Origin of the sequence: Brachybacterium sp. AOP3-A1-3 (assembly GCF_052378285.1) — a bacterium.
Lineage (GTDB): Bacteria > Actinomycetota > Actinomycetes > Actinomycetales > Dermabacteraceae > Brachybacterium.
This window is the reverse complement of record NZ_JBQSXM010000003.1, coordinates 111,844-169,514: the sequence shown is the minus strand read 5'-3', so window position 1 is coordinate 169,514 and position 57,671 is coordinate 111,844. Positions and strand designations below refer to the sequence as shown.

General features: G+C 69.0%; 40 protein-coding genes, 1 tRNA gene and 1 pseudogene (2 of these 42 only partly in view). 23 read left to right on the top strand and 19 right to left on the bottom strand.

All coding sequences use genetic code 11. From position 1 onward, the window contains the following. Together ACT3T5_RS06050 and ACT3T5_RS06045 are read right to left on the bottom strand one after the other, a co-directional pair. Positions 1–1,827: the 5' portion of a DUF6541 family protein gene (locus ACT3T5_RS06050; protein WP_444593862.1), read on the bottom strand. Its footprint begins 285 nt before the window's first position; only the first 1,827 of its 2,112 coding nucleotides appear in the window; the start codon lies at positions 1,825–1,827; its stop codon lies beyond the left edge, outside the window. Positions 1,828–1,912: 85 nt separating this feature from the next. Further along, complete coding sequence (locus ACT3T5_RS06045; protein ID WP_444593861.1) at positions 1,913–4,432, bottom strand: acyltransferase family protein; 2,520 nt, start codon at positions 4,430–4,432, stop codon at positions 1,913–1,915. 257 nt (positions 4,433–4,689) lie between these two features. Between ACT3T5_RS06045 and tgt the strand changes: the two genes are divergently transcribed. Continuing rightward, positions 4,690–6,033, top strand: a complete 1,344-nt coding sequence (gene tgt / locus ACT3T5_RS06040; RefSeq protein WP_444579520.1) for a tRNA guanosine(34) transglycosylase Tgt — start codon at positions 4,690–4,692, stop codon at positions 6,031–6,033. A gap of 90 nt (positions 6,034–6,123) precedes the next feature. On the opposite strand, the gene ACT3T5_RS06035 is transcribed toward tgt, so the two are convergent. The 3 genes from ACT3T5_RS06035 to ACT3T5_RS06025 form a co-directional block, all read right to left on the bottom strand. Then, positions 6,124–6,630 (bottom strand): hypothetical protein, encoded by a 507-nt coding sequence (locus tag ACT3T5_RS06035; protein WP_444579519.1) that lies wholly within the window; start codon positions 6,628–6,630, stop codon positions 6,124–6,126. Positions 6,631–7,134: 504 nt separating this feature from the next. Then, positions 7,135–7,965, bottom strand: coding sequence for a hypothetical protein (locus ACT3T5_RS06030; protein ID WP_444593860.1), 831 nt, complete (start codon positions 7,963–7,965; stop codon positions 7,135–7,137). Between the two features lie 119 nt (positions 7,966–8,084). Further along, positions 8,085–11,108 carry a glycoside hydrolase family 2 TIM barrel-domain containing protein gene (locus tag ACT3T5_RS06025; RefSeq protein ID WP_444593859.1) on the bottom strand — a complete coding sequence of 1,008 codons (3,024 nt, stop codon included), beginning with the start codon at positions 11,106–11,108 and terminating at the stop codon, positions 8,085–8,087. A 230-nt stretch (positions 11,109–11,338) separates the two neighbouring features. Between ACT3T5_RS06025 and ACT3T5_RS06020 the strand changes: the two genes are divergently transcribed. The 3 genes from ACT3T5_RS06020 (at position 11,339) to ACT3T5_RS06010 (ending at position 13,676) form a co-directional block, all read left to right on the top strand. Then, positions 11,339–11,596 carry a type II toxin-antitoxin system Phd/YefM family antitoxin gene (locus tag ACT3T5_RS06020; RefSeq protein ID WP_193118263.1) on the top strand — a complete coding sequence of 86 codons (258 nt, stop codon included), beginning with the start codon at positions 11,339–11,341 and terminating at the stop codon, positions 11,594–11,596. Next, positions 11,593–11,988 carry a type II toxin-antitoxin system VapC family toxin gene (locus ACT3T5_RS06015; protein WP_193118262.1) on the top strand — a complete coding sequence of 132 codons (396 nt, stop codon included), beginning with the start codon at positions 11,593–11,595 and terminating at the stop codon, positions 11,986–11,988. The genes ACT3T5_RS06020 and ACT3T5_RS06015 overlap by 4 nt, the downstream gene beginning before the upstream one ends. Positions 11,989–12,104: 116 nt before the next feature. Continuing rightward, the gene (locus ACT3T5_RS06010) at positions 12,105–13,676 is read left to right on the top strand and encodes a DUF3375 domain-containing protein (protein WP_444593858.1); all 1,572 of its coding nucleotides are present in this window, start codon (positions 12,105–12,107) and stop codon (positions 13,674–13,676) included. A 37-nt stretch (positions 13,677–13,713) separates the two neighbouring features. Here the strand turns inward: ACT3T5_RS06010 and ACT3T5_RS06005 are convergent, their stop codons facing one another. Then, a complete protein-coding gene (locus ACT3T5_RS06005; protein WP_444593857.1) occupies positions 13,714–14,091 on the bottom strand; it encodes an MGMT family protein in 378 nt (125 codons plus the stop codon). A 103-nt stretch (positions 14,092–14,194) separates the two neighbouring features. Here ACT3T5_RS06005 and ACT3T5_RS06000 point away from each other — a divergent pair, with 103 nt between their 5' ends. Both ACT3T5_RS06000 and ACT3T5_RS05995 read left to right on the top strand, forming a co-directional pair. Continuing rightward, positions 14,195–15,274 carry a YeeE/YedE family protein gene (locus ACT3T5_RS06000; RefSeq protein ID WP_444593856.1) on the top strand — a complete coding sequence of 360 codons (1,080 nt, stop codon included), beginning with the start codon at positions 14,195–14,197 and terminating at the stop codon, positions 15,272–15,274. A 74-nt stretch (positions 15,275–15,348) separates the two neighbouring features. Then, entirely contained in the window at positions 15,349–15,579 is a 231-nt protein-coding gene (locus ACT3T5_RS05995) for a sulfurtransferase TusA family protein (RefSeq protein ID WP_444593855.1), read from the top strand. A 105-nt stretch (positions 15,580–15,684) separates the two neighbouring features. Here ACT3T5_RS05995 and ACT3T5_RS05990 read toward each other — a convergent pair whose 3' ends face one another. Beyond that, a complete protein-coding gene (locus ACT3T5_RS05990) occupies positions 15,685–17,376 on the bottom strand; it encodes a hypothetical protein (RefSeq protein ID WP_444593854.1) in 1,692 nt (563 codons plus the stop codon). Between the two features lie 179 nt (positions 17,377–17,555). On the opposite strand from ACT3T5_RS05990, the gene ACT3T5_RS05985 reads away from it, so the two are divergent. The 7 genes from ACT3T5_RS05985 to ACT3T5_RS05955 all read left to right on the top strand — a co-directional run bounded on the left by ACT3T5_RS05985 (position 17,556) and on the right by ACT3T5_RS05955 (position 28,831). After that, positions 17,556–18,254, top strand: coding sequence for a DUF4194 domain-containing protein (locus ACT3T5_RS05985; RefSeq protein ID WP_096165337.1), 699 nt, complete (start codon positions 17,556–17,558; stop codon positions 18,252–18,254). A gap of 169 nt (positions 18,255–18,423) precedes the next feature. Then, complete coding sequence (locus ACT3T5_RS05980) at positions 18,424–20,355, top strand: glycosyltransferase family 2 protein (RefSeq protein ID WP_443350818.1); 1,932 nt, start codon at positions 18,424–18,426, stop codon at positions 20,353–20,355. A 103-nt stretch (positions 20,356–20,458) separates the two neighbouring features. Then, positions 20,459–22,210, top strand: a complete 1,752-nt coding sequence (locus tag ACT3T5_RS05975) for a CDP-glycerol glycerophosphotransferase family protein (RefSeq protein ID WP_444593853.1) — start codon at positions 20,459–20,461, stop codon at positions 22,208–22,210. A 245-nt stretch (positions 22,211–22,455) separates the two neighbouring features. After that, positions 22,456–24,039, top strand: coding sequence for a glycosyltransferase (locus tag ACT3T5_RS05970; RefSeq protein ID WP_444593852.1), 1,584 nt, complete (start codon positions 22,456–22,458; stop codon positions 24,037–24,039). A gap of 82 nt (positions 24,040–24,121) precedes the next feature. Beyond that, positions 24,122–26,764 carry a glycosyltransferase gene (locus ACT3T5_RS05965; RefSeq protein WP_444593851.1) on the top strand — a complete coding sequence of 881 codons (2,643 nt, stop codon included), beginning with the start codon at positions 24,122–24,124 and terminating at the stop codon, positions 26,762–26,764. A 287-nt stretch (positions 26,765–27,051) separates the two neighbouring features. After that, positions 27,052–27,975 carry an ABC transporter permease gene (locus ACT3T5_RS05960; protein ID WP_444593850.1) on the top strand — a complete coding sequence of 308 codons (924 nt, stop codon included), beginning with the start codon at positions 27,052–27,054 and terminating at the stop codon, positions 27,973–27,975. Then, positions 27,968–28,831, top strand: a complete 864-nt coding sequence (locus ACT3T5_RS05955; RefSeq protein WP_114307546.1) for an ABC transporter ATP-binding protein — start codon at positions 27,968–27,970, stop codon at positions 28,829–28,831. The genes ACT3T5_RS05960 and ACT3T5_RS05955 overlap by 8 nt, the downstream gene beginning before the upstream one ends. Before the next feature lie 161 nt (positions 28,832–28,992). On the opposite strand, the gene ACT3T5_RS05950 is transcribed toward ACT3T5_RS05955, so the two are convergent. Further along, entirely contained in the window at positions 28,993–29,700 is a 708-nt protein-coding gene (locus ACT3T5_RS05950) for an SDR family NAD(P)-dependent oxidoreductase (RefSeq protein ID WP_444593849.1), read from the bottom strand. After that, a complete protein-coding gene (locus ACT3T5_RS05945; protein ID WP_443344921.1) occupies positions 29,693–30,379 on the bottom strand; it encodes an IspD/TarI family cytidylyltransferase in 687 nt (228 codons plus the stop codon). The genes ACT3T5_RS05950 and ACT3T5_RS05945 overlap by 8 nt, the downstream gene beginning before the upstream one ends. 471 nt (positions 30,380–30,850) lie before the next feature. Between ACT3T5_RS05945 and ACT3T5_RS05940 the strand changes: the two genes are divergently transcribed. Continuing rightward, positions 30,851–32,746 (top strand): SIP domain-containing protein, encoded by a 1,896-nt coding sequence (locus tag ACT3T5_RS05940; RefSeq protein ID WP_444593848.1) that lies wholly within the window; start codon positions 30,851–30,853, stop codon positions 32,744–32,746. 36 nt (positions 32,747–32,782) lie between these two features. On the opposite strand, the gene ACT3T5_RS05935 is transcribed toward ACT3T5_RS05940, so the two are convergent. Next, positions 32,783–34,045: a CDP-glycerol glycerophosphotransferase family protein gene (locus tag ACT3T5_RS05935; protein WP_444593847.1), complete on the bottom strand. Its 1,263-nt coding sequence runs from the start codon at positions 34,043–34,045 to the stop codon at positions 32,783–32,785. A gap of 3 nt (positions 34,046–34,048) precedes the next feature. Continuing rightward, the gene (locus ACT3T5_RS05930; RefSeq protein ID WP_444593846.1) at positions 34,049–35,800 is read right to left on the bottom strand and encodes a glycosyltransferase; all 1,752 of its coding nucleotides are present in this window, start codon (positions 35,798–35,800) and stop codon (positions 34,049–34,051) included. A 406-nt stretch (positions 35,801–36,206) separates the two neighbouring features. On the opposite strand from ACT3T5_RS05930, the gene ACT3T5_RS05925 reads away from it, so the two are divergent. After that, entirely contained in the window at positions 36,207–39,593 is a 3,387-nt protein-coding gene (locus ACT3T5_RS05925) for an ATP-binding protein (RefSeq protein ID WP_444593845.1), read from the top strand. Positions 39,594–40,256: 663 nt separating this feature from the next. Here the strand turns inward: ACT3T5_RS05925 and ACT3T5_RS05920 are convergent. Beyond that, positions 40,257–41,876 carry a maltokinase N-terminal cap-like domain-containing protein gene (locus ACT3T5_RS05920; protein ID WP_444593844.1) on the bottom strand — a complete coding sequence of 540 codons (1,620 nt, stop codon included), beginning with the start codon at positions 41,874–41,876 and terminating at the stop codon, positions 40,257–40,259. An 86-nt stretch (positions 41,877–41,962) separates the two neighbouring features. On the opposite strand from ACT3T5_RS05920, the gene ACT3T5_RS05915 reads away from it, so the two are divergent. After that, the gene (locus tag ACT3T5_RS05915; RefSeq protein WP_444593843.1) at positions 41,963–43,927 is read left to right on the top strand and encodes an Ig-like domain-containing protein; all 1,965 of its coding nucleotides are present in this window, start codon (positions 41,963–41,965) and stop codon (positions 43,925–43,927) included. 117 nt (positions 43,928–44,044) lie between these two features. Here ACT3T5_RS05915 and ACT3T5_RS05910 read toward each other — a convergent pair whose 3' ends face one another. Together ACT3T5_RS05910 and ACT3T5_RS05905 are read right to left on the bottom strand one after the other, a co-directional pair. Continuing rightward, a complete protein-coding gene (locus ACT3T5_RS05910; RefSeq protein ID WP_444593842.1) occupies positions 44,045–44,656 on the bottom strand; it encodes a LytR C-terminal domain-containing protein in 612 nt (203 codons plus the stop codon). 1 nt (position 44,657) lies between these two features. Next, positions 44,658–46,067, bottom strand: a complete 1,410-nt coding sequence (locus ACT3T5_RS05905) for a beta-N-acetylhexosaminidase (RefSeq protein WP_444593841.1) — start codon at positions 46,065–46,067, stop codon at positions 44,658–44,660. A 419-nt stretch (positions 46,068–46,486) separates the two neighbouring features. On the opposite strand from ACT3T5_RS05905, the pseudogene ACT3T5_RS05900 reads away from it, so the two are divergent. Then, positions 46,487–47,656 (top strand): annotated as a pseudogene (locus ACT3T5_RS05900) (IS30 family transposase). A 142-nt stretch (positions 47,657–47,798) separates the two neighbouring features. On the opposite strand, the gene ACT3T5_RS05895 reads toward ACT3T5_RS05900, so the two are convergent. The 4 genes from ACT3T5_RS05895 to ACT3T5_RS05880 form a co-directional block, all read right to left on the bottom strand. Beyond that, positions 47,799–48,893 (bottom strand): C40 family peptidase, encoded by a 1,095-nt coding sequence (locus tag ACT3T5_RS05895; RefSeq protein ID WP_444593840.1) that lies wholly within the window; start codon positions 48,891–48,893, stop codon positions 47,799–47,801. Positions 48,894–49,468: 575 nt separating this feature from the next. Continuing rightward, positions 49,469–49,542, bottom strand: a tRNA-Pro gene (locus ACT3T5_RS05890). Between the two features lie 57 nt (positions 49,543–49,599). Then, a complete protein-coding gene (locus tag ACT3T5_RS05885; RefSeq protein WP_444593839.1) occupies positions 49,600–50,538 on the bottom strand; it encodes a metallophosphoesterase in 939 nt (312 codons plus the stop codon). Position 50,539: 1 nt separating this feature from the next. After that, positions 50,540–52,939: a penicillin-binding protein gene (locus tag ACT3T5_RS05880; RefSeq protein WP_444578187.1), complete on the bottom strand. Its 2,400-nt coding sequence runs from the start codon at positions 52,937–52,939 to the stop codon at positions 50,540–50,542. Positions 52,940–53,549: 610 nt separating this feature from the next. Between ACT3T5_RS05880 and ACT3T5_RS05875 the strand changes: the two genes are divergently transcribed. The 4 genes from ACT3T5_RS05875 (at position 53,550) to ACT3T5_RS05860 (ending at position 55,599) form a co-directional block, all read left to right on the top strand. Beyond that, positions 53,550–53,852 carry a WhiB family transcriptional regulator gene (locus ACT3T5_RS05875; protein ID WP_193118240.1) on the top strand — a complete coding sequence of 101 codons (303 nt, stop codon included), beginning with the start codon at positions 53,550–53,552 and terminating at the stop codon, positions 53,850–53,852. Positions 53,853–54,067: 215 nt separating this feature from the next. Next, positions 54,068–54,238, top strand: coding sequence for a DUF4177 domain-containing protein (locus ACT3T5_RS05870; RefSeq protein WP_444578188.1), 171 nt, complete (start codon positions 54,068–54,070; stop codon positions 54,236–54,238). A gap of 4 nt (positions 54,239–54,242) precedes the next feature. Next, on the top strand, positions 54,243–54,761 hold the full coding sequence (locus ACT3T5_RS05865) for a RidA family protein (RefSeq protein WP_444593838.1): 519 nt from the start codon (positions 54,243–54,245) through the stop codon (positions 54,759–54,761). A 16-nt stretch (positions 54,762–54,777) separates the two neighbouring features. Further along, entirely contained in the window at positions 54,778–55,599 is an 822-nt protein-coding gene (locus ACT3T5_RS05860; RefSeq protein WP_444593837.1) for an MBL fold metallo-hydrolase, read from the top strand. A 324-nt stretch (positions 55,600–55,923) separates the two neighbouring features. Here the strand turns inward: ACT3T5_RS05860 and ACT3T5_RS05855 are convergent, their stop codons facing one another. Beyond that, positions 55,924–56,601, bottom strand: coding sequence for a Crp/Fnr family transcriptional regulator (locus ACT3T5_RS05855; protein ID WP_076808401.1), 678 nt, complete (start codon positions 56,599–56,601; stop codon positions 55,924–55,926). 156 nt (positions 56,602–56,757) lie between these two features. On the opposite strand from ACT3T5_RS05855, the gene ACT3T5_RS05850 reads away from it, so the two are divergent. After that, positions 56,758–57,468, top strand: a complete 711-nt coding sequence (locus tag ACT3T5_RS05850; protein ID WP_444593836.1) for an endonuclease III domain-containing protein — start codon at positions 56,758–56,760, stop codon at positions 57,466–57,468. Continuing rightward, a protein-coding gene (locus ACT3T5_RS05845) for an NUDIX hydrolase (RefSeq protein ID WP_444593835.1) crosses the window boundary here: on the top strand, positions 57,465–57,671 show its 5' end (the start). Its footprint extends 492 nt past the window's final position; 207 of the gene's 699 nt are visible here — the first part of the coding sequence; the start codon lies at positions 57,465–57,467; its stop codon lies off the right edge, out of view. Before ACT3T5_RS05850 ends, ACT3T5_RS05845 begins: the two co-directional genes overlap by 4 nt.

Below are 57,671 nucleotides of genomic sequence, written 5' to 3'. Positions count from 1 at the left end.
CACCGGGCGGTCGGAGATCGCGTAGGCCAGCGAGCTGCCGTTCCAGGCGTTGGTCGCGATCACCGCATCCTCGGGGACCACGTCGGGCAGCTGCTCGAGCAGGGTGTGCTCGTCCGCGGTGAGCAGCGCGTCGCTGTGCCAGTCCACGGCCAGGTAGTCGAGGTTGGCGCGCGTGGCGGGGGAGAGCTGGGCCAGGGCGAGCACGCCGAGCACGCCGAGCACACCGGCCACCGGGAGGGCGGCGGCCGTCGGCCCGGCGAGCGCCGCGACACTGCGCGAGGTGCCGGGGGCGATGGCGCCGCGCCGCGCCGGCAGGTGCTCGTCGACCCACCGGCCGAGCGCATCGATCCCCACGGCGAGCACGGGGATCGCGACCACGGGCACGATCGCGGCGATGCGGAAGGTGTCGCTGTACCAGCCGCCGGTGAGCAGGTACCGCAGGTCGCCGACGGGCGTCGCGCGGGCCGCGACGGACAGCGCTGCGGCGGCCAGCCAGGAGGCGACCAGCCACCGGGACCGGGTCCGGAGGAGCACGACGAGCAGGCCCACGAGCATGACCACGCCCAGCGGCAGCCAGGTCGGTGCCCCGTTGGGCGAGAGCGAGCCGACCTGACCGATCGCCTCCCGCCACGAGGCGTTCGGCTCCCAGACGGCGGAGGACTGCGGGGGGCGTGCCCGCTGCCAGACCTGCCAGGCGATGGCGCCGCCGCCGACGGTCATCACCACGAGCGGGAGCAGGCGTCGGACGCTGCCGGGCACCCCGGCGATCAGGTCGCGGGCGCGCACCAGCGTGGCCCAGGCCAGGATCGGCAGGCCCAGCACGATGCCGACGAACACGCCCTGCGGGTGGGCGAGGGCCGCGGCGAGGCACACAGCCGGCAGCAGCACCACGAGCTGGAGCGTGCTCAGGCGCTGCGCGGACTCCGGGGCGAGGCCGGTCAGGTGCACCACCATCATCACCACGAGGGGCATCAGGACGAGCGAGAGGAGATAGGGCAGCACGATCCCCCACGACATCAGGGAGAGCGGGAACGCGCCGGAGACCCCGGCCAGGGCGCCCGCCGCCATCCAGCCCAGCGGGCCGCTGCTCGTGGTGGTGCGCACCAGGGCGACCAGGGCCAGCGGCCACACGAGGACCCCGACCACCAGCATCATCAGGTTCGAGACCAGGATGATCTCCTGCCCGGACAGCTGCACCGCGAGGCTCACGGCCTGGTGCCACAGGGCCGGGTAGTAGACGGCCTCCCCGGGGAGCGCGGTCATGCCGCCCACCACCCACGCGGAGCCGTCGCCGGCGCGCAGGATGTGCCGGATCGCGTTGAGGTGGAAGACGTTGTCGTAGGTCTGGCTGAGCGCGCCGACGCTCCCCATCATCGTCAGGGCGCGCGCCAGCAGCACGCCGCAGCCGATGACCAGGCCGCCGAGGATCGCCAGGGCGGCGCCGCGCCGGCCCGCGAGGAGCGCCCGCACCCCGGCGAGCTCCGGGGACGGGGCGACGGCGGGGTCCGCAGCCGCCTTCGCGCTCGAGGGTGCGGGATGCGAGGGGGAGGGATGCGAGGGGGCGGGAGCGGCTGCGCGGCGGCGGCCGACGAGGAGCAGGCCCGCTCCGAGCAGCAGGCCGAGCACGAGCGGGGACAGGCCCGTCCAGCGGATGCCGAGCTGGTGGCCGAGCTCCGCGGAGATCGCGATCAGCAGGAGGGAGACGGGGGCGAGCACGGCGACCCCGGTGAGCGGTCGCAGCCGCAGCGCGAGGACGGCGGGCAGGCCCGGGACCACGAGCACGGCGAGGGTGGCGAGAAGTGCCGCGAGCACCCCGAGAGCTTCCACGTGGGCGAACCTGCTTCCTGCTGGGCGGGGCGTCGGAGCGCCCCCGGGACGGGCACATCGTAAGCCGTGCAGGTTGCGAGCGTGTTCATCGGGAGTTCGCGAGCAGTTCGGTCACCCTGGGCGCGAGGGTCTCCTCGACGAACAGGCGCGTGAGATGGTCGTCGTCCATGTACACCGAGACGTCCCCGAGCACCGGGGAGCAGCGGCCCTCGGGACAGATCTGCGTCGAGAGGTCCAGCAGGGTGACCTCGGCCGCGGTGCCGTCTCCTGGACCTGCCGGGACGAGGTCCGCGAGGGGCGTCGCCGGATTGCTCGCGGCGAGCTTCTGCGAGGCGTCCGCGCCGCAGGTCTCGTCGGCCTCGGCCGGGGTCCCGCCGCCGTCGATGATCTCCTCGGCGCACTGGAACTGGTCGCTCTCCCAGCGCGGGGTGTCCCGGGCCGCGATCACGTCGATCCCGCGGTCCAGCAGCGCCTGCACCGAGGAGGCGGCGCCGTCGGGCAGGGTCTCCTCGGCCGATCCGGCATCCGTGAGCGTGACCGTGGTCAGCACCGTGTCGGGGTGGATGGAGTCGACGTAGGAGAGCACGTACTCGTCGTAGCCGGCGCAGTAGCCGTCGCGCTCCGCGCCCGCCAGGAACTGGCAGCCGTCCATGGTGAGGTTCACGACCTGGGCGCCCCGTGCCTCGGCCGTGGGCAGCAGGGCGGGGATGTACTGGCGCGAATGCGAGCTGCCCACCACCACGATGGTCTCGGAGGTGTCGACGTCCGTATCGCCGGGGAGCAGCTGCTGGCAGGTCACGTGGGGGAAGCTGACCGACGGGGCCCACGGGCCGGCGCACCGCTGCGGAAGGTCCGGCCACTGCGAGCCGAGCTGCCAGCCGGCCGGGCGGATGACGGTGGGCACCGTGGTGGCGACCTCGTCGGTGGGCAGGTCCTGCGCCGACGCGGTGGTCTCCTGCGGGGACTGCTGGTTCAGCACCAGCCACCAGCCGCCCGCCCCGGCCAGGACCAGGGCGAAGCTCGCAGCGATCGCGGTCAGCGCGCGCCAGGGGCGGGCCTCGAGCCAGCGGGAACGCCGCACCGGGGCATCCACGGCGCGGGTCACCAGCCAGGCCAGCAGCACCGAGCCGGCGAGCACCACGAGGCCGTCGAGCAGCCCCGCCCGCTGCTGCCCGCTGTGGTGGAGCCAGAGCACGAGGACCGGCCAGTGCACGAGGTACAGGGCGTACGAGATGTCGCCGACGAAGGCGGCCGGCCGGGTGGACAGCAGCGCGTCGATGCCCCAGCGGTGCCCGGAGTGCCCGGCGACCACCACGGCGCCCGCGGCGGCGAGCGGCACGATCGCGATCCATCCCGGGAACATCGTCGAGACGTCCAGCACGATGCCGCAGGCGAGCAGGGCGGCGATCCCGGCCCAGCCGGTCAGGGCGCGCGCGAGGCGCAGCCGGGGAGGCAGGCCGTCCTCCGGGCGGTGCGCCCCCGTGATCCGGTCGATCACGGGCAGGGCGAGCGCGAGCAGCGAGCCGGCGGCGAACTCCCACAGCCGGGCGGCGGTGTCGAAGTAGGCGACCTGCTGCTGGGTCTGGGTGGTGATCACCGACCAGGTCAGCGAGGCGGCACCGATCAGCAGCACGAGCACGATGAGCGGCCGGCGCACGCTCTTCCCCCGCCGGGCGCGGCGCACCACCAGCAGGAAGAGCAGCGGCCACACCACGAAGGCCTGCCCCTGCACGCTGAGGGACCAGAAGTGCTGCAGCGGGGAGGCTCCGCCGGCATCACGGGCGTGATAGTCGACCTGTAGGAACACCAGCAGCGAGTTCTGCACGTAGGCAGCCGACGCCACCGCCTCCTGCATCACCGTGGGCCACAGCGAGGACGGCAGGAACGCGGCGGTGCCGACGAGGGTGAGCAGGATCGTCACCGCCGCCGGGGGCAGGAGGCGCTTGAACGTGTGCAGCCAGTAGCGGGGGATGCCGAGCGGACGTCCGCTCTCCAGCCGCCGCACGAACGTCCCCGTGAGGAAGAAGGCGGAGAGGAACAGGAAGACGTCGACGCCGCCCGAGACCCGACCGAGCCAGATGTGATAGATCGCGACCAGACCGAGGGCGACGGCGCGCAGGCCGTGCAGCTCGTGGCGGAAGACGGGCCCGCTGCGGCGTGCGTCGTCGACCTCGGGGCGTGCACCGGGGCTGTCTGCAGTTCCTGCAGATCCCCCAGGTCCTGTGGGATCTGCGGGACCCGCGGCGCCGTCCGGCTGCGAGGACCGTGACCGGCCGCGCTCGGCACGAGGGCGCCAGGTCCCGGTGACGGAGTCGGCGGTGGACCAGGCGTCCTCGGCCTCGCGCTCGACGTGCAGCTCGATGGGGCCCTGCAGCCAGTCGTCCAGGGAGGAGGTCGTCGTGGGCAGCGGCCCGGCGATCCATGCGGAGACGTCGGAGCGCGAGGGCGCGGCCGTCGCGGGCTCCTGCGTCCAGTCCTCGAGGTCATCGGCGAGGGGCGGCGCGGGGTTCTCGGTGCCCTCTGCGTCCCCGGTGCTCCGTGTGCCCTCTGCGCCGTCGAGTGCCGCCTGCTCCCACGGGGACGCGGCGGCGTCCCCATCGCTCACGGGGCTGTCCGCGCGGTGGCGGTGGGACGGGGCGTCGGACGAGCTGGGGGAGGCGCGGTGGGTCGAGGGGGGAGGCTCGGCGTCGGGGCGTGGGGTCGACGGATCGCTGGGCGTCGTGATCGTGGTCCCCTCCCGTGCTGCCGCCTGCGCCGGAGCACCCGGCGGGACGTTCGCCGCTGTCGCGTCCTGGGCTGGATCCTAGTGGATCCGGCATCCCGGTAACTGTGGGCGTCATGGGGGCGTGGGATCATGGGCCGGTGACTGCACAGCCTCCTCGTTCCGCCGCCCCCGCTGCTCCGGCCGGCACTCCTGATCCCACGGGTCCGGCCGTCGACCCCACGGGAGCGGCCGTCGCGTCGTCGGACGCCGGCTTCGAGATCGTCGCCCGCGCCGGGGACAAGGCCAGGGCCGGGGTGATCTCCACCCCGCACGGCCAGATCCGCACCCCGGCCTTCGTGCCGGTGGGGACCAAGGCCACCGTCAAGGCCGTGCTCCCGGAGTCGATGAGCGAGCTCGGGGCGCAGGCGCTGCTGGCCAACGCCTATCACCTGTTCCTCCAGCCCGGTCACGACCTGATCGACGAGGCCGGGGGTCTGGGCGCCTTCATGAACTGGCCCGGTCCCACCTACACCGACTCCGGCGGCTTCCAGGTGATGAGCCTCGGCGCCGGGTTCAAGAAGGTGCTCTCCAGCGAGTTCTCCGGCGGGGAGAAGGCCCGCACCTCCTCGGGGGAGGACGACGCGGTCGCCGAGGGCAAGGAGCGCCTGGCCCACGTCGACGACGACGGCGTCACCTTCCGTTCCTTCCTCAACGGCGACGTGCACCGCTTCACGCCCGAGGTCTCGATGCAGATCCAGCACGGGCTGGGAGCGGACATCATGTTCGCTTTCGACGAGCTGACCACGCTGATGAACTCCCGCGGCTACCAGGAGCAGGCGCTCGAGCGCACCCGGCTGTGGGCCATCCGGTGCCTGGCCGAGCACGCCCGCCTCACGGACGAGCGCACCCATCGCCCCTACCAGCAGCTGTGGGGCGTCATCCAGGGCGCCCAGTACGAGGACCTGCGCCGCCGGGCGGCCCGGGATCTCGGTGCGATGGACGTCGAGGGTCAGACCTTCGACGGCTTCGGGATCGGCGGGGCGCTCGAGAAGGAGAACCTCGGCACGATCGTGGGCTGGGTGACCGATGAGCTGCCCGACGAGAAGCCCCGTCACCTGCTGGGCATCAGCGAGGTCGACGACCTGTTCGTGGCGATCGCGGCGGGCGCGGACACCTTCGACTGCGTCTCCCCGTCACGGGTGGCGCGCAACAGCGCCGTCTACACGGCGCGGGGGCGCGTGAACCTCACGGGCTCGAAGTACCGCCGCCAGTTCGCCCCGATCGACGAGACCTGCGACTGCTACACCTGCACGCACTACACGGCCGCCTATGTGAATCACCTGTTCCGCGCCAAGGAGATGATCTCCTCGACCCTGTGCACGATCCACAACGAGCGCTTCGTGGTGCGCCTGGTGGACCGGATCCGGGCCTCGCTGATCAACGGCGACTTCGACGCGCTGCGCGAGGAGACGACGGGCGCCTACTACGGCGAGGTGCGCTGATCCGGTGATCGGGTGAACGGCAGACCCGGTGAGCGGCAGACCTGGTGAACGGCGGTCCCCTCCGCGGGCCGGTCGCCTGCCCGGTCCGTCTCAGGCGGAGAGCCTCTTCGAGGCGGTGATGCTCACCTGGTAGACGCCGACGCCCATGGCCAGGATCACGAGGAGGACGCGCAGGGCCTCGACGACCCCGATGAGCCGATAGCCGTTCGCCTCGACCCCGCCGAGATCGCTGTCCATCCCCAGGGACACCAGGACGATCGCCATGATGATCGTGACCACCCAGTAGGCGATGATGGAGACGGGGATCATCGCGGCGACCACGATCCCGCCGACCCGAGCGCGGCCGCGGGCCATCACCGCGACGATGATGCCGACCACGATCATCGCGAGGCTGACCACGACGTTCGCGAGGTACAGCACGATGGCGACCAGCCCGGTGCCGAGGGCGACAGTGCTCATCTCCCCGCCGGAGTCCTGGGCGGCGAGGCTATCTGCCCCGAAGTAGGTGGTCAGGGCGATGCCGAGTCGGACCACCATGAGCAGCATCAGGCCGATGGTCAGCAGCGTGCCCAGGAGCTTGACGCGCCTCCAGTTCACGCCATCGCCGGATCCTGGCTGCGGGCCGGGATAGCTGGTGGAACCCGGGTAGGCGCCCATCACGGGCCTCTGGTCCCACGGCGTCTGCTGCGCCGGGGTGGGCTGTCCCCACGGGGGCTGGGGTGCGGCCTGCTGCGGAGCGCTCCACTGCGGATGCTGCTGCGGCGATGGCGACGACTGCGGCGCAGGGAAGGGTGGCACGTTCTGCCCCCACTGGCCCTGCGGGTTCTGCTAGCCCTGTTGACCCCACTGGCCCTGTTGACCCCACTGGCCCTGTTGACCCCACTGGCCTTGTTGGCCCTGCTGGCCCCACTGGCCCTGCGGGTTCTGCTGACCGTGGCCCGGTCCGTACCCCTGCGACATGGTGCTCCCTCGCCCAGCGTCGATGCGACGCCACGGCGACGTCGCCTCGAGAATATCGGGCACCGCCCGGGCCGGGCCAGGGCGATGCACCGTGCCCGCACCCGCACCCGCACCCGGGCCCGCGCCCTGCGGCTCAGGCGGTCAGGCGCCCTGCTTCACGCCGCGCCGCACCATGAGCCCGCCGACGATGAGCGCCGCGAAGACGATCAGCGAGCGGATGACCTCGACGATCGCGTAGATGATCGCCACGACCCCGATGGTGGAGTAGTCGGCCATGTTGTAGATCACGGCGACATAGATGCCGTAGCCGATCCCGTACAGGACCACGGACAGAACGAGCGTCGCCACGATGATGATCGCGCCGGTGCGGGCGCGACCGGAGGCCTTCACCGCCACGAAGATCGCGAGGACCAGCAGGCCGAGCGTCACGACGCCGTTCAGCAGCAGGAGGAGAAGCCCCAGGAGCGCGCCGCCGCCCGCGACAGCCATTCCGCCGTCGACCGCGCCGCCCGAGGACATCGCCCCGGAGACGAAGCCCGCCCCGAAACCCACGGCCCCGCGGATCACGCGCACCACGATCACGACGATCACCGCGATCATCGTCCACTGGGCGACCTTGGCGAGGGTCGGGTCCGCGCCGATTCCGGTCGCGGAGGCAGATCCCGTGACGCCCGGGTGCTGCGTGGCTCCCGGGTACTGCGGCGCCCCCGGGTACTGCGGCGCCCCCGGGTACTGCGGGGCGCCGGGGTACTGCGGCGCGCCGGGGGTCTGGGGCGTCCCGGGGTAGGCGGACGGGCCCGAGGATGGGTTCCACTGCGGCTCCTGGGCGGGCTGCTGTGCCGGCTCGGGCGAAGCCTGGCCCCACTGCGGCTCCGGGGCGGGCTGCTGCGGCTGCTGCCCGTACGGGTCGCCGGGGGACCCCTGCCCCCACTGCGGCTGCTGGGCGTCGTCCGGTCCGTACCCCTGAGTCATGCGTCTCCCTGCGTCGTTATCCAGGGGACGCCGCACAGCGCCCCGGACCACCGTAGCGGCCCGGGGCGCTCCTTCTCGTCACGAGGAGGTTGCGATGATGCCGCGCGCAGCGGCCGGTCTCATGCGGAGCGGGTGCCCAGACGGAACGCGAACGTCTCCTCGCGCGCGGAGAGCACGTACTGCGGCAGCGGGATCGGACCGCACGCCGCCGAACCCACGCCCTGCAGCGCCGACGAGAGCGTCACCCAGGTGCGGCCGTCCGGACGCAGCGCCCCGTCGTGCGAGCGCGCATCGAGCTCGACGGTGGACCAGGGGCGCACCGCCAGTCCCAGCCCGGCCGGAGCCTGCAGCTCGAGACCATCGGCCGTGCCGCCGCTGAGCAGCGCCCGGACCACGTCCGCCCGATTGCCGTTCTCCTGCGGGAACACGTAGGGCACCTGGAAGTCCGCGAGGGTGGAGGACCAGGTCGCGAAGGTGGTGCCACCGCCGGTGTCCGGGTAGGACTCGTGCGGGCCGTACCCGGTGTACTCCACCTGATCGGGGGCCGACGGCAGGGCGAAGGTCCAGCCGATGCGCGGCAGCGGCAGGTCCTCGGGCCAGATCGCCGACGGCGACACCGTCACCTCGACGTCGACCCCGCCGCCGACCTCGACCCCGTCACTGCCGGAGCCCCCGGGGCCGCCCGCATCCGCGCTCCAGCGCTCGGTGACGTCCGCTCCCAGCGCCGAGCCGTCCAGGCCCAGCCGGCTGCGCACCACCAGGGTCGCGCCGTCGGCTGTGATCTCGACCAGACGGCGCCGGGCGACGTCCAGCCCGATCCGCTTCCAGCGGGCCTCGAGCGGGTAATGGGTGCGGGCGCGCTCGTTGTCCACCGGCGCGCGGTACAGGTCCACCCCCGCGTGCTCGATCTCCAGCTCGCCGAGGCCCACGAGGCGGCCCAGGTCGTCGAAGCGGGCCGGGCCCAGGGCCCAGCTGCCGTCCTCGTTCTGCTCCGGGGCGAGCGGGGTTCCGGCCGACGCGGTGACCGCGGCGCGGCGACGCTCGGCATCCACGTGGTCCGCGGCGACGATCAGGTGACCGGCGGGGACGGGGCCCTGGGCCTCCCGGGTGGTCAGCCGCACCGTGGTGCTCGGCCCGTCGTGCGTCGGGAGCGCCACGTCGAGTGCCTCGCCCGCAGCGATTGCGGGCAGCTCGAGCTCCTGCCAGCTCGCCTGGGCGTCCAGCGACACCTCGGCGCGCAGGTGGGCGAGAGAGGAGAAGGCGTAGCGGTTGGTGATCCGCACGCCGCCGGGGGAGACCACGAGGCCCACGGGGGAGTAGTGGTGCTTCGCATCGAGCAGCGCGGGCGAGGGGGTGCGGTCCGGCAGCACGAGCCCGTCGGCCACGAAGTTCCCGTCGTGCAGGCGCTCGCCGAAGTCGCCGCCGTATCCGTAGATGCGGTTGCCCTCGGCGTCGGTGGTCTCCAGGCCGTGGTCGATCCACTCCCAGATGAAGCCGCCGTGCAGGGCGGGGTGCTTCTCCGTGAGCTCCATGTACTCCTTCAGGGAGCCGGCGCCGTTGCCCATCGCATGGGCGTACTCGATCCACAGGAACGGCTTGGACAGCGCCGGCGGATTCGCGAAGTGGCCCTCCGGCACGTCGAGCGCGAAGCTGCGCAGCATGCGCGTGAGCTTGTCCTGGTACTCGGGGGAGAGGTCCCGGCGGCCGATCTGCTCGGACTCGTCGATCGAGGAGTACATCAGCGAGAAGACGTCCACGTACTCCGCGGCGTAGTCCTGCTCGTAGATCACGGGGCGGGTGTCATCGGTGGCGCGCACGCGGGCGACCATCGCCTCGGTGACCGGACCGCTCGCGGCCTCGTTGCCGATGGACCACATGATGATCGAGGCGTGGTTGCGGTCGCGGCGCACGAAACGCTCCGAGCGCTCCACGAGCGACTCCTCGAACAGCGGGTTCTGCGCCGGTCCCTCGGCCGCACCGGAGCCGTCCTCGCCCCACGTGGAATCGGCGTGGAAGCCGTGGGTCTCGAAGTCGCCCTCGCAGATCACGTACAGCCCCGCCTCATCGCACACCTCGAGGAACCGCTGGTGGGGCGGGTAGTGGGAGGTGCGCACGGCATTGAGGTTGTGCTGCTTCATGAGCGCGACGTCGAGGTCCTGGTTCGCCAGCTGCTGGGTGCGGCCCACCACCGGATCCGCCTCGTGGCGGTTCACGCCGCGGAACACGATGCGCTCGCCGTTGACGCGGAAGATCTCGCCGTCCACCTCGACGCGGCGGAAGCCGAGGCGCAGGGTCACGGTCTCGGAGTCGGTGCGCACGGTGACGTCGTAGAGATACGGGTCCTCGGCGGACCACGGCCGCACCTCGCCCACCTCGAGGGCGTCGGCGCCGGTGGGGGAGGCGAGCTCCAGGCCCGGGACCTCGAGAGTGGCGGGCAGCTCCGCGCCGTCGGCACCATAGGCGGTCGCGCGCAGGGTGCCGGTGCGGGTCGCGGGGTCGAAGTCCGCGACGGTCACGAGGTCGTGGATGCCGCCCGTGGGGCGCAGCAGCAGGTCCACGCTGCGGAAGATGCCCGAGGCCCACCACATGTCCTGGTCCTCGACGTAGGTGTTCACCGACCACTGCACCACGCGCACGTCGAGCCGGTGCTCGCCCGGGGCCGCGAGCGCCTCGGTGACGTCGAACTCCTGGGTGAGGCGGGAGCCGGCCGTCACGCCGATCTCGATGCCGTCGATCCAGATCTTCGCCGCCGAGTCCACACCCTGGAAGCGCAGCAGCACGCGGGCGCCGCCGGTGAGATCCCTGGCCCAGTCCTCGGGCACGGTCACGGTGCGCGAGTAGTGCCCGGTGGGGTTCTCGTCCGGCACGTGGGGCACGTCGCGCGGGATCGGGTAGATGACGTTGGTGTACTGCGGGGCGCCGTAGCCCTGCAGCTGCCAGAGCCCGGGCACCTCGATCTCGGCGCTCTCGCCGAGGTCGGAGCCGTCAGCCCGGGTCCCGTAGCGGAAGTCCCAGGTGCCGTCGAGGCTGAGCTCGCGGGCATCGGAGTGCAGATGGGCGCGGCCGCGCAGGCGGTTGCGGCCCGCGGGGAGCTCCTCCCACCAGCGGTCGGTCGGATCTGCGAGCGGCAGCGGCGTGCTCATCGGTGAGGTTCCTCCTGAAGTCTGGGCGGGACGTCCGGACACGTTTCGTGAACGTTCCCGTACCCCAGGTTACTCGGAGCGCGGAGCGGCTGTCGGTGCGTCCCCGGCAGGGTGCTCCTTCGAGAGCGCACGAGGCGTTGCACTGGTGTCGGTGGGCCCTGCTTGCTACGGTGTGCTACACGATGCCATGCGGTATCCGATCGCTAGAGAACGCCATGAATCGAGGGGCCATGTCCACGATCCCGCACCGCGAACTGCGCAACCACAGCGCCGAGATACTGCGTCGGGTCGAAGCCGGGGAGACCATCTCGATCACGAACAATGGCCGGCCGGTCGCTCGACTCGTGCCGTACTCCAGCTCGCCGCTCGACGCGCTGCGGGAAGCAGGCAGGGTGAGCGCCGCACGGCATGTCGATCTGACCGCGATCCCGGCGGCGCGCGGCGTCAGCAGCCGCGAGATCCTGGACGATCTGCGAGGCGAGGAATGATCGTCTACCTCGACACCTCGGCCGTGCTGAAGATCCTGATCGATGAGCCGGGCACGCAGGCGATGCGAGAGTCGTTCGAGGGGTGGCAGGCGAAGGGGGACGACGTCGTCTCCTCGTATCTTCTGCACACCGAGCTGCACTGCGCCGCCCGGCGACGAGGGTTCGTCGAGCCGCAGGTCATCGACGAGCTCCTCGCCGGCATCGGACTGATCGATCTCGACCGTTCGCTGCTCCTCGCCGCCTCCCGGATCCCGCACCCCCTGCGCAGCGCGGACGCCATCCACTACGCCACCGCGCTCTCGATCGATGCGGAAGTGCTGGTCACCTACGACACCGAGCTCGTGGACGCTGCTCACGGCGGCCCCCTCGCGCCCCTCAGCCCGGGGACCTGATCGGAGCCCTGCTGCTGCCTCGGTGAGGTGCTCAGCAGCCATCCGGCGGCGCTCGCCACGGGACGATCGCTGAGGGCCGCCGACCCGCGTCCCCCGCGCCGGTAGACTCCCTTCTCGTGACCACGACCGAGCCGAACCGGTGGACCGACCGCCGCAGCGACGCTGTCTCCGCGCGCAAAGAGGCCTACGAGCAGCTGCGCCGGGCAAGCACCTGGCGCCTGCTCGCGGCGACCAAGGCTCCCGCCGTGCTGGCGATCCTGCAGTCCGTGTTCCCGGCCGGGGACCGTCGGCTGGCGCGCAGCGAGCTCATCGCCCGCGTCGGCGCGCATCTCCCTCTGCTGCATGACGAGGATCCGGCCGCAGCCTCGGAGGCCGACGGCGTCGAGCAGGCGGGCGCCGCCGGCGCTGCGGAGCCCGACGCCGAGGAGCGCAGCGGCCGCAGCGCCGCGGAGTACGTCGACGGCTGGGTGCGCGAGGGCTACCTCACCCGCCGTGACGACCCGCAGCACACCGAGACCACCTTCGAGCCGTCCCCCGCGACGATCGACGCGATCCAGTTCATCTCCTCCCTCGAGGAGCACCGGCCCACCACCACGCAGTCCCGCCTGCAGCTCGTGGTCCAGCAGTTCGAGCGCCTCGCCCAGGAGACGGAGACCGACCGCGACGTGCGCCTGGCGGATCTGCAGCGCCGCCGCGAGGGAATCGAGGCCGAAATCCGGAACCTCGCCGAGGGTGAGCTCATGCTCCCCAGCGCCGAGGCCTCCACCGACCGCCTGCGCGACATCCTGCAGATCGCCGCCGAGCTCTCCGGCGACTTCCTCCAGTACCGCGAGGACCTGCGCGCCGTGGACCTCCACCTGCGTGAGCAGATCCTCTCCCCGGAGTCCTCCCGCGGCGAGATCCTCGAGCAGCTGCTCGCCGGGGACGACCTGCTGGGCCAGTCCACCGTGGGCCGCACCTTCACCGCGTTCTTCCGGATGCTCAACGACCCGGTCCAGACCCGCACCACGCAGGAGCTCGTGGACCGGCTCCTCGAGCGCGACTTCTCCCGCACCCTCCAGCGCAGCGAGCGCGAGAAGCTGGCCAACGTGTTCAGCGACCTCTATGAGCCCGCGCAGGAGGTGCTCGACGTCAAGACCGAGCTGTACCGCTCGCTGGCACGCTTCGTGCGCTCCCAGGACTTCCGCCAGCACCGCGTGCTGCTCGAGGCCCTGCAGGAGGCGCAGGGCGTGGCCCTCTCCCAGAAGGACGACGTCCCCACGCGCACCCCGTTCCCGCTCGAGCTGGACCTCTCCCGCGTGCAGCTGTCCTCCGTGGCCCAGCACCGGCTGAAGGATCCCACCGACCCCGGCGCCCCCGCCGAGGCCGAGGTGCACGATGCCACGTCGCTGAGCATCGAGGTGCTGCAGGATCTGGTGCGCACCAACGACATCGACATCGTGGGACTGACCGGTTCGGTCAACGAGGTGCGCGGGGTCAGCGGCCAGGCCTCGATCGGGGACGTGCTGCGGGCGAAGCCCGCCGATCAGGGGCTCGCCAGCGTCATCGGGCTGATGTTCCTAGCCACGAACTATGCGCAGGAGCGCGAGGGCTCCACGGAGATCGTCGGCTGGCAGGAGCTGGACGGCAACGAGTATGCCGCCCGGGTCCCGTCGTTCTACTTCCTGGACGACGTGCCCGTGGAGTGAGGTGGTGCGGTCCGTCGGCCCCGGAGGGTCGGACCGCTCAGTGCGACGAGGGCGTCTCGTCCTCCAGCTCCGCCAGGGATGCTGCAGACTCCTGGCGCAGCTCCGTCAGGTCCGCTCCGAACTCCGCCATCCGGCAGCCATGCCCATTGGGCTTCACGGTGATGCCCTCGGTCTCCCAGTACGGGAGCGCCCGGGCGAGCAGCGGATGGTCGCCCGAGGCGTTGGTGACGCGCCACCATGGCACGTCCGACCCCCAGGTGCGCATGATCCGGCCCACCAGGCGCGGTCCGACGCCGACGATCGCCCCCACCTCGCCGTAGGCGGCGACCCTCCCCGCGGGGATCGCCTCGACCACGCGCAGCACCCGCTCGACGGTGACGTCGTCCATACGGGTACGGGGGAGGCCTGGGGTCATGCGCCACAGTCTGGCATTGCGTCGTGGGGCGGTGCAGGGCTGTCGGCGTCACAGAACGAGATACGGGTTCACCTTATGGCGCTCATTAGCTACCGTGTGCCCCATGATCCTCACCGGCCTCCTCATCGGCGCCGCGCTCGGCTACGTGCTGCAGCGGTCCCGCTTCTGCGTCACCGGCGCCTTCCGCGACATCTACCTCTCCCGCTCCACCCGCTACTTCACCCCGTTCATGCTGGCGATCGCTATCCAGGCCGTGGGCGTCGCCGCGCTCACCAGCGCGGGCGTGCTCTCTCCCGAGGCCGCGTCCTTCGCACCGCTGGCCGTGATCGGCGGCGGGCTGATCTTCGGCGTGGGCATCATCCTCGCCGGCGGCTGCGCCACCGGCACGTATTACCGGGCCGGCGAGGGCCTGATCGGCTCATGGGTGGCGTTGATCTTCTACGCCCTGTTCGCCGCGGTCATGAAGTTCGGTCCGCTGGGAGGCTTCACGGAGGCCGCCCGCGCACGCACCGTCGGCTCCGCCACGATCCAGGAGACCCTCGGCGTGAGCGTCTGGGTGCCGACGGTCGTCTTCGCCGGGCTCGTCGCCGCGCTCGTGGTGTGGCAGGTGCGCCGCAACGCCGTGCGCTCCGCGGGCCGGTCCGCCGTCTCCCTGCCGGCGCGTCGCACCGGGATCGGTCACTACCTTGCCGACATCCCCTGGAGCCCGTGGGTGGGCGGTGTGCTGCTGGGCCTGATCGCGATCCTCGCCTGGGTGGCGTCCACCGCAGCCGGCCGCAACGGCGGCCTCGGCATCACCACGCCGTCGGCCAAGATCGTCACCTTCCTGTCCACCGGCGACGTGACCCTCGTGGACTGGTCCGTGATGCTCGTGCTCGGCATCCTGGTCGGGTCGTTCATCGCCGCGAAGCTCGCCGGTGAGTTCCGCTGGCGCGTGCCGGACGCATCGACGATCCTGCGCAGCGCGGGAGGCGGTGTCGCGATGGGTGTCGGTGCGGCGCTGGCCGGCGGCTGCACCATCGGCAACTCCCTCGTGGAGACGAGCCTGTTCAGCTACCAGGGCTGGGTGTCGCTGATCGCGATCATCCTCGGCACCTGGGGCGCTGCCTGGTTCCTGCTGGTGCGGCCGCAGCGGGCCGCCGCCTCGAACCGTCCCGCCCCGGTGCTCACCCCCGCGGCCTGACCCGCGCCTCGCGTATCGAGCCCGTCGAACATCCCGATCCCACGACTACTGCCACTGCACTCCAGGAGGACCCCATGGCCGCTTACACCCTCGAGACCAACGGCGCCGTCTGCCCCTTCCCGCTGATCGACGCGAAGAACGCGATGGAGCAGCTGACCAACGGCGATGACCTGATCATCGGATTCGACTGCACGCAGGCGACGGACTCGCTGCCGCAGTGGGCCGCCGAGGCCGGCCACGACGTGGTCGCCTTCGACCGTGCGGGCGAGGCCGGCTGGACGATCACCGTCCGCAAGGGCGCCTGACGCGTCGCGGACTCACGCCTCACACGCGACTCACGCCTCACACGCACTGCGGGCCGGGAACCTCGGAAGGTTCCCGGCCCGCAGTGCGTGGAGCAGTGGAGGAGGTCAGCCGCGGAGGTCCGGGCCGTCCTCGTCCAGGCGCTCGCCGTCGTCCAGACGCTCGCCCTCGACTCCCTGGCCGCCGGCGTGACGGCCCCGCTGCGGATTCTCCTCACGGGGGTCACGGAACTTCGGGGCGCTCGGCGGGACATTCCCGTCGGCGTCCTCGAAGCGCGGCTCCGTCTGGCCGCCGTCGTCCTGGGTGAGGGGCCGGCCCTCGTGCGGCTGTCCGGAATCGTCCGGGTTCACGGTCCGGATGTGCTCGTCGTAGCCGTCCTGCTGGAACTCGGCCGGCTCCGCTCCGTACTGACCCGCCCCGTAGGGCGAGGCCTGTCCGGGCTGCTCGCCGAAGCGTGCGGCCTCGGCGTCCTCCCGTGAGGTGGGCTGCGCCGCGGCACCGGCACCGGCACCGGCTGCGCCACCGGCCGCCGCGCTGTCGGCATGGGCGCCGGTCGGCGGAGCACCGGCATCGGTCGGCGCAGAGCGCTGCACCGGACGATCGGCCTGCTGTGCGGGGGCACTGCCGCCGCGGCCCGCGACGCTCCCGCGCTCTGCGGTCTCGGCGCGGCCCTGGGCGCTGGCCGCGTCGTCGTCGCGGTGGACGCGATCGCGGAGGGTCTCGTCATTCAGCGGCTCTCCCTGACGGGGACCGTCGCCGGCAGGAGCCTGCTCGGCGCGGACGTCCCGGCCGATCGACTCCTCGCGCGGGGGCGCACCTGCGGCCCCGGCCCCGGCGGCACCGACTCCCGCAGCGCCGGCGGCACCGGCAGCGCCGGCACCGGGATGGCCTGAGCGGTCACGCTCGATCGGCTCACCGCGGTCCTCGCGGGGAGCGAGCGGTTCCTGTGCACCGCGGCCCTCGCGGGACGCGGCAGCATCGCGGGTCTCGCGGGTCTCGCGGGTCTCACGGGTGTCGTGCGTTCCGCGGCCGTATGCGTCCCGATCCTCCGCACCGGGGGCAGCGGCAGCCCCGGCGCCGGCCGCGCCGGCTCCGCCGACAGCTCCGGCACCGGCGTCGCGGTGATCGGGGGAGCGGAGCGCATCCTCGTCGCGCTCCGGGGCACGCCGCTCAGGGGCCGCCCCTCGCTCGGGAGCGGGCTGATCGGCACGGTGCGCGCCGGGGTCGGCTCCGGCGGGGCCAGCGGCCTCACGCACCGGCTCACCACGACCTGCCTCGTCACGGACGGGGCCGTCGGCCTTGCGGCGACCGCCCTCGTGCGCGGCGGCACCGGCAGCGGTGCCACCGGCCACTGCGCCGCCTGCTGCGGCGCCACCGGCCGCGGCCCGACGGCCATCGGCGGGGGTATCGGGATCGAGCCGATCCGCCTCGGCGAGCTGCTCATCCACGGAGCTGCGCTCCTGCTCGACCGACGCACGCTGCTGATCGGCCTCCTGGCGGCGACGCTCGGCGGCCACCTGCTCCTGCTCAGCCGCCTTCGCCTTCTTCTCCGCGTCCAGACGGGCACGGTCGGCCTCGAGCTCGGACTCCTTCGCCGTCAGGTCGCGCTCCTGGACGGCTCTGTCCTTCGCCTGCGCTTCCTGCCGGAGCTCGTCGGCGCGCCGACGGTCTTCTTCCTGCTGCTGGGCCTTGCGGCGCTTCGAGGACTGCGCGCCCACCACGATCAGAATGACCAGGAGGACGAGCACTACCACGATGATTCCGATGAGGACGGGCAATGAGATGGGGAGGTCGTTCATCGTCGGCTCCTTACTATCGGCTCCTCCGCTCGATCGAGCGAAGGGAATCCTGCTCTCGACACGATTGCACCAGATCTGCCGCCCGAACGCACGAAGTTCGCCTCCACGGGTCTCGTCATGGCCCCGTTCACGTCCGTGATATCGCCGCCGCCGCGGGGTCGCCGGTAAGGTGAGTCCCTGTGACCAGCTCAGCGTTCCGCACCGCAGCCGACGACGCCCCGGACCCCGGCGAGGAGTCGCCGTCCCTGCCCGGCTCCGCGCTCGTGGACGAGTCCCGACGGGTGCTCGTGCACCTCATGCAGGGCCCGTTCCTCGACGGCCGGCGGGACCCCGCCCGCTACGCGCAGCTCCTGCGCGACCGGGCGGCGATCGAGACCCGGCTGGCCGATATCTTCCTCGAGCTGGTGGTGGACGACGACGCCCAGGTCGCCTTCGTGCGCCAGAGCGAGGCCGACGCCGACGCCCCGAAACTCCTGCGCCGCCTGACCGGCCTGAACCGTCTGGACTCGGTGCTCCTGCTGGTCCTGCGCCAAATGCTGCTCACCCAGTCCTCCCGTGGCCAGCGCACCGTGGTCTCCGAGGCCGAGGTCCAGCAGGCGCTGGCCGCCTATCGCCGCACCACCTCCACCGACGAGGCCGGCTTCGCCAAGGAGGTGCGTGCGTCGATCGCCAAGATCCAGCGTGCGGGCCTGCTGGACGAGCAGGGCGACGACTACGAGGTCTCCCCGGTGCTGCGGCTCATGATCGGCCCGGACACCGCCCGCGAGTTCATCGCGCTGTACCGGGAGGCCGGTGTGGGCGGGCTCGAGGATCCGGCCGACGAGACTCAGGACGACGACGAGTCACCGACTCCCGCTGCGGGTTCCGACGACGTCTGAGCGCGACATGCGGCGAGCGTTCGACCGGATGGTCAGGGCACGCTGATGCCGAGCTCACGCTGCAGTTGAGTAAGCGGCGTCGGGAGGTTACCGTTCTGTGACCCGCCTGAGGCATGCCCGCGGGGCTCGCCATCGCGGTCGAGCGCGCAGGGCCAGAGGAGAGCTACCCGTGAACCAGAACCAGAAGACTGCCGACAGCCCGCTCGTCTCGCTCGTGATCCCGGTCTACAACTCGATGCCGTATCTCATCGAGACCCTCGACGCGATCGAGCAGCAGGGCCTGGACGAGAACCAGCTCGAGGTCATCCTGGTCAACGATGGTTCCACCGACGGTTCCGAGAAGGTGCTCGCCGACTACGCGGAGAAGCATCCCAACTACCGACTGCTCAACCAGCCGAACTCCGGCGGACCGGCTGACCCCTGCAACAAGGGCATCGCTGCGGTCACCGGCAAGTACTTCTTCGTGGTGGGTTCCGACGACGTGCTCACCGAGAATGCTCTCGGCGACCTCGCGGCCTACGCGGAAGAGCACGATTCGGACATCGTGCTGGCCAAGATGGCGGGCATCAACGGCCGCCATGCACCGGGATCCATGTTCAAGGCGACGAAGCCGGACGCGCATCTCGTCGATGACAGCCTGTTCAACTCGTTGACGGCGATCAAGCTGTTCCGCACCGACCTGCAGCGCAAGACGGGCGCTTACAACCCAACGCATCTGCGGGTGGGATCCGATCAGCCCTTCACCGCCGCGTGCTACCTCGCTGCCGACAAGATCAGCGTGTGCGCTGACCGCCCGTACGTCATGATTCGTACGAGGGACGATGGCAAGAACGTCACCTCCGACTCGCGTACATCGCTCGAGTACATCGAGCTCCTGGATTCCTTGCTGGGGGTCATGCTCAAGTGGTCTGAGCCGGGGGAGCTACGCGACGGAGTCCTGTACCGCCCCGTTCACGGCGCGCTCCGCAAGTCCCTGCTCCCGAGGTTCCTCAATTTGTCGGCCGAGGAGCAGGAGAAGGTCGTCGCGGAGATTCAGCGATTGGTCACCCCTCTTTTCAATGAGACGGTAGCCGGGCATCTCGCGAGCCTGGACCGGCTCAAGGTGAGGCTTGCTCTGGCCGGCAGCATGGACGTCCTCCGCGACGTGATCAAGTGGGAGAAGCAGAATGGTCGGGAGCGGCTGACCCATGATGGACACGGGTTCCATCTGGACCTACCAGCACCTCTGGCGAAGAGAGTGGGAGTTGAGCTTTTGCGTGATATCCGAGCCATGGGCGTGGCGAACCTCGAGGATCTGGTCGTAGAGGGAGGTGTCGTCAGGCTCGAAGCGAGCGCCTATGTGCGCAATTCCGACACGGCGCCGGACAGCGCCCTGGTGAGACTGCGCCGACGTGACAGCGACGAGAAGATCGATCTAGCAGTTATTGACCCTCGCGCCGTCAAGCGGGCTGGAGCGCGTGCGCTGAGCTTCAAGGCCGAGGTGGACACGACTGCCATGGACCATGGGGTCTGGGACCTCTACGTAGTCCATCGATACGGCGATGAGGAACTCCAGAATCGCCTTGGTCGATACCGCTCAGAGCGCGTCACCGATGAGCGTCGGGTGCTGCTGGACAGTGACCTCAGACAGAACGAGTTGGGGGTCGCGTACTTCACCAAGGGGCACGGCAACCTTTCGCTGGACGTTGGATACACCCTGCTTGCACGCACAGAGCCGAAGATCGCTTCCGTGACCGTGCTCCGAGAGAGCCCGGATCGTGAACTCGCGCTGCTGCGCATGGAGACTGTCGAACGGGTGCTGGTCACGGCCTTCCCCGGCCGTCTCGACAAGCCCGGCTATCCGGTGGTGCATCTGGAGAACGGCATGCTTGCCGTGTCGCTGCCCGCATGGACAAACCGGAAGGACCGTCGCATCTGCGTGGCGAATGCTCACGGGTCCGTCGTCCTGCGTCTTCCCGCACCGTCGGGCTTCTCGAACGGTGCGGCGAAGCCGTTGCGGCCGCTCGCCACCTCCTACGAGTCAGTCTTCGAGGGGCCCGGCGGGATTCGTGGATTCGCACGCCGACTCGGAGTGCGGAAGCCGTCATTCATGCGACGCTGACCTCTCTGGATACGCCATGAGCTCGTGCCATGACAAACTCTTGGGGTGCCTCGGCTTGGCCGAGGTGCCCCACATCGTCTATGAGAGCAAGAGGTAGGTCAGCGTGAAAGCGATCAGTGTCGGCAAGGCCGTGAAGATGATGAGGCTCTGGCCTGCACTGGTGAACGCTCTCGCCGTTCTCGCCACGGTGACTGTGGTGAGCATGGGGGGCACCCAATGGGCACTGCTGGCACCCCTCGTTCCTCTCGCCATCATCCTGTGGCGCCAGCGGAGGACGCTGCTGCGGCGCCCCCGGGGCGTCGGCGGGATCGGCAGGTACCTCACCGCCCGGTTCATTCTGATCGCGGCCGCGGGAGCTCAGCTATTCGTCTCCGGCGAGTTCCATGCGCTCGAGATCATGGCTTGCACGTTCACTGTCGCCGCGCTCGCCGTCGAGCCGATGGTGCGGTCCGCGAACGGTGTCGCCGTGCCATATGCCTCAAACTTCCCAGGGCATGAGGCGCGAAACAGGGCAGTCTTTCCGTACGGCTGGATTTTCCCGCTGAATCTGGTGTCTCTACTCGCGCTAGTGCTTACGGGACTGTCTACGCACGTTCTGGTCACCATTGCTGTGGCTCTTTCCTCGGCGTCGATCGTGCTCGCTCTGCTCGCGTTCGTGGACATCGCTCGTCGTGTCCAGACGCGGCGACGCTTCCAGACCGGCCTGGAAACTCGGCTCGAAGAGCTTGGACCGGTCTTCTACGTCTACTGGAACGCGCCGCCCCGCTCGGCTTTCCAGGTGAAGATGTGGTTGCCTTATCTTGAGCGGCTCGGCGTGCCGTTCGTACTCGTGGTGCGCACGGTACCCAACTTCCGGCAGCTTGCCGCTGTCACAGAGCACCCGGTGCTCCTTCGGCGGTCGCTCGCTGACCTCGACGCGCTGATCGTGCCGTCAGCACGTGGCGTCTTTTACGTGAACAACGCAATGCGCAACAACCATATGGTGCGATACGCCTCGCTCACGCACATCCAGCTGCTCCATGGGGAGTCCGACAAGGCTTCCAGCGCTACCCCCATCATCCGCATGTACGACAGGGACTTTGTCGCCGGGCAGGCGGCTATTGATCGCTTCGAGAAGTTCGGCGTCACGATGCATCCGGACATCTTCCGCATCGTCGGTCGCCCGCAAGTGGAGGACGTCGACCCTGAACGGGGGCCGGTGGGAGAGCTTGAAGAAGTCTCCGTGCTGTACGCGCCTACATGGCTCGGATACCAGGCGGAGACCAACTACTCATCGCTTCTGGCCGGGTCTGCGATCGTCCAGGGCGTCCTCGACCGTGGTGCCCGTGTCGTGTTCCGTCCGCACCCGTATAGCTCGCGCTCTCCAGAACTGCGCGAGGCCTGCCGGGAGATCCGACAGATGCTCGCGTCGGACGCTGCTGAGTCGGGTCGGGAGCACCTTTACGGTGAGCTTGCGGAGCGGGAGATGAGCGTGACGGACTGCTTCAACGCTTCCGACGCGATGATTTCCGACGTTTCCGCCGTAGTGGGCGACTTCTTGCACTCCGGAAAGCCGCTGGCTATGGTGTCGCCGCGTACCGGCACCGAGGAGTTCGTTGAGCAGTTCCCGATGGCCCGCGCGGCGTACGTGCTTGAAGCGGAGGGCGCCGCGCTTCGAAACCTTGAAGAGGTTCTCGAGGCGCTGCTCACGACGGATGAACACCGAGCGGAACGACTTCGCTGGGCTACGTACTATCTCGGGGATATTCCTCGGGAAAATTACGCAGACCGGTTCGTTCAGGTTGCAAGGGAAGAGCTCGGTATAGGGTCCCACGAAAGCGCCACGTTCTTGGAGGCGGGTCGGATAGCCGAGTGAATGCGTGTTCCATCCACGACCCAATCCACCCTAATCGAGCGATAGTGGCGACCCTCATTGTAAGTAGACTATCTAGCCGCGCACATCGGGTGACCTCAACCGGCGTCGCTGCCAATAAACAGATGTCAATACGGTTACGACCTAGTTGCGTGAGGGTGTAAACCTTTTGTATCGGGTAATATTGCCATATTGCCTAAACTGGCACTCACGTGTCGGATCGAAGAACCGAAGGATTCGGGGTTACCTTGGCTGCTCGACCAATTGTCATCGTTCTGCACCAGCTTGGATTTGGTGGTGCGACCAAAGCGGTCCTTGACCAAGCCGCGATGTTCTCGCGCGACGGAAGAGAAGTTCTCGTTGCCACTCTCGACGACAGTCCTGCACAGGCCGCCAGGGTCGAAGAACTGCATGCTTCCGGCTTGCTGCCGGCAGCAGTGCGAATCCTCAATGTCCATGAAGAGCATTGTTTGGGGTCGGTGGCGGCACCAGTATCAGAAGCTCCGTCCGGATGGCTTCGCAAGCGAGTTCGACGCGAGCGTCTCGGCCGCGTTGAGAGCACACTCGCAGAGGAGCGCTTTGTCGAGTCAGGGCACGATTCTCACGGAGACTACCGGAGAGAGTTCGATGGCACGGGTGATTTGCTCACGTTTACTCGTCTGCACAAGACGGGTGCCATCAAGCATATAAATTACTATGAGAATGCGATACGTGTTCGTCGGGATCAGTATCTCAACGGAGTTCCGCACGTTCGGTCCCTGTATGACGCGAATGGCGCTCAGACACGCGAGATGTTCCTCGCGAAGAATGGTTTTTGCTATGCGCAGAGATGGCTTGACGCTGGGACCGGTCGCGGTATTGGCGTCTATGTAGCGGATCGCCAATCCGGTGAGGTAGTGCGGCACTCCGGCATTCCTGCGTGGCATGTGGCGTGGCTGCAGTCGGTTGTGGACTCCTTCTCGATTGCGCCCTACGTGGTTGCAGAATCTTCCTCCGCAATCACAAAGATCATGGGGCTCAGGTCCGACAGTGCGATCCGTATGGCAATGATGCATAACAGTCATTTGACCGCACCTTTCGAGGTCAACAGTCCCTTGAGGCCCGACTATGAGGCGACCTTCAATCGGATGTCTGAACTCGATGCATTCCTGGTGCTCAGTGAGCGTCAAAGGGGCGATATGGTCACCCGAATTGGAGCAGAAGACGTGATGACTGTTGTTCCGAATGTCCTGCGATTTCCCGAGATCGCGGAGGTCGAGCGTGACGTCAAGCTTGTTTCAGTGGTTTCGCGCCTTGCGCCTCAGAAGTCCCTCCACGAGGCCATCCATGCTTTTTCCCTCGTACTGAGAGACGTTCCAGATGCCCGTCTCGAAATTTACGGTGGAGGGCCGTCGAAGCGCGAACTAGAATCTCTCGTTGAAGATTTAGGTCTTCGCTCGAGCGTGACTTTTGAGGGCCGCACGAAGGAGCCGTTGAAGGTTATGGCACGGAGTTTGTGCACTATCTCCACCTCGGAGTGGGAGGCTCTTCCGTTGTCGATCGCAGAATCTCTGGGTGTTGGGACCCCGGTTGTTGCCTACGACTGCTTGTATGGCCCCTCCACGCTTATCAAAAATGAAGAGACCGGATTTGTCGTACCCCGCGGTGACAGGTCCGAGCTTGCCGGCGCGATTCTCAAACTGCTTCAGAACCCCGCGCTTTCCCAGCGTCTCGGAGAGGCGGGGCGGGAGGATGTCAAGAGCACACTCGATGAGGAGGCGGTGCTCGCCAGGTGGCAGGAGGCGTTCGGCTGGGCAGATCAACGCTTCTCCGCTCGGAATCTTCAGGATTGAAGCGTTCTAGGTGTGCCGTTTAGGCGGTAGTCCTAGTTGAGCATGTTCGTTCGTATGCTGAAATTTGCCCGATTCTAAAAGGATGTTGATGTACATGTCAAGAATGCGACGGATCCGCCGGATTGCCGCCCGCTCTTTGCCGATCGCGACGAAGGATCAAGTTCGGCAAATTGCTCAGCGGGAGTCACTGAGATGGGCCGAGGCTTACGAGGGGCTCCTCGCGGCTGTTGAAGGTCGTCCTACTGTGGCGATGCAGGCACGTCTCCCGAAGGCGAGCCAAGCTGACCGCGTCAGGAAGTCCGTCGCAAAGCTGAAGGTCCAGGCGAGTTCGGGCCAGAAGACCCCGGGTGCAGAGGATCTCGTTCGCAGCCTCCGCCGCGGTGCGAGTATCGAGGAGGCGGTGCTCGACGCCACGAGGGAAATGCTTAAAGCGAAGCGTCAGGCGATGCCACAGTCTATGGCGGATGGGCTCCGTCGAAATGAGAACACTCGCGTCGCAGGGGATCTGGCGGCGGGCGTTATTGCTCATCATCGGCGGTATTATCGGCTTGCACGGCAGTACTTCAACGAGGTTCCCGCGCCGCAGTGCTACAAATATGCTCCCGTGGAGGCGATTGATTCCCTGTTCTGGGCGGATCGTGCGGAGGGCGTGAAGAGGGCGCGCAAGTGGCTGGATGATGTCCCTGATTTCGACGCGCGGACGTGGTTCGAGATCTATCGTCATCTGTTCGTCGCAGATGAGTTGAAACTTGCGGACGTCGCCTTTGCTCGCGTAAAGGCGGTGTACGAAGATCCTGCACAGCAGGCGAAGTGGGCCGCTGGGGCGGATGAGATCGCATGGGGGGAGCGTTGGGCAGGATCGGAGCGGGATCGGACCTCTTCGGCCCCTGAAGGGGCCAGGGTCTCCTTCGGCGTGGTCGATTACACCCAACCCGGGCGTGCCCGAGCTTCCCAGAATATTGGCGACCAGATTCAGACTCTCGCCTCGCTCGGTCATGTCGTGCGACATCAAAATCTCCGGTTCCACGGAGAGCCGGATGTTGTGGCCTTCGTGACAGCTATGCAGGAGCGAGTGCGGCCGGAGCTGCGTCGCGAAAAGGTAAGCGCCGACGTAGAGCTGGTGACCGTTGACCGCGACTCGTCCACTTATCAGAGCTTCGCGCCCGACACGTGGTTGCTCGAATTTGGGTGGCATATGCACGCGCTGTTTGGACTGGACACGTACGATTTCCCGCTTCATCCGAACCTGAACCCGATCTTCGTGTCGTTCCACTGCAACAAGCGGGAATTGCTGACGCCGGATGCGATTGACTACCTGCGCGCGCATGGTCCCATCGGCTGTCGCGACTGGACCACCGTAGATCTGTTGCTGTCGCTGGATGTTCCGGCGTTTTTCTCGGGCTGCCTGACGACGACTGTGAACACAGTTTTTCCGGATCTTGAGCGCAAGCCGGAGCCCGCGACTGCGTACGTGGATGTATCACGGACCCCCGTACCCAAGGGACACGAGAACATCAAGCAGTCGTACGGTGCGATTAAGAAGCGATCCTTCACCGAAAACATGTGGGACGCCGTGAACCTTCTCGAGCGTTACCGCCGGAACTACACAAATGTCGTCACGACTCGTCTCCACTGCTATTTGCCGACCACGTCGATCGGACTCAAGGCGGCATTCGAACCCAAAAATAATGCCGATGTTCGTTTTGCCGGTCTCTTCCGACTTTCGGAGCAGGAGTTCGATGACATGCGTGCCCGGATGCGCGATCGTCTCGAGCCGGTGTTAACCGCGATCTTTGAGGGTAAGGACCGGGAGTCGGTATATGACGTTTGGTCCCGCACGGTGGCCCCCGAGGTCGAGATCGCACGTGCTCGACATGAAGATGTCGACGCTCTGCCGTCGGCTGAGCCTCTCGTGCGCAAGTTGTTTGATTCTGTGGCGACCGTTGACCAGTCGGAGGACGAGTCCGTCTGTGACGTTGTTCTGACCCCGACGACCAAGGAGATCCCCCATCTCGCAAAGGTGCTGGGCACTGCGTCGCGATCGACGTCACGCCCTCTGCGTGCATGGATCGTGAGTCCCGAGAGCATGCCTGAGCAGCTCGAGGTTGACGGAGTCGCCATCGAGTGGGTCGACACGAGTGCCATGGACTTTGCGGCCTCAGGGGTGCTGGATCGGCGCTCTTTGGATAGAGCTCTGATCTCCGAACTTGTTCCTGTTGATCGGGCTGTGCTCCTGCCCGTCGATGCAGCCGTCGCCGGTGACCTCACAGAGTTGTATGAGCTTGATCTCGGCGATTCCCGTCTAGCAGCTCGAAGCACGTCAAAGGCGGACGACAGTGGGTTCGGGGTGCTCTACGGTGCGGCCAGGCGCCTGGATGCGACGCCTGAGGTCGCTTACGAGTTCTATCGGCGGATCCATCGTGCGCATGAGTTCGACTTCGAGGCCTTCGATACCGATGTGCTCGTTTTGGACCTGAAGGGTCTGCGCGAGGATCACTACGCTGCTCGGGTTCTCCCCGCTATGAAGCTGTATCGTCTCGACGATCGCGACGCACTGCATTACCTCAACGGGCCCAAGCGTGCCGAGCTAGATGCCGTATGGGCGTCCGTGCCGACGCGTGAGCGAGCAGCAGATCCGAAGATCTGGCATTGGGCAGATACGACGAAGCCGTGGTCCAGCGATGTTGTGCCCGGGGATGGTGCGGCGCTCTGGGAGAGTGCCTGATCGATGCCCCGATCGGTGCGATCGCATGCCTCTGCGGGCGAACACCGCTCGCGGAGGCGTGCGATGGGCAGGCATCTCCGACCAGTGCTGGACGGTCTGGCGGTCAGGGACCTGCATCACCGGTTCTGGGCTGACGGGCGCGACCGTCGTAAGGTGGGGCGTCGCGCGGTACGGAGGTCGTACGAGGTCACTGTCCCGTCACTACATCGTACGAGCCCCAGGTAGCCGCAGTTCGGCAACCTCGGTGAGATTGGAGCAGGGTCTTGACCGCTGGTGAGGCAGGTCGCGTGACGGCACCTCTGGTGCCGCCACCGCTCGAACGCACCTTCGACCAGGCGGAGGTGGACTCCGCTGCTCGGGAGAACGGACTGGAGCCGATCGGGGTGCGCCCGCATCTGGGTGCCTACTTGAAGGACCTGTGGTCCCGCCGCTCCTTCATCAAGGTGATGGCCATCTCCAAGGCCTACGCGGAGAACCAGAACACCTACCTCGGGCAGCTGTGGACACTGTTCTCCCCGATGATGAACGCCGCCGTGTACGTGGTCATCTTCGGCTTCATCCTGCATGTGGGCCGCGAGGGCATCGAGAACACGATCGCCTTCATCGTGTGCGGCGTGTTCATGTTCCGCTTCTTCGAGCGCTCCGTGATGGCAGGCGCCCACTCGATCAACAAGAACCTCAATCTGGTGCGGTCGGTGAAGTTCCCCCGAGCCGTGCTGCCGATCGCCGGGGTGCTCTCCGAGCTCGCGATCCTCGGCCCGGCCGTAGCGGTCATGGCCCTCATTTCCTACGTCTCGGGCTTCCTGCCCTTCGCCGGCAAGGTCACCATCGACTGGTACTGGCTGCTGACGATCCCCGCGATCGGCTTGCTCTGGATCTTCTCCACCGGCTGCGCCTTCCTCATGGCGCGCTGGGTCGCGATCACGCCGGACCTCGACAACCTCATCCCGCACGTGATGCGCGTGCTGATGTACGCCTCCGGCGTGATCTTCTCGATCGACCGCTACCTCGGCCAGTTCAGCTGGGGCTGGATCGCCCAGTACCAGCCGGTCGCCGTCTACCTGTACTTGGTGCGCTCCTGCCTGCTCAACGAGCCCGCATACCCGCAGTCGCTGTTCATGTGGCTGCTCGGCATCGGCTGGGCTGTCGTCTTCGCGGTCGTGGGCTTCCTGGTGTTCTGGCGCGGAGAGGAGCGGTACGGACGTGACTGAAGCTGAAGAAGTCGATTTCGAGATCGATCCGGAGGACCTCGAGGGCGGGCCGGTCGTCGCCGCCCCGTCCGACCACCTCTCCCTGCTCGTCAACGACCTGCACGTCACCTACCGAGTCTTCGGTGCGAAGAAGGTGGGGCACGGCCCTGGCGACAAGCAGGGGCCCTTGCAGAAGCTGCTGCGGCGCGGTGCCCGCCAGCCTCCCGTGCGCGAGGTCAAGGCGGTCCGTGGCATCACCTTCGCCGCCAAGCATGGTGAGTCCATCGGGATCATCGGCGTGAACGGCTCTGGCAAGTCCACCCTGCTGCGTGCGATCGCCGGACTCATCCCGCCGGCCGCCGGCACCGTGCACGTGGCCAGCAGCCCTTCCCTGCTGGGCGTGAACGCCGTGCTCATGAAGGACCTCACGGGCGAGCGCAACATCATGATCGGCGCGCTCGCGCTCGGCCTGACCACCAAGGAAGTCGAAGAGCGCTATCAGGAGATCGTGGACTTCGCCGACCTCGGTGAATTCGTGAACCTGCCGATGAAGGCCTACTCCTCCGGCATGGGTGCGCGCCTGCGCTTCGCCATCTCCGCCTCTGCTGTTCCGGACATCCTCATGATCGACGAAGCTCTCGCCACGGGCGACGCCGCTTTCCGGGCCAAGAGCAAGGCGAAGATGGACTCGGTGCGTGAATCCGCCGGCACCGTGTTCCTGGTCAGCCACTCGCTCGGCACCATCCAGAACATGTGCAGCCGTGTGCTGTGGGTCCACGAGGGCAAGCTCGTGATGGATGGTGACCCCGAAGAGGTCTGCGGCCGGTACAAGCAGTTCGTGGCGGAGTCCAAGAAGGCGGCCAAGGCCAAGAGCTGACTCGTCGGCGGCCTCCGTCGCCGCAGGACGCGCACAGGCGACTCTCTGCACGTCCCTGCATGCCGCGCATAGACCGAGGGCGTGGCACCGATCCTGGATCGGTGCCACGCCCTCGTCATGCGCCGAGAGATCAGCGCGAGGTCGTGCTCAGAACGGGCGGCTCATTGCCGCACGACGATGTTCTCCGAGTCGATGAACTTGCCGACGGAGGACGACAGCGTGCTGATCACCTGAGCGACGTGCTCGGGCTGCATGATCGTCGTCGGATCCTCGTCAGGTGCGAGGGTCTTGCGCAGAGCAGTCGCGGTGCGGCCGGGGGAGAGGCACACCACGCGGGTGCCGTAGATCGACAGCTCCTCGCGCATCACCTGGCTCATGTTGATCACTGCGGCCTTGGAGGCCGAGTAGGTCAGCCAGCCGGACCGGCCGTTGATACCGGCGGTCGAAGCGATGTTGACGATGAGATCGAACGTGTTGCCGCGGTTCAGCAGCGCCTTGATGATCGTGAACGGCGCGTAGACGTTCACCTCCATCGTCTTCTCGAAGTCGGCCATCTTGACCTGCTGGAGCGGGACCGGGTTGGTGTAGCCGGCGTTGTTGACGAGGATGTCGATGTTCCCGACCTCGTCGTACGCCTGCTTGACCGCCTTCTTGAGGGCCGAGCGGTCGCCGACGTCGACCTTGTACGGCACGAGCTTGCGGCCGATCGGGAGCTCCTTCTCGAGCTCCTTCACGTTGTTGTCGAAGTCCTCCGAGTCACGGGCGAACATGACCACGGTGGTGATGTCGTCGTGGTTCAGGATGAACCGGCGGGTGGTCTCGAAGCCGATGCCGCGCGACGCCCCGGTCACGAGTGCAGTCTTACTCATCGTCGTCCTCCTCCGGTCGCAGGAGGAACCCTGCCATCTTCAGATCGGTGCTGGTGGTGACCTTGAAGTTCTCGTCCGAGCCATCGATGAAGTGGACGGGGAACCCGCTGTCCGCCACCAGGGTGGCGTCCTCGGTGAACTCGATGCCTTCGTTCACGGCGCGCTCGTGCGACGCCTCGAGGTCGGACTTCGAGAACTTCTGCGGCAGCTGGACGTTGCGCAGTCGGTCGCGGTCCAGGGACCCGGTGACCTCGGAGGTCTCCGGGTCGACCGGGGCCACCGTGAAGGAGATCGGCGACATGAGCGAGACGTTCTTGTGCTCGGAGTCGATGAGATTGCGGAAGTCGCGCTCACGCACCAGTGGGCGAGCGGACTCGTGGATGATCACGTCGTCGTTGGTGCAATGCGGGAGCATCGCGGCGACCGAGGAATGCCGGGAGTCGCCGGCTTCCACCAGGGTGACCGGGGTCGAGATCGCGTAGGCCTCGAGGACCTCCTCGATCTGCTCCCGCCACTGCGGCGGGTAGTTGACCACGATCTGGGAGATCTGCTCGACACGGTCGGCCGTGACGAGTGCGTAGACCAGGATCGGGATACCGCGGAGCTTCAGGAGCTGCTTGGGCTGACTTGCGCCCGTTCGGCTGCCTATTCCGCCATTGAGGAGAATGAGTGAGTACATAGAGTCGTTCCTTCGTGCGGGTCGGCGGCGCTGCCGGATGACCGACGGTCATCTGCAGGAACCGCATCCGTCGAGTTCACTGGGCCGCAACCGGCGCGACCCTCGGCGTTCACTGTACGAGGTCGCGGGGCATTTGTTCAGCGGCTCGCGGAGAGCCGGCGAAATCCGTGGTTCCTCTCACGGGCGGCATCCGGCCCGACAGGCCGTCGCCCGAGGGAATGCCCCTGAGGGGAGCGCCCTCCCGCATGATCCCGCTCACGTCGTCGCGGAGGTGCAGGCCTGCGGCGTGCACCGATGGTGGAACCGGCCGGCCCGCGCGTGGACCGCAATTGCGTGCCATGGGGCTTGCGGAATAAGGTCAGGCTTGCCTCATCGCACATCGGTGCGCGGGTGCATCCCGGTGCGGAGGGTCGTCGGACCCGCTGGACCGTGGACGCCACGAAGACCTTGCGACGGGAAGGTGGCCGACAGATGGCACTGGTCCAGGCCCGAGGGCTGCACCTGGCCTACGACCGCCGGGAGATCATCCACGATCTCGATCTGACGCTGCCCGAGGGGCAGATCACGATCATCGTCGGGGCCAACGGCTGCGGGAAGTCCACGGTGCTGCGCGGCCTGTCCCGGCTGATGGCGCCGCGCGGAGGCGACGTCGTGCTCGACGGCAAGGACATCCATGCCCTCGCCGGCAAGGAGCTCGCCCGGCGCCTCGGTCTGCTTCCGCAATCACCCCTCGCCCCCGACGGGGTGACGGTGCGCGAGCTCATCGCCCGCGGCCGCTTCCCCCATCAGGGTCTCTTCCCGCAGTGGAGCGAGGACGACGAGCAGGCCGTGCAGGACGCCCTGGCGGCGACCCGCACCGTGGACCTGCGGGACCGGCCCGTCGCCGAGCTCTCCGGCGGGCAGCGTCAGCGGGTCTGGATCGCCATGGCGCTCGCCCAGCAGACAGAGGTGCTGCTGCTCGACGAGCCCACCACGTTCCTGGACCTCACCCATCAGCTCGATGTGCTGGACGTGGTGCGCGACCTCAATCGCGAGCGGGGCACGACCGTCGGCATCGTCCTGCATGACCTCAACCTCGCGGCCCGCTACGCCGACCACCTGATCGCCGTCAAGGACGGCCGCATCCATGTCGAGGGCCCTCCGGCCGACGTCATCACCGAGCAGATGGTGCGCGACGTCTTCGCCCTCGACTGCCACATCGCCCCGGACCCCCATTCGGGCACGCCCATGGTGCTGCCCCGCGGCCGAGGGCGCACCCACCACAACCCCTCCGAGGAGGACGCGATGACCACGATCACTGCCGACCCGTCAGCTCCCGTCGCCGATCTGGCACCCGCTCTCGAGCACAGCTCCCTGCTCGCCTTCGAGCTCACCGTCGCCGCCCGGCAACAGCTCGGGAAGAACCTGGTGCGCTTCACCTTCACGAGCCCTGACCTGGTCCACTTCGGCGCCAACTGCCATCCCCTGGACATGCGCATCAAGCTGATCGTCCCCGGCCCCGAGAGGAGCCGGGACCACTTCGCCTCCGTGCGACCGGATGGCCTGATCGACCCGGTGACCCAGCCCGAGTGGTACCGCACGTGGCTGCAGATCGATCCCCTGGACCGCGGCTGGATGCGCACTTACACCGTGCGGGACTTCCGGGCGGCCGGGCATCCCGGCAACCATGGGGAGCACCCCGAGATCGATGTCGACTTCGTGCTCCACCTCGAGCCGGAGGTGATCCAGGGCAGCGGTGTGGCGGCGCGATGGGCGCAGCAGGCGCAGATCGGGGACACCATCTCGATGCTCGGCCCGAACAAGCGCCTCGTGGGCCCCGACTACAGCGGCATCGAGTTCCGGCCGGGCACCGCCCGCACCGTGCTGCTCGTGGGCGACGAGACCGCCCTCCCGGCGATCGGCTCGATCCTGGAGTCGCTGCCGGCCTCCATCACGGGACATGCCCTCGTGGAGATCCCGGACGCCGCCGACGAGCAGCGGATCCTCACCCGCTCCGGGGTCCAGGTGCGCTGGCTGCCCCGCGGGGATCGGCCCCATGGAGAGCTGCTCGCCGCCGAGGTGCAGCGCCTCATGGGCGAGAACGCGCAGGCGTTCCGAGGAGAAGCCTTCCGCGGGGAGGGCGCTCCCGCCGGCGCCGCTGTCGATGCGACGCCAGGTGCCGCTGCTCCCGAGGTGCTCGAGGACGTCGATGTCGATTCCTCGATCCTGTGGGAGACCACGACGGGGCACGGCTCCTTCTACGCCTGGCTGGCAGGGGAGGCGGGCGTGATCAAGTCGCTGCGCCGGCACCTGGTGAGCGAGCTCGGCCTGGACCGCAAGCAGGTGTCCTTCATGGGGTACTGGCGCGCGGGGCGTCCCGAGAACTGAGCACTCCGACGGCACTGAGCTCGCGAGTCGCGCGGCTCAGCTGGTCGCGGTGCGCGGATCCGAGGGGTGCTCGTTCTCCGTGATCTGCCTCCACAGCCGATCCCGTTGCGCGCTGAGGTCGCGGCAGGCGTCGAGGAACCGCGCCAGCGAGGCGCCCGGACGGGTGTCGCCGAGGTAGTACTCGGTCAGGCGCCGGCGCTCCTCGCGATCCGGATCGACCTCGATCTGCTCGGTGACGATCTCTGCGGCATGCTCGGCATCGGCCGCGTCCAGGCGCGGCAGCACGTCGAGCATCCGAGTGCCCGCATCGCGGGCGTCGGCCCCGGCGGAGCGGGTGACGATGGCCGGTTTGCCCGTGGCCAGCCAGTCGTTCGCCACCGCGGAGACATCGCAGATCAGCAGATCCGCCTCGGCGAAGTCGCGCTGCAGCGGGCGGTCGCCGGAGATGGTGTGCCAGCCACCTTCGAGCAGCTCCCGCACCGCGCGGTCCGCCTCCCCGAACTCCGGGACGCGGACCCCCGTCAGCGGGTGGGGGCGATAGATGATCCGATAGCCCTGCGCGAGCAGCGAGCGCAGCATGGGATCGGCATGCGTCTGCAGGGAGCTGTAGGCGACGCTCGCCTGCCCGCCCTCCCAGGTGGGGGCGTACAGCACCACCGGATCGTCGCCGCGCAGGTGGGAGGTGCCGGGTTCCACCCTGTCGGTGTCCAGCGACGGGCGGCCCACCTCGATGCAGCGTGATTCGGCGTCGAACAGGGACGTGTACCGGGCGAAGCGGTCGATCGCCGCCTGCCCGGCCACGAAGGAGTAGTCGTACGCCTTGACCTGGTTGGAGACGGAGACGCCCTTGTCGGAGTCGCCATGGAGCAGGGAGACGTGCAGTGCGGATCGCGCACGCAGCGGGGCCATGTTCAGCGGGTTGTAGTTCACGTACAGGATCAGCTTCGTGCCGCTGCGGATGATCAGGGCGTCCAGCGTCGCGTCCTGCGCGATCGTCACCACCGGGAGTCCGGATTCCTGTCGGATGGTGGCCGCGACCCGGGAGTCCATGCACACGACGGTCACCCCCTGGGCACGGTGCAGCTCCCGCAGCGGCCCGTACCAGCCGCGCAGCTGGTAGAGGCTGTCGGCGGTGTCGGCGAAGTACACGATCACGTCGCCGTCGAGCGTGCTGTCGCGGAGGGTCGCGTCGTCCCCGAGGCCGTCGGGCATCCCGCCCGGCAGCAGACCGAATCGGCGCAGGAACTTGCCGCCGGCGCTGCGGATGCGACGGTTCAGGGTGTTCTCGCGAGGCTGCATGGTCTAGACGCTCCCGTTCTCGGAGCGCGACGGGGCATGCGGCGGGGTGGGCGATGGAGCGGACGACGGCCTGGGCGATGGCGCGGGCAACGGGCTGGGCGACGGGGCGGCGGCCCGGTCGAACTGCTCGGCCCAGGCCGCGTCGGTCGTGACGCGGGGGAGAGCCCGTCGGTACTGCCGGCGCAGCGACGACCAGTGCAGAGCCATCCGCAGGTGGCGACCGATGGTCCGTGCGAGCAGATGACGGGCCGTCGATCCCCGCACGAGGTGGACGGCGCCGTCCGGACCGCCTGCGTCGGTGATGATCACGGCGTCGGCTCCCAGCGCGGAGCGCCAGTGCAGCTGCTCGGCGGTCATCGCCACCACGACCCGGGGCTCAGTATCCGGCCGGACCAGCCGCAGCAGGGCGCGCAGCAGCGCAGGGGCCAGCGGCAGGGGAGCGGAGCGAGGGGCGGGCAGCGCCTCCGCGGACGTCGGGTTCCGGGCGTTCCACCGCGTCACCAGCTCCTGTCCGTCGGCGCGGGCCCGCTCGAGATCGTGCCCCAGCCAGCTGGACGGCCCGGCGAGGAAGGCGTCGATGCCGTGGTCCCAGAGGGTCGCGGTCAGGTGGTGACCGGACAGGATGTGCTTGAGCTGGTGCAGCAGCGAGGAGAGGATCACGCCGCGAGAGGCGTCGTACGCGGCGGCGGTGGCCAGGCGGTTGCGGTGCAGGACCCGCGAGGACCAGGACATCTGGGTGCGGAACGCATCCCACGGCGGGTGCGTCACGCTCGTCCCGGGCAGCACCACATGGCGGTAGCCGTGCCGGGTGGCGCGCAGGCCGTACTCGGCGTCGTCCCACTTCAGGAAGAAGGGGGCTGGCAGGCCGAGCTCGGCGACGGTTCCGGGCGGGAACAGCGTCGCCCACCATCCGGTGTAGTTGACCTCCCCGTGGGCGCGCAGGAACGTCCAGCGCTCCGGGGACGTCCCGGTGAGGTCGATGGGGCCGTGCACACCGTCGGCCGCGTGCCATTGGAAGTCGTTCGTGCGGACCGCCTCGGACAGGGCTGTCAGCCGCATCGGGTCCTGCGCGGAGAACAACGGGGTGCCGATGATCGTGGGCTGCGCGGCCAGCGACTGGTAGGTCAGCATGCGGCGCAGCGACTCCTCGCTGATGATCGCGTCGTCGTCCGAGACCAGCACGGCGTCCTGCGGGTGCTTCTCCGATTCGAGCATGCCGCGGGCGTAGCCCCCGGAGCCGCCCAGGTTCGGCTGCGTGATCAGCTGGATCTCCGGGACGGATGCCTGGAGCCGACGGAAATCCTTGTGCTCCGCGAGGCTCTCGCCCTGGTCCACCACGATCACGTGACGCACGCACTGCATCCGGGCGAAGCGGGCCGCCTGCGCGACCGCATCCGCTTCCCGGCGGTAGGTCGGCATCACCACGGTGACCTGCGCAAGGGCGATCGAGCGGTCGGTCGTCCAGACCACCGAGCGTGGATCACCCTCGACCCAGAGCCATTCGTGGTCGTCCGTGGCGAGCGGGATCTCCCGGCGCCCGTCGGCCAGCGGGCCCAGCGGGATCCGATGCCCGTCCCGGGCCCCCCACAGAGTGGTCCTGGTGCCCTCGACCTGCACGGTGACGGTGCTCGCCCCCAGCACGGTGCGCCAGACGGACACCGGGAAGGCCTGGTCCCAGAGCGTGGTCGTGTCCCCGGGACCATCGGAGGTGCACGAGGAGAGGAGGAGCGGCGAGGGATCCGGGGCGGCGCTCATGCGGCGCTCAGAGGGTCGCGGCGACGCCGGTGCGGGCATGATGCCATTCGTCGACGCTCCTCCCACGTGTGCTGGATCAGGGGCTCGCGCGCCGTCCTCGCGGGGAGACGCCGAGTGTGACGGTGACGCCGCATGCGAGGAGAACCCCCAGGACGGCCGGGACTTGGACTATAGCAATGTGCACTCGACAGGAACGCCATGGCGATGTCGACCGGCGCGTCACCTCGCGCCGGTCCCCGGCGACGGTGACAGGACCTCCGGCGACGGGCGATATGACCCACGGACAGGCTCCTGGCCGACCCTGGCGGTGCGCCGCGGGGCCCCGTCGGCCGATCCCGATGACGCGCCGCGGGGCCCTGTTGCGGAGGCGCCACGGAACAGGCGCCGGTCCCGGTACCCTGCAAGGGTGAATTCCGCAGCCGAGACCCTCGATCTTCCGGGCATGCCCGAGGCCGACGCGCCGACCGCCCGGGTGGGCACCGACCCCGACCATCCGCATCCGGGCCAGTGGCGCCTGATCGCGGTGCAGGTGTCGAACTGGGGAACGTTCCACGGCACCCATGATCTGAAGATCTCCGCCAAGGGCTTCTTCCTCACCGGCGGTCCCGGCACCGGCAAGTCGACGCTGCTCGACGCGGTCAGCGCCCTGCTCACCCCGCCGCGCACGCTCCAGTTCAACGCCGCGGCGTCCGACGCCGGACCGGCCCGCTCGAAGTACCGCCGCACCGTGGCCAGCTACGTGCGCGGCGCCTGGGCGATGCACTACGACCAGGCCACCGGCGAGTTCAGCCAGGAGGTGCTGCGCGACAAGACCACCCTGTCGGTGCTCACGATGCGCTACTCCGACGGGATGGGCGGCATCGTCCAGCTCTCCCGGCTGCTCCTGCTGCATGCGGGGCACACGTCGGACTCCGACGTGAAGAGCCTCTACGTCATCTCCCGCACCCCCTTGGACGTCACCGATCTGCGGCAGTTCGTCTCCACGCAGATCGAGGGCAAGGCGCTCGAGAACGCGCACCCCGGCACCGAGACCTTCCGCCAGTTCCGCGAGTACCGCGCCGCCTTCAGCCAGCTGCTGGGCATCCCGGACGAGAAGGCACTGGGCCTGCTGCACAAGATCCAGTCCGCCAAGGAGCTCGGCGACGTCAACGCCCTGCTGCGCGACTACATGCTCGACGCCCCCCGCACCTTCGAGCTCGCCGACCAGGCGCTCGCGAACTTCCAGAACCTCTCCGAGGTCTACCAGGCCCTGGTCACCGCCCGGGAGCAGCGCGACCTGCTGCGCGGGCTGCGGGAGAACCACGAGGACTGGACCGCGATGCGCTCGCGCGGCGGGGAGCTCGTGGATCGCCGCGCCGATATCGATGTCTATGCCGCCCAGCACCTCGTGCGCCTGCTCGGCGACGAGACCGGCCGGCTCCAGCTCGAGCGCGACCGGCTCGGGGCCCAGCAGCGACGACTGACCCAGGACGTCGCCGAGGCCCGCGCGGACCTCGGTCAGCTCAAGGAGCAGCGCAAGCGGGCCGGCGGCGGCGAGATCGACGACTGGAAGCAGCAGATCGCCGGCCTCGAGGTCGAGCGCGACCGACGCCGGGAGCGCGGCACCGAGTTCGCCGCGCTGCTGGCCACCGTCGAACTGCGCACCCCCTCCGGCGAGGACATGTTCCTGGCCCTGCAGCGCGAGGTCGACGCCCTGCGCGAGGCGCTGGAGTCCGAGGAGAAGGGCGCGGACTCCGCCCGCTGGGAGGCCGAGGCGATGGTGCGCGAGCTCTCCACGACTCTTGCCCGCACCCGCGAGGAGCTCGCGTCGCTGACCACGCGCGCCTCGAACCTGCACTCCGAGGACGTGGCACTGCGCGACCACATCGCCGCCGAGGTGGGCATCGCCCCCACCGAGCTGCCTTTCGCCGCCGAGCTGCTGCAGGTGCGCGGCGGCGAGGAGGAATGGACCGCGGCCGCCGAGCAGGCGCTGCGCGGACTCGCCCGCTCGATCCTCGTGCCGGACCGTGTCTACCGCGAGGTGGCCACGGTCATCGACCGCACCAAGCTGCGTCGGCGGATCTCCTACAACCGCGTCAACACCGACCTGCGCCGCCCGTCGAAGACGATCGACGAGCGGTCGCTGGCCGCCAAGCTCGAGGTCAAGGACGGCGAGTTCCATGTGTGGCTGACCAGCGAGATCGCGTCTCGCATGGACTACACGTGCGCGGAGACCCTCGAGGAGTTCACCCGGCTGAACCGTGCGGTGCTGCGTTCGGGCCAGATCAAGCACTCCGCCTCCCGGCACGAGAAGAACGCCGACCGTCAGATCAACGACCGCTCCCAGTGGGTGCTCGGCTTCGACAACCGCGCCAAGCGCGCCGTCTTCGAGCAGGAGCGCACCCGCGCCGAGCAGTCCCTGTTCGAGGCGCAGGCCCGGCGCAAGGACGTCGAGTCCCAGCGCGAGCAGCGCCGGGAGCGTCTCTATGCTCTGCAGTCGATCAGCTCGGTCACCTGGGACGACATCGATGCCGCCTCGGTCGCCCGGCGCGTGTCCAACCTGCGCGACATGGTGCGTGCAGCGGAGGACGGCTCGGCGGCGCTGAGCGAGCTCGCGCGGCAGATCGACGACGTCGAGCGCTCGATCGCGGAGTCCGACGAAGAGCTGCTGGAGGTGGTGCGCACCGCCGGCAAGCTCGGCGAGCAGGCAGAGCGCGCCGACGAGCGCCTGGCGGCGGCGACGGAGCGCGTCGCCGAGTCGAGCCTGGAGCCCGAGGTCGAGGAGGAGCTCGCCGAGCGGTTCGCCGCGATCGCGCCGACCCTGCTGATCGGGAACATCGATCAGGTCACCAAGGATGCGTCCGCGACCCTGGACGCGGAGCTGATGGCCCTGACCCGGCGCACCTCCCGCACCGAGGAGGACATCCGCACCGTGATGCGCGAGTTCTCTCGCCGCTGGCCTGCGCAGGCCGGGGACACCGCGGCGACCCTGGAGGCGGCCGACGACTTCCTGGCGATCCTCCAGCGGATCGAGGAGGAGAAGCTGCCCGAGGTCGAGGACCGCTTCTTCGAGTTCTTCACCGGCAACACCCTCGGGGACGTGCAGGCCCTGGCCACCGCCATCGCCCGAGAGCCCGCCGAGATCCGCAAGCGCCTGCAGCGCATCAACGCCCTGCTGGCGCAGGTCGAGTTCCACTCCGGCCGCTTCCTGCAGCTGTCGATGAGACCGGTGCACCTCACCGCGCTCGACGAGTTCAAGCGCGCCCTCGAGGACGCCGTGGCGGACATGGCGCTGAACGACATCAGCCGTGATCGGGACCTGGCCGAGGAGCGCTTCCTCTCCCTGCGCCACCTCATGGACATGATCGGTGCGGCGCGCACGCGGGACGACCAGATCTCCCGGGTCATCCTCGACGTGCGTCGTCACGTCCACTTCCACGCCGAGGAGGTCGACGCCGAGGGGACGGTGGTCCACGCGCACGAGTCCGGCGGCCCGCTCTCGGGCGGCCAGAACGAGCGACTGGCGACCTTCTGCCTCGCCGCGGCGCTGCGCTACCAGCTGGCCGGCACCGGCCAGGAGGTGCCGCGATTCGCCCCGATCATCATCGACGAGGCGTTCTCCAAGGGCGCCGGCAAGTTCATCACCGCGGCGATGGAGTCCTTCCGTCACTTCGGATTCCAGGTCATCCTGGCCAACCCGGGGAAGAACCCTCAGGCCCTGGCTCCTTTCATCGGTGGCGTCGGCGTGGTCTCGATCCGCCAGGACCGCTACTCCTCGGTCGCTCCGGTGGATTTCGTCCCCGTCCAGGAATGAATCGTCCCGATGGGGAGTTCTCCCCATCGGTGGCCCCCAGGGCGACTATTACGCTGGACCACGGAGCCGGCGGGATCAGCAGGATTGTCGAGTTCGATGTGATCGATGTGATCGATGTGATCGATGTGATCAACGTGATCGACGGGTTCGACGAGAAGACCATCCACGACCGGATCGACAGCTCGGCCCCGGACGGGCCGGCTGCACAGCGCATCGGCGACCCCGACGGCGCGCGACGCGAGAGGCGGGCACGCATGTCGACAGCGCCCACAGGATCCCCGGCGACCCTGCCGGAGCAGCACGAGATCTACGACTGGATCCGCGGACTCCTCACGGGCGTGACCAGCGCGGTGCTGGACGAGCAGCCCGGCCTGGGAGGCTTCGTCGACCGACGTCCCCAGCGCGACCGCTCCTCGGGGGAGACCTGGCGCGGTGCGGGGACGCTCTGCCACGTGAGCGCCCTGCTGGCCAGCGCAGGCTTGCCGGACCTCAGCGGGGACAACGCCCGGGACCTGCTGGCCGCCGCCGACCGCGCTGCCCTGGCACGGGGCCTGCGCCGTCGTTCGGAATCCGACTCCCAGGGGATCAGCAGTGCCACCTGGCGCACGGGGAGGGGCGATCTCCTCGAGGTGATCGTCGGGGTGCGGGTCGCGGTCCGCGTGATCAGCGCGCCGTTCCTGGCCGCAGCGTCGTCCGCCACAGTGGTGTCGACGAGCCCGTCGGCCCGGCCGTCCCTCCAGCCGCCGGCCCAGCCGTCTGTCCATCCGTCGTGCTGCGTGCGCTGATCCGTTCGAGGGCGGCCAGCGGGATCGGCAGCCAGTCCGGGCGATTCCGCGACTCGTAGAGCGCCTCGTAGACCGCTTTGTCCGCCTCGAAGGCGGCCAGGAGCACGCTGAGAGCATCCGCATCCGCATCCGCATCCGCATCCGCATCCGCATCCGCATCCGCATCCGCATCCGCATCGGCATCGGGCGCCGAGGTGCCGGCCCTCCCGCCGTCGACCTCCAGGCAGCCCTCCAGGAACGCCGTCCGAGCGGCGCGGACCCACGCCGACGCGTCCTCGCCCTGCTCGAGGGCGACCGCCCCGCCGACGTAGTCGAGGCTGCGCAGCAGGCCGGCTATGTCCCGCAGCGGGGAATCGGGCAGGGAGCGCTCCGCGAGCGGACGCAACGGCTCGCCCTCGAAGTCCAGCACCACCCAGCCGCGGCCCGGCACCAGGAGCACCTGACCCAGGTGCAGGTCCCCGTGGATGCGCTGCAGCGGCGGCCAGGGCACCTCGAGCGCGGAGTCCAGCAGAGCCTCGAGCGTCGGCAGATGCGCGGCCACCTGGGGAACCTCCGCGGCGACCATCGCCGCTCGGGAGCGCATCTGATCGACCATCCGTGCACGCCGCGCATCGTCGGTCACCGTCGTGCCCAGGGCACCGGCGAGGTCACGATGGACCTCGGCCACCGCCGCGCCGAGCTCGCGGGCGGCCGCGCTGAAGTCCTCGCCGGCGACGGCGAGCCGCAGAGCCCCGCGCCAGGCATCCTCGACGCCCGGCAGGAACTCCTGGGCGAACAGGGAATGGGTGCGCAGGTCCCCGAGCTGGAGGCTCGCCGCACCGAGCAGCCGCGGCACGCGCGAACTGCCGGCCGCAGTGAGCGCACCCTGCAGCACCACGTCGGGGTTCTCGCCGTCGTGGAGCACACGGAACACCTTGAGGATGATCGGTGACGTCCCCTCGGGCTCGACGATGATCGACGTGTTGGACTGTTCCCCGGACAGGATCCGGCTGCGCAGCGCGGGCCCGTGGGGGAGCGGGGGCTCGTGCGCGGGCCGGTCGGCGATCACGCTCATCCCGGGGCCCTTCGCCTCGCCGCCGGGGGCCAGAAGGGCGAACACGGCCGCGCGACCGTCGGCATCGCGCAGGGCATCATCCACGCGCACCCGGGCTGCCGGCGTCTCGAGGACCCCCACCTCGGAGCCCTCATCGCGATCAGCGGACGCAGAGTCCGGATGCCGCAGGAGGAGAGGGACCTGGTACAGCGCCTCGGCCGGATCGCTACCGGCGAACCACGTGCCGACCACCACCAGGACGACCACGTGATCCGGTGCGACGCGCAGCGGGGCCCACCCCCGGATCGAGACCTCGGGGGTCACCGCGCCCTTGTGCGCGAACCATCGCTGCCGCGGCATCCACGCGGCCAGCGGGGAGGTGAGGGCATCGAGGAGCTCACCCATCGGCGGCAGCGCCGTGGTGTCGAACTCAGGAGCAGTGGCGGGGGAGCTCGGCTCGTCCATGAGGTCACTGTAGGGGCTGGTGCACCGCCCGGAGGAGGTCCTGACCATCCTGTCGGCGGACCCTCTGCGCTTGCTACCCTGACGACGTGCCCGAGCCGACGTCGCGTCCCTGTTCGCGCGCGGGCCTGCGACAGGTCGCCGCGCGCGCCGCCGCTCTGTGCGCGGCCGGAGCGCTCACCGCATCCCTGATCCTGCCGGCCGCCGCTCTGGGCGAGGACGGCCCCTTCGATTTCCCGGCGGAGACGGACACCCTCGCCATGGTGCCCGGAGCCGTCACCCACATTCCGCTGGATGCTCTCATCGAGGACCAGCTCGAGACCGAGGTCGACCTCGACACCACTCTCCTCGCCATCCCCAAGGACCTCGACCCCGCTGTCCAGGGGCTGATGGAGGTCGCCGAGGACGGCCGCAGCGTCACCGTGGCCGGGGAGGGGACCTGGACCCTGCTCGGGGCGGATCTGGTGTTCACCCCGCTGGCCGGGGTCGACGGGCCCGTCGTCCCGATCTCGCTCACCATCGAGGGCCTCCATGACGTCCGATCCCGTCCGGCGGAGTTCACCCCGGAGATGGTCGAGCTCGAGGACATCGCGGTGCGCGGCTCGGCCGGCCAGAACACGGACATCCCGCTGGAGGGAGAGATTCCGAAGGGCGGGAAGGCACGCCTCGAGCTGGCAGGGCTCCCTCCGGGGTCGACGCTGGTCTCCGACGGGAGCCGTGCGACCGTTCCCGATCAGGGCACCTGGCAGCTCTCGGCCGATGGCGCCACGCTCACCCACTCCCCGGCCGGGCCGGGACTGGGACGCCAGGTCGATCCGATGCGGATCGTCGTCCAGGATGCGGAGGGGACCGTGCTGCGCGCGATCGAGGTCAGCCTCACCGTCCCGATCATCTCCGACCTGGACTGGTCCGCGCCCTATGGCGAGGACATCCTGTTCGTGGTGGGGGAGGGCCAGCAGTTCATCGACCCCAGCACCTTGGAACTGGTGCCCCTCGCCGGCGAGGAGGTCGCCCAGAGCACGGACGAGGGGACGACGGTGGTGGTCCCGGGGCAGGGGTCCTGGACGCTGGATCGTGACCGTGCCACGGTGCGCTTCTCCCCGGAGAGCGCCGAGGTGCATGGCGCCGCCCCGATGGGGATCTCCGGCGGCGACGGGAAGGGAGCGACCTCCGCCGTCGCACTGCTGAGCACCGCCTACCCGATGCTCATGGACCGGTCCGCGGCGGCCACACCCGGATCCGTGGTCCAGTTCGACCTGACCACCGGGGTCCGCGATGTCCGCTCGGAGTCGCTCCGCTTCGACCCCGACAAGCTCCCCACGGGGGCCAAGATCTCCGACGACGGCACGACGGTGACGGTCGGCGACGAGGGGACGTGGCACATCGACTTCGAGACGCGGGCGGTGACCATGACCCCCGAGGAGGGGTTCACGGGCCGTGCCGAACCGGTGGGCATCACCGCCCAGGGCGTCTTCGCCGACAATGACGTCCACGCGACCCTCACGGCCCGGTTCACGCCGGAGATCGCCACGATGCGCGACGACGAGGAGCGCACCGCGCCGGGAACACCGGTGACCGTGGATCTGCTCGGCAACGACACCGCCGGCAGCGCCTCGCAGGCTCTGCTCCCGCAGACGGTGCAGATCGCCTCGCTCTCGGCGACCAACCTCAGCGAGCTCGTGGACAGCAAGGGCAAGAAGCTGGTGATCCCCGGGGAGGGCACCTTCACCGTCCAGGCGAACGGTGCCGTGACCTTCATGCCCGAGGACGGGTTCTTCGGCCGCACCACCCCGATCACCTACGACGTGCTCGATGCTAGGGGGAACACCACCTCCGCGAGCTTCGTGGTGGAGGTGGACCCCACCCTCACCGGCACCAAGGAATCGGTGAACCAGGCCACCGGCATCAACGTCCTGCTCTCCGGCCTCATGCCCTCGGCCCCTGCCACCTCGCTGGTGTTCGGCACCATCGTGACGCTGCTGCTCTTCGGCGGCGGCGTCGCGCTCTGGATCGGCATGCGCATGGAGGTCGAGCGCCGCCGCTGGGAGGAGTGAGCCCCGCCGCGAGGAGGAATGAGCGCCACCGCTCGGAGGAGTGAGCCCCACTGATCGGAGGAGTGGGCGTCAGCGCTGGGAGGAATGAGCGGCGCGGGTCGGCGTGCGTCGGATCGATCAGCCCGTCGGGCATCCTTCAGGGATCTCGACCGGCTTCTCGAGAGCGGCGGTCGCGTCCTTCTGCTCGGCGAGGGTGGAGAACCCGTTGCCGAGCAGCAGATCGACGGTCTCGTCCTCCCGTTCGTCCAGCGTCAGCGTGGCGTCGGGAACCTGCGCCCGCACGGACTCGGCGGCGAGGTAGCCCTTCGGGCCGTAGACCACCGTGGCGGCACCGCTCGCCTTCTTCGTGTTCCCCGGGTCCCCGACCGCGAAGCCCCGCTCCGCGAGCTGCTCCGTGATGTCCCCGGCGAGACCACCGCGCCCGGTGCCGTTGAGCACCGTGACGGTCACCGACTTCGGCGGCAGCGGGACCGCGCCCGGCTCCGGGCAGGTGAGGCCCGTGGACTCCTCGGTGGCGGACGTCGGCCCGATCACCCCGGGTTCCTGGACGGGCTCGCGGAACTGACCGACGGCGTAGGTGCCGACGCCGATGAGCAGCAGGGCGAGCAGGGAGAAGATGCCCAGCTGCGTCGCGCGCAGCCGACGGGTCCGCCGGACGCGCTGCTCGCGTCGGCGGACGTCATCGGCCGAGCGCCCGTAGGGATGGGCATCGCGGTGGGAGGTGGACATGTCAGTCCAGCGGACGGTAGCGGATGCCGAACGCGTCGAGGCGCGGAAGGTGGGCCCGCAGGCGCTCCTCGAACTCGTCCCAGCTCTGCTCGGGGGAGCCCCAGGCGCGCTCGGCGAGGGCGCACATGCGCGGGAACGCCATGTACTGGACCTGCTCGGCGGTGGGCATGTATTCGGTCCACAGCTGCCCCTGGAGGCCGATCAGCAGCTTCTTCTGGTCCTCGTCGAGCTTCTGCGGGCTGTACGAGGCGGTGTAGACGTCCTTGACCGTGGTGAGGCCGCCGATGGCGAGGGGCTCGCCCTTCGGGCCGGCCTGGTAGTGGTCGAAGTAGGTGTGCTCGTTGTTGGCGATGATCGTCTGGAAGCCGCGACCGGTGGCGGACTTCAGTCCGTTGCCGTGGCGCCAGTTCATGATCACGGTGTCGTCGGGGAGGTGGCTCTCGAGCACCTCGTCCCAGGCGATGATCCGCTTGCCGGCCTCGGCGAGGACGTCGGCGGCGAACTGCGTGAAGCGCCCCTGGATCTCGGAGACCCGGGTCAGGCCCCACTCGTTCATCCGGGTGCGGGCGGCCGACGAGCGCTCCCACTCCACCCGCGGGCACTCGTCGCCGCCGATGTGGACGTAGGGGGCCGGGAAGATGTCCGCGACCTGCGTGAGCACGTCACGGAGGAAGTCGAAGGCCTCGTCGGAGACCCCGAGGACGTGGTCGGAGACGCCCCAGACCTCGCGCACCCCGACCTGCTGCTCGGGGAAGTTGCCGAGGGCCGGGTAGGCGGCGATCGCGGCCTGCATGTGCCCGGGCAGATCCACCTCCGGGATGATCATGATGCCGCGACGGCGCGCGTACTCGACGAGGCCGCGCAGCTCGTCCTGGGTGTAGAAGCCGCCGTGCGGGGTGCCGTCGAACTCCCAGGCAGATTCCTCGCCGCTCATATGGCCGATGAGCGTCTGCTTCCGCCAGGCACCGATCTCGGTGAGCTTCGGGTAGCCCTTGATCTCCACACGCCAGCCCTGGTCGTCGGTCAGGTGGAGGTGCAGGACGTTCAGCCGGTGCAGCGCCATCGCGTCGATCATCGTCTCGACGTCGGCCACGGCGAAGAAGTGCCGGGAGACGTCCAGATGCATGCCGCGCCAGGCGTTCTTCGGGTAGTCGCTGATGGTCACGCAGGGGATCGAGCCCTCGGAGCCGGTCACGATCTGGGCGAAGGTGTTGCGCCCGTCGGCCAGGGCCGCCTCGCTGCCGGCGGTGAGGTTCGCGCCGGTGGGGGAGATCGACAGCGCGTACTCGGTGCGGGGGAGATCCTCGGTGATCCCCACGGAGATCTCGTCCCACGGCGAACTGGTCTCCCAGGTCCCGTCCGACCAGATGACGGACTGCGGGTACGGGACGAGAGCGAGAGGGTCGGGCATCAACTTCTCCTGAACTGCGGATCGAGTGGTCGCTCCCAGTTTGCCATGAGACGCCCGTCACGGTGGACCGTGCCCGGCAGGAGTGTGCGGCGAAGACGCCTGATGGGGTCCCTGGCCCGGTCGCCCGGGGGGTCCGGACACACAGGGGCCCGGTCGGCAGTGGCGGGTTCTAGCGATCCTCGCAACACCCTGTCTTTCAGGGAGTTGCGAGGATCGTGTCGTTCAAGGCGATGAGAGAAGAGTTCTTCAAGGCGCTGGATCGTCTGGATGGCAGTGTCAGAGCTGCTGCGCGGGAGGTCGGTGCGAACGAAAATACAGCGGCTGGTTGGGCTCGCAGGGCGGGCATCCGCGGGCGCGGAACCAGCAGCACTGGCCCCCATCCCGGGCGCGGAGAGTACGAACGCCTGCGTGCTGGCGGAATGACGCGTCGGGACGCTGCCGCGCACGTCCGGATCAACGAGCGAACAGCTAGGGACTGGGACAAGGGCGTCAGAAAGACCCGAAACTCGAGGACCTACCCAGATGGTCGCCGAGTGGACTACAACAATGGGATGACCACACTTGTCGCAGCTCCCGCGCTGCCGGCGCTGGAAGCGGAGCTGCATCCACGCTTCCTCACGCTCACGGAGCGAGAGACCATCGCTGACCTGCACCGCGCTGGCGCGGGCTTGCGGACGATCGGTCGCGCTCTGAATAGGCCGGCCTCCACGATCAAACGCGAGATCGACGCTCGGTCTGAGGAGCAGAAGTATCAGCCTTACTCTGCTCAGCGTGCTTGGACAGCGTCGCGAGCCCGACCGAAGCCTTCCAAGCTCTCTGCGAACTCACGGTTGCGCGACTACGTGCAGGAGAAGCTCTCGGTGCGGTGGTCTCCGGAGCAGATCAGCCACACTTTGCTCAAGGAGTTCCCCGACGACGAGAGCATGCGCGTGAGTCCCGAGACGATCTACCAGGCCCTATACGTCTAAGCCCGCGGCGGGCTGAAACGGGAGCTCGCCGCCGCGCTGCGCACCGGTCGGACCCGCCGTAAGCCCCACAGACAGCCCGACCAGCGCACGCCCCGGTTCGTCGACGAGATGGTGATGATCTCCGAGAGACCATCCGAGGTCGAGGACCGGGCCGTGCCCGGGCACTGGGAAGGCGACCTGATCGTCGGACCAGGCAGTGCTTCCGCGATCGTGACGCTGGTCGAGCGAAGCACTCGCTACGTGTTGTTGGGACATCTCCCCGGCGGGCACACGGCAGAGGAAGTCCGGGACGTGCTCACCCCCCTGATCGGTGCCCTGCCCGATCACCTGCGGGGCTCGCTGACCTGGGACCAGGGATGTGAGATGGCTGCTCACAAGCAGTTCAGCATCGCCACTGACGTTCCGGTCTATTTCTGTGACCCCCACTCGCCATGGCAACGAGGCAGCAACGAGAACACTAACGGGCTGCTGCGCCAGTACTTCCCCAAGAGCACCGACCTGCGGCCCTACGGCCGTGAGGACCTCGAGCACGTCGCCCAGGAACTCAACGGCCGCCCACGCAAGACGCTCGACTGGGAAACCCCAGCCGAGCGTCTGCGTGATCTACTGACAGTCACTTAACCATCAGGTGTTGCGAGGACCCCTAGAAACCGCCCAGTGCCGACCGGGCCCCTTCACGTCGCCCTGCTCCTTCCCGTTGACGCTGTCGCGTCGAGCAGGCCGTCGTGGTCCTGGACGTCAGTCCGTGCAGCTGGTCCGAGGATCAGCGGTAGGTGACGAAGACATGCGGTGCGTTCCAGATGGTGCGCTCGACGACCCGCTGCTGCGAACCGGAAGCGTCGATGATCCGCCCGTTGCCCGCATAGATGCCCATGTGACCGTAGTTGTTGCCGGTGAAGGCCACGAGGTCACCGGGCTGCGCCTGGGACTGCGAGATGATCCTGCCGCCGAAGGTGTATCCCTTGGCGGTCTTGCGGGGCATCGAGTTGCCGGCCTGGTTGTACGCGTAGTACACCAGCCCGGAGCAGTCGAGGCCGGTCGCGGCCGACGAGCCGCCCCACTGGTAGCGGACCCCGATCTGGCTGCGGGCCGCATAGACGATGGCCTGCCCGTTGACCGACGTCCCGGAGCTCGGTCCCTGACCGCCGTTCTGGCCGGAACTGCCCTGGGAGATGCTCACGGAGCTGTAGGCCGCGTTCCAGGTCGCAGGGCCGACGACGGTGTCCACACGGATACCGGCGGCGGACTGCAGCGAGCGCACCGCGGAGGCGGTCGCCGGACCGAAGGAGCCATCGACCGAGATCGAGGCGCCGCGGGCGTTGAGCTGCGACTGGAGGGTCTTCACGGCGCCGCCGCGGCTTCCCTGACGCAGCTTCGGCTGCGACGTCGACGAGGAGTCCGAGGACGAGGAGCCGCCGCTGAGCGAGTTCCAGGTCTTGGGTCCGACGACGCCGTCGACGTTGATGCGGGCCGAGGACTGCTGAGCCTTGACGGCGCGCAGGGTGGCGGAGCCGAAGGATCCGTCGACCCGGATCGAGGCGCCATGGGAGTTCAGCTGGCGCTGCAGGTGCATCACGGCGTCACCGCGAGCTCCCAGGCGCAGCTTGACGCTCGTGTAGTTGGACTGGGTGGGGGCGGCCGGCGCGATGGCCGGTGCCGCGGCGCGCACGGTGCCCTGGGGCGCCGCGGGGGCGGCGGGCTCTGCGGTCGCGGTGCCCGTGATGGCGGCTGTGGCCGAGACGGCGCCGATAACGGCGACACCTCCCACGCCTCGACCGACCGGAGCGGCGAGGCCCCGGTAGTCGATCACGGCACGGCCGGCTGCCCGGTGCGTACCTCGAGTGACAGTGCGGAACATCTGGAGCGATCACTTTCTCCGGCGCCTCGTGGAATTCTCGCGCGATACGCGCGGGAGAAACCTGCGCCCGTCACCCCGGGGAAGCGAGGAAGGGACCGGGCCGGTGACGGGAAGGCGGCGACTCGGTCGGTGCCCAGCTCAAGGCAGCACCACAGGTCACTGTATGTGCAGGTAGTTTCCAGGCCACAGGTGGCTTGACTCAGGAAGTCCGAGGTCTTTGCCAAGATTTTACAAAAAATCAAGAACTCTCGACGTGTTGTCCCCACAATTCGGACATCGCTATGATAGTTACACGGTTGTTATTCAGGGGTGCTGTTTCGAGAATCCAGGATGCCCTGATGGCGGTTGTCGGGGATCAGTCGGCCCGCATGTGGCGGCAGCGACGGTCGCGACGAAAGTAACGGCTGCGACGGTCGCGACGAAAGTAATGGCAGCGAATGCAGCGACTGCAGCGACGCCAGTGACGACAGCGACGACGGTGGCGACCTCGACTGCCGTGCCGATCGTGACCGCACTGCCGGCGATATGACTCAGGGCCGCGATGCTGGCAACAGCATCGCGGCCCTGAGAACCGGTCGGGGTGACAGGATTTGAACCTGCGACCTCCTCGTCCCGAACGAGGCGCGCTACCAAGCTGCGCCACACCCCGGTGGTGCTCTGCCGAAGCGGTGCACCGAAGAGAAACTTTAGCAGGGGTTCTGCGGTGTCAGGAACCCGCGCTCGCCTCGCGAGCACGCAACGTGAGCAAGGTCGCCTCCGGAGGCGTGAACAGCCGGTAGTTCGAATACGGGCTGGCGCCCATGCCGGCGCTCACATGGAGCGGCACGTCGTGCCAGGTGGACAGGCCGCGCGCCTGCTGCCGGGGCAGGTCGCAGTTGGTCACGAGTGCGCCGATCCCCGGCAGTCGGAGCTGGCCACCATGGGTGTGGCCTGCCAGGAGCAGATCGGAGCCGTCGGCCACCAGCGCATCCAGCACTCGGCGGTAGGGCGCATGCGCGACACCGAGGCGCAGGACATGGCCATGATCCGGAGCGGCGGGGGGAGGGTCCGCCGGAGCCGGCATCTCGTCACGCTCCAGGTGCGGATCGTCGACGCCGGCCAGGCGCACCTCGAGTCCACCGAGCTCGATCACGGCGCGGGCGTTGGTGAGATCCTTCCACCCGTGTGCGGTCAGCCGACGCGTCAGCTCCTCGGTGGGGAGCGTGAAGTCCCTCGGCGTGGTCATGCCGTCCGGGCGCGGATCGGGGAGGAGATAGCGAGCCGGATTCTTGGGGGCGGGCTCGAACATGTCGTTGGAGCCCATCACGAAGGCCCCCGGGCGCTGCAACAGCGGGTCCAGAGCCTCTGCGAGCACGGGGATCGCTGCCGCCGAGGCGATGTTGTCCCCGGTGTCGATGACCAGGTGCGGGTTGAGCGCCGAGAGGTACTCCAGGAAGGCGATCTTGCGCTCCTGGTCCGGCACCAGGTGGATGTCGCTGATGTGCAGCACACGGAGGGTCCGGGTGCCCGGCGGGAGGATCCGCAGGGTGAGCTCGCGCAGCGTGTACCGGTGGATCTCGACGTGGCGTGCCCAGAGGTGCGCCGCTGCGCCGACTCCGAGCCCCGCGAGACCTACCGAACCTGCGGCCGTGAGGAGCGGCCGCATCTCAGCCCTTTCCGGTGGACTGACGGATGACCACGGTCTCACCCTCGGGCAGCGAGCTGCCGGCGGCCGGATCCGTGCCGATCACGTACCACTTGCCGACCGAGTCGGAGGACTCGTTGCGCACCTCCGGGACGTAGCCGGCGGCTTCGATCGCGGACTTGGCCTCGGAGAGGTACTTGCCGGAGACGTTGGGCACCTTGCCCTTCTCCACCGCTCCGTTCGCTTCGGTCTTGGTGGATGCCGGCGCGGCGGGGAACGGCTTGCTCGGCAGGCCCTCGTGCACCTTCGTCATGTACTCCTGCCAGGTGGGCAGGGAGACGGTGTTACCCCAGACATGACCGCTGGTGAGCATGGTGCCGTCGATGGCGAAGCCGCCGGGACGCTTGTCGCCCTGGGGGTGGCCGAACCACACGGCGGTCGACATCTGACGGGTGAAGCCGACGTACCACGTGTGGTACTGCTTGTTCGAGGTGCCCGTCTTGCCGCCCGCGGGGTGGCCCTCGATGATCTTCCCCTTGCCGGTGGCCTTGGGGTCCTCGAGGTCCTGCTCGAGGGTCCAGGCGATGGTGTCCGCGACCTTCTTGTCGACGACCTGATGGCACTCGGCGCCGGAGATCCCCATCGCCTCGCCGTTGCGGTCCGTCACCTCGGTGATGGACTGCGGCTTGCAATAGGTGCCGCCGGCGGCCCAGGTCGCGTAGGCGCCCGCCATGTCGAGGGCGGAGACCTGGAGCTGGCCGAGGACCACTGCGGAGGGGGCCAGGGTCTGGCCGTACATGTCGGCGATGTCCATGTCCCAGGTGGTGCTGTCGTACGGGTTGTACTTGCCCGGGATGACGCCGATGTCGCGCGCCCCGTCGGCGATGTCGCACAGATCGATCTGGCGGGCCATGTTCGCGTAGGCGGTGTTGATGGAGAACTTGGTGCCGTTCAGGACGGTCTCCATCGGGGCGATGCTCACGGAGACGGCGTTGTCGGGGTTGTATCCCGGCCGCTCCCGCCAGGCTCCGCCGCCCAGGCAGTGCGCCGGGAAGCTCGGCATGGTCTCCCGCTTGGTGCTGACCTTGTCGTCGATGCCGCGCCCGCTCTTGAGCCATTCCTGGAGCACGAAGGGCTTGAACGTCGATCCGACGGGGAACCCGTTCGACCCGCCGAGGGCCTGCGGCACGTTGTAGTTGATCGCGGTCTCACCGGGCTTGGCGTCCTGGTAGGGGTTGAACTCGCGGTTCTCCGCCATGGTGAGGATCTTGCCGGTGCCCGGCTCGACGGTGACGATCGAGAGCCCGAACCCGTTGGAGGAGTCGCCCGGAACCTTGCGCTGGAGGATGTCCGTGGCCGTGGCCTGCTTCTTCGGATCCAGGGTGGTCTTGATCGTGAGCCCGCCGCCGTAGAGCAGCTTGCGACGCTCCTCGTAGCTCGGGGCGAACTCGGGATCGTTCAGCAGCGAACGGGTGACGTAGTCGCAGAAGAAGCCGCCGTCGCCGGCGTCGGCGCAACCGGCCCGCAGGTTCTGGATCTTGAGCATGTCCTCGACCGGCTGGGCGGTGTACTTGTCGAACTCCTCGTCGGTGACGTACCCCTCGCGCTTCATATCGGCGAGCACCTCGTTGCGGCGCTTCTCGCCGGCTTCCGGGTGGCTGACGGGGTCGTACTGGTTCGGGCCGTTGGTGATGCCGGCCAGGAGCGCCGCCTCACCGGGGTTGAGGTCCTTCGCGTTCTTCGAGAAGTAGTGCCGCGCACCGGTCTCCACGCCGTACTGCGAGGGGCCGAACTGGGCGACGTTGAGGTAGGCGTTGAGGATCTCGTCCTTGCTCCACCGCTTCTCCAGCGAGATCGCGAGCTTCGCCTCTTTCGCCTTGCGGCTGTACGTCTGCGCCGTGGCCTCGTCGATCCCCTCCTGGTCACCCTTCTGGACGGCATCCATGAGCAGGGCGTTCTTCACGTACTGCTGGGTGAGCGTCGAGCCGCCCTGGGTGGCGCTGCCGCTCGCGTTCGAGGCGAAGGCGCGGATCATGCCCTTGGCGTCCACGCCGCCGTGCTCGTAGAAGCGGCGGTCCTCGACCGCGATCACCGCGTGCTGCATGTACGGGGAGATCTCCTCGAGCGGCACCATGATGCGGTTCTCGGTGTAGAACGTCGCCAGCAGCGAGCCGTCCGAAGCCTCGATGCGGCTCGCCTCGTTCAACGGCTCGACCTCGAGCTCCGTCGGATACGACTCGAACAGAGCGACGCCGTCCTCGGCGACCTTCGAGGAGGCGGAGACCGCCGGCAGGAAGAACGCGGCCAGGAGCACCCCGGCCAGAGCGGAGACGGCGAGCATCCCCAGCAGCAGGTAGAGGGTCTGTGCCAGAGCGACGGGGAGGGAGCGTCCGGAACCGGAGCTGGACGGAGTACGGGCCATGCTCCAACAGTACGGCGAGGACACCCGCAGGGCCACGAGGCATGCCCGTGGGCGAGAAATCTTCACCAACCTGATGCAGGTCCGAGATGTGCGAGGAAGGCGAGATCGCGCGGCAGCGGTGCCGTGGGACGGCCGGCCGTGACGCGCCGGTCCAATCCACGAGAACGTCCCGCTGGCGGGACGAATCAGCGGACTCGGTGACCGAGGGCGACCGAGGGTGACCGAGGGTGACCGAGGGCGGCCCGCGAGCTGGGCGTCGGGGGCGGGTGCTGCGAGACGAGGGCGAGGGCGAAAGCGAGGGCGAGGAACTGGTCAGCTGGCGCGACACGCCGATCCATTCCACGAGAACGTCCCGCTGGCGGGACGAATCGATGGATTCGGTGGCCGAAGGCGGGCTGGGGGTCGGCGCAGGGGCCGACTCGGGGTCCGACTCGGAAGCTGACAGAGCAGCCGACCCAGGCGCTGGCGGAGGAGCCGATGAGGGGTCGGGAGTCAGGGCGCGATTATCACGCGGAGGTCACGTGATGGCCTCAAATTTTGCACTGTGGCGTGCGTCTCCATACAGTGGTCGAAGAAAACGGGTCAACGAGGATTCCGAAAGAGGTTGCACATGACGATCGGGGCCATTCCCATCACTGAGGATTCGAGCTGGGCGACACGCGGAGCGTGCGTGACCATGGATCCGGACGGCTTCTTCGTACAGGGCGCGGAGCAACATGCAGTGAAGACGGCGTGCGGAGCATGCCCGGTGAGGACAGAATGCCTCGCCGATGCCTTGGACAACCGCGTGGACTTCGGGGTGTGGGGCGGGATGACGGAGCGAGAGCGCCGTCGGCTGCTGCGCCGGAACCCGGATGTCAGCGACTGGTCCTCCGTGCTGCGCCGCGCGACGCAGGAGGCCGTGGGCAGTTGAAGGGTCCCGGGCGTTCGGGAGCACGTCGGGCGGCCGACGACCCGCCGGGTGTCTGACGGTTCCGGACGGGGCCTGCGGCTGTGGACGGGGCCTGCGGCTGTGGACGGGGCCTGCGGCTGTGGACGGGGCCTGCGGCTCGGGACGCGGCCGACGGTTCTGGACGGGGCGTGCGCCCCGGCCGCTCCACCGTCGGCTCCGGCCGGTAGGCTCGCCCCATGAGCACCATCACCCGCTGGGAGTACCTGACCGTTCCGCTGCTGATCCACGCGACCAAGCAGATCCTCGACAACTACGGCGAGGAGGGGTGGGAGCTGGTCCAGGTCGTCCCCGGACCCAATCCCGAGAATCTCGTCGCCTATCTCAAGCGTCCTCTCTCCGAGGGCTGAACCGATGAGCACCCCAGCACAGGGGCCCGGGACCCGGGTCCGAGCACGGCTCGACGAGCTGGGCCTGAGCCTGCCCGCCGTCGCGGCTCCCGTCGCCGCCTACGTCCCGGCCGTCGCGAGCGGGAACCAGGTCCACACCTCCGGGCAGCTGCCCTTCGTCGACGGCGCACTCCCCGCGACCGGCAAGGTCGGGGCGGAGGTCTCCGCCGAGCGGGCCGCCGAGCTCGCCGCGGTCTGCTGCCTCAACGCTCTCGCCGCGATCGAGGACCTCATCGGTGATCTCGACCGCGTGGTGCGGATCGTGAAGCTCACCGGCTATGTCTCCTCCGATCCGTCGTTCACGGCGCAGCCTGCGGTGATCAACGGTGCCAGCGAGCTGCTCGGCGAGGTCTTCGCGGACGCCGGTCGCCACGCGCGCAGCGCCGTCGGCGTGGCCGTGCTTCCGTTGGATTCGCCCGTCGAGCTGGATCTGCTGGTGGAGCTGGACGGTCCTGCCGCGCCCGACTCCGCCTCCGCGGTCTGAGAGCGCGGTGGGCGACATGTCCGATGACCTGCCGCAGCGGGATCCGGAGGGCGGTGCCGTCGAGCTGATCGCGATCCGGGCCGAGAACCCCGGCCCGATGACGCTCACCGGGACCGTCAGCTACCTCCTGCGCGACCAGGACCAGGTCTGGGTGGTCGATCCTGGTCCCAAGGACCCGGAGCACCTCGCGGACCTGCTGGTGGCCTGCGGGGAGCAGGCACGACCGATGGGGGTCCTGGTGACCCATCGTCACCTCGACCACACCGCCGGCGCCGCGACGCTGGCTCGTCAGCTGGCGGCGCGCAGCGGGCGCGATGTGCCCCTGTGGGCCGCGGACCAGACCTCGCTGCCCGGGTCCCGCCCCCTGCCATCCACCCTCGAGGGCGACCAGGGGACCGTCGGGCACGTCATCCACCTCCCCGGCCACACGGACGACTCCGTCGCCGTGCTCGTCGATGGCGGGCGCCTGCTCAGCGGTGACACGCTGCTGGGGGGCTCCTCGACCGTGATCGTGCCGGACGACGGGGGGAACCTGGCCGAGTACCTGCAGTCGCTCTCGATCCTGCGGGTGATGGCGCTCGACGGGAGGATCGGCTCGATCCACCCCGGACACGGTCCGGCCTACGAGGACCCGCTCGCCGCGCTCGAGGCGATCGAGACCGCGCTCGCGCACCGTCATGAACGGATCGACCAGGTGCGTCGTGCTCGCACCGCAGGAGTTCTCACGCTGGAGCGCCTGCTGCGCTCGGTCTACGGGCCGGATCTCCCCGAACCCCTGCAGAAGGCGGCCCGCTGGAACCTCCGGGCGACGCTCGAGTACCTCGCCGAGGTGGGCTGAGCCGGGACCACCGACGCGGAGACCGCGCGAGGCTTCTCCTGGCATGCGGCTTGGCCCCCACGGCGGCGCACCCAGGCGGGCGGCGACAGTGCCCCGGGAACGTCGAATCCCCCGTTTCGTCACCTCCACGGTGCGGAACGGGGGATTCGACGTGCGTGTCGGGGCATGAGCGCCCGATGGGTGCCGGGCCTCGACAGTTTCGGGCCTCGACAGTTTCGGGACTCGACAGTTTCGGGACTCGACAGTGTCGGGACTCGACAGTCCCGAGACTCGGCAGTGCCGGGCCCCGGCAGCCCTGGGAAGGCCGCAGCCCGGCATCGAGGATCAGCGGGCGCGGCGGCGCAGTCGCTCGACGTCGGAGATGAGGACGGCGCGGGCCTCGAGGCGGATCCAGCCGCGCGAGGCGAAGTCCGCGAGGGCCTTGTTGACCGTCTCGCGGGAGGCGCCGACGAGCTGTGCGAGCTCCTCCTGGGTGAGGCCGTGGGCGACCATCACACCGTCGTCGGTCTGGCGACCGAAGCGCTGCGCGAGATCGAGGACGTTCTTGGCCACGCGGCCGGGGACGTCGGCGAAGACGAGGTCGGCGAGCGATTCATTCGTCTTGCGCAGGCGCCGCGCGAGCGAGGCGAGCAGGTGGCGGCCGACCTCGGGACGCTGGGCCAGGACCCGGTACAGATCCTGCTGCGACAGCGAGTAGAGCGTCGACTCGGCGACCACGGTCGCGGTCGCGTTGCGGGGGGCGGGATCGAAGAGCGACAGCTCACCGAGAGTCTCGCCCGGGCCGAGGACCGCGAGCAGGTTCTCGCGGCCGTCGCCGGAGGCGTGACCGACCTTGACCTTGCCCGAGCCGATGATGAAGAGCCGATCGCCGGGATCGCCCTCACGGAAGATGATCGCGCTGCGGTGATAGTCCTCCTGCTTCATCGACGCCAGGACGGCCTGCTTGCCGTCCTCGTCGAGTGCAGCGAACAGTGGCGATGACCGTACGATGTTCTCGTCCACGGAACCTCCTGATGGTGGGGCCCCGACTGCCGGGACCGTACTGTGCTTCCCTGTGACCGATGCCACGAACTTCGGTGGTGGCTGTCACATGATGACCAAACACTATCGCGCCGAAGCCCCTGTTATGTGTCACACGCTGGATGAGGAGCATTTCGCATGGTGCAGAGCAGCGCTCGACAGGGCGTCGCGAACCGCCCGGTCGGACCGGCCGACGCCGGCATCGTCGCTTCGCGGCTGCGCGATCTCCATCTCGACGCACGCACCGAGCTCGACCATTCCGACGCCTTCGAACTGCTGGTCGCGACGGTGCTGTCCGCCCAGACGACCGATGTGCGCGTCAACCAGGTGACCCCCGCCCTCTTCGCCTCCTGGCCCGATCCGGAGGCGCTCGCCGGAGCGGCGGAGGCCGACGTGACGGAGATCGTGCGGACGCTGGGCATGGGCGGCACCCGGGCGCGTCGGATCATCGGCCTCGCACAGGGCCTGGTCACCGCGCACGACGGCGAGGTGCCCGATTCCCAGGCCGCCCTCGAAGCGCTGCCCGGGGTGGGCCGCAAGACCGCGCATGTGCTGCGCGGCGCGTGGTTCGGGCACTCCCTGCTCGCCGTCGATACGCATGTGGGGCGGCCGTCGCGCCGGCTGGGCTGGACCGAGCAGACGGACCCGCGGAAGATCGAGGACGACGTCGTCGCCCAGGTCGCGGCCGATGGCACCGGGAGCCCCGACGAGGACCTCACGATCCTCGGCCTGCGGCTCATCCTGCACGGACGGCGCGTCTGCACGGCTCGGGCACCGCACTGCGGGAGCTGCGTGCTCGTGGACGTGTGCCCGCAGGTCGGCCTGGCCCGGCAGGAGGGTGTCGCATGACCGTGCCGTTCGCCGGAACTGGAGAGTCCGTCGACCTGCCGGACTTCCTCCTCCCGCTCGCCGCTCGGGCTCGTCGCGGCGAGGTGCTCGTGCGGCGCGACGCCGACCCTCGGGATCCGCCGACCGACGGCGTGCCGGTGCGTCGCAGCGCCGTGCTGATCCTCATCGCCGGCACCGGACTGGAGGACGCGCACGTGGCGCTC

What these genes read in the sequence shown, in the direction of transcription:
- ACT3T5_RS05910 (WP_444593842.1), bottom strand. Translation starts at nt 44,656, where the DNA reads ATGTCCACCTCCCACCGCGATGCCCATCCCTACGGGCGCTCGGCCGAT.
- ACT3T5_RS06015 (WP_193118262.1), top strand. Translation starts at nt 11,593, where the DNA reads ATGATCGTCTACCTCGACACCTCGGCCGTGCTGAAGATCCTGATCGAT.
- ACT3T5_RS06000 (WP_444593856.1), top strand. Translation starts at nt 14,195, where the DNA reads ATGATCCTCACCGGCCTCCTCATCGGCGCCGCGCTCGGCTACGTGCTG.
- ACT3T5_RS05875 (WP_193118240.1), top strand. Translation starts at nt 53,550, where the DNA reads ATGACGATCGGGGCCATTCCCATCACTGAGGATTCGAGCTGGGCGACA.
- ACT3T5_RS05860 (WP_444593837.1), top strand. Translation starts at nt 54,778, where the DNA reads ATGTCCGATGACCTGCCGCAGCGGGATCCGGAGGGCGGTGCCGTCGAG.
- ACT3T5_RS05930 (WP_444593846.1), bottom strand. Translation starts at nt 35,800, where the DNA reads ATGAGCGCCGCCCCGGATCCCTCGCCGCTCCTCCTCTCCTCGTGCACC.
- ACT3T5_RS05995 (WP_444593855.1), top strand. Translation starts at nt 15,349, where the DNA reads ATGGCCGCTTACACCCTCGAGACCAACGGCGCCGTCTGCCCCTTCCCG.
- ACT3T5_RS05870 (WP_444578188.1), top strand. Translation starts at nt 54,068, where the DNA reads ATGAGCACCATCACCCGCTGGGAGTACCTGACCGTTCCGCTGCTGATC.
- ACT3T5_RS05905 (WP_444593841.1), bottom strand. Translation starts at nt 46,067, where the DNA reads ATGCCCGACCCTCTCGCTCTCGTCCCGTACCCGCAGTCCGTCATCTGG.
- ACT3T5_RS05895 (WP_444593840.1), bottom strand. Translation starts at nt 48,893, where the DNA reads ATGTTCCGCACTGTCACTCGAGGTACGCACCGGGCAGCCGGCCGTGCC.
- ACT3T5_RS06025 (WP_444593859.1), bottom strand. Translation starts at nt 11,108, where the DNA reads ATGAGCACGCCGCTGCCGCTCGCAGATCCGACCGACCGCTGGTGGGAG.
- ACT3T5_RS06020 (WP_193118263.1), top strand. Translation starts at nt 11,339, where the DNA reads ATGTCCACGATCCCGCACCGCGAACTGCGCAACCACAGCGCCGAGATA.
- ACT3T5_RS05945 (WP_443344921.1), bottom strand. Translation starts at nt 30,379, where the DNA reads ATGTACTCACTCATTCTCCTCAATGGCGGAATAGGCAGCCGAACGGGC.
- ACT3T5_RS05880 (WP_444578187.1), bottom strand. Translation starts at nt 52,939, where the DNA reads ATGGCCCGTACTCCGTCCAGCTCCGGTTCCGGACGCTCCCTCCCCGTC.
- ACT3T5_RS05850 (WP_444593836.1), top strand. Translation starts at nt 56,758, where the DNA reads ATGGTGCAGAGCAGCGCTCGACAGGGCGTCGCGAACCGCCCGGTCGGA.
- ACT3T5_RS05950 (WP_444593849.1), bottom strand. Translation starts at nt 29,700, where the DNA reads ATGAGTAAGACTGCACTCGTGACCGGGGCGTCGCGCGGCATCGGCTTC.
- ACT3T5_RS05940 (WP_444593848.1), top strand. Translation starts at nt 30,851, where the DNA reads ATGGCACTGGTCCAGGCCCGAGGGCTGCACCTGGCCTACGACCGCCGG.
- ACT3T5_RS05865 (WP_444593838.1), top strand. Translation starts at nt 54,243, where the DNA reads ATGAGCACCCCAGCACAGGGGCCCGGGACCCGGGTCCGAGCACGGCTC.
- ACT3T5_RS06005 (WP_444593857.1), bottom strand. Translation starts at nt 14,091, where the DNA reads ATGACCCCAGGCCTCCCCCGTACCCGTATGGACGACGTCACCGTCGAG.
- ACT3T5_RS05920 (WP_444593844.1), bottom strand. Translation starts at nt 41,876, where the DNA reads ATGGACGAGCCGAGCTCCCCCGCCACTGCTCCTGAGTTCGACACCACG.
- ACT3T5_RS05965 (WP_444593851.1), top strand. Translation starts at nt 24,122, where the DNA reads ATGTTGATGTACATGTCAAGAATGCGACGGATCCGCCGGATTGCCGCC.
- ACT3T5_RS05885 (WP_444593839.1), bottom strand. Translation starts at nt 50,538, where the DNA reads ATGCGGCCGCTCCTCACGGCCGCAGGTTCGGTAGGTCTCGCGGGGCTC.
- ACT3T5_RS05990 (WP_444593854.1), bottom strand. Translation starts at nt 17,376, where the DNA reads ATGAACGACCTCCCCATCTCATTGCCCGTCCTCATCGGAATCATCGTG.
- ACT3T5_RS06030 (WP_444593860.1), bottom strand. Translation starts at nt 7,965, where the DNA reads ATGACTCAGGGGTACGGACCGGACGACGCCCAGCAGCCGCAGTGGGGG.
- ACT3T5_RS05935 (WP_444593847.1), bottom strand. Translation starts at nt 34,045, where the DNA reads ATGCAGCCTCGCGAGAACACCCTGAACCGTCGCATCCGCAGCGCCGGC.